Origin of the sequence: Bradyrhizobium sp. USDA 4541 (assembly GCF_024171085.1) — a bacterium.
Taxonomy (GTDB): domain Bacteria; phylum Pseudomonadota; class Alphaproteobacteria; order Rhizobiales; family Xanthobacteraceae; genus Bradyrhizobium; species Bradyrhizobium australafricanum.
The window spans coordinates 2,110,660-2,168,330 of sequence record NZ_JALJZF010000001.1 but is presented as its reverse complement, the minus strand read 5'-3'; the positions used below and the strand labels follow the sequence as shown (position 1 = coordinate 2,168,330).

53 protein-coding genes and 4 pseudogenes (2 of these 57 only partly in view) are annotated in these 57,671 nt (G+C 64.7%); 48 read left to right on the top strand and 9 right to left on the bottom strand.

The genetic code is table 11. The features are described from left to right. The 4 genes from J2R80_RS10105 to J2R80_RS10090 form a co-directional block, all read left to right on the top strand. A protein-coding gene (locus J2R80_RS10105; RefSeq protein ID WP_253588680.1) for an MFS transporter crosses the window boundary here: on the top strand, positions 1–48 show its final stretch. 1,179 nt of this gene lie to the left of the window's left edge; the window shows 48 of its 1,227 coding nt (coding positions 1,180–1,227); its start codon lies beyond the left edge, outside the window; it ends in the stop codon at positions 46–48. Positions 49–209: 161 nt separating this feature from the next. Then, positions 210–1,382, top strand: coding sequence for an acyl-CoA dehydrogenase family protein (locus J2R80_RS10100; protein ID WP_076831139.1), 1,173 nt, complete (start codon positions 210–212; stop codon positions 1,380–1,382). A 465-nt stretch (positions 1,383–1,847) separates the two neighbouring features. Further along, a complete protein-coding gene (locus J2R80_RS10095) occupies positions 1,848–2,765 on the top strand; it encodes an NADP-dependent oxidoreductase (protein WP_057019509.1) in 918 nt (305 codons plus the stop codon). 179 nt (positions 2,766–2,944) lie between these two features. After that, positions 2,945–4,912, top strand: a complete 1,968-nt coding sequence (locus J2R80_RS10090; protein ID WP_253588679.1) for a methyl-accepting chemotaxis protein — start codon at positions 2,945–2,947, stop codon at positions 4,910–4,912. A 21-nt stretch (positions 4,913–4,933) separates the two neighbouring features. Here J2R80_RS10090 and J2R80_RS10085 read toward each other — a convergent pair whose 3' ends face one another. Together J2R80_RS10085 and J2R80_RS10080 are read right to left on the bottom strand one after the other, a co-directional pair. Then, positions 4,934–5,647, bottom strand: a complete 714-nt coding sequence (locus J2R80_RS10085; RefSeq protein WP_253638512.1) for a sterol desaturase family protein — start codon at positions 5,645–5,647, stop codon at positions 4,934–4,936. Continuing rightward, a complete protein-coding gene (locus J2R80_RS10080; RefSeq protein ID WP_253638511.1) occupies positions 5,644–5,844 on the bottom strand; it encodes a hypothetical protein in 201 nt (66 codons plus the stop codon). Before J2R80_RS10080 ends, J2R80_RS10085 begins: the two co-directional genes overlap by 4 nt. A gap of 107 nt (positions 5,845–5,951) precedes the next feature. Here J2R80_RS10080 and J2R80_RS10075 point away from each other — a divergent pair, with 107 nt between their 5' ends. The 3 genes from J2R80_RS10075 to J2R80_RS10065 are packed head-to-tail and all read left to right on the top strand — an operon-like array spanning position 5,952 to position 7,833. Further along, complete coding sequence (locus J2R80_RS10075; protein ID WP_253588677.1) at positions 5,952–6,557, top strand: TetR/AcrR family transcriptional regulator; 606 nt, start codon at positions 5,952–5,954, stop codon at positions 6,555–6,557. Between the two features lie 11 nt (positions 6,558–6,568). Further along, positions 6,569–7,351, top strand: coding sequence for a sulfite exporter TauE/SafE family protein (locus tag J2R80_RS10070; protein ID WP_057019511.1), 783 nt, complete (start codon positions 6,569–6,571; stop codon positions 7,349–7,351). Positions 7,352–7,386: 35 nt separating this feature from the next. Continuing rightward, positions 7,387–7,833, top strand: a complete 447-nt coding sequence (locus J2R80_RS10065) for a DUF1801 domain-containing protein (protein ID WP_057019512.1) — start codon at positions 7,387–7,389, stop codon at positions 7,831–7,833. A 219-nt stretch (positions 7,834–8,052) separates the two neighbouring features. Here J2R80_RS10065 and J2R80_RS10060 read toward each other — a convergent pair whose 3' ends face one another. Both J2R80_RS10060 and J2R80_RS10055 read right to left on the bottom strand, forming a co-directional pair. Further along, positions 8,053–10,254, bottom strand: a complete 2,202-nt coding sequence (locus tag J2R80_RS10060; protein WP_168858364.1) for an EAL domain-containing protein — start codon at positions 10,252–10,254, stop codon at positions 8,053–8,055. Between the two features lie 353 nt (positions 10,255–10,607). Continuing rightward, complete coding sequence (locus J2R80_RS10055) at positions 10,608–11,045, bottom strand: L,D-transpeptidase (RefSeq protein WP_225163662.1); 438 nt, start codon at positions 11,043–11,045, stop codon at positions 10,608–10,610. Positions 11,046–11,240: 195 nt separating this feature from the next. Here J2R80_RS10055 and mepA point away from each other — a divergent pair, with 195 nt between their 5' ends. From mepA to J2R80_RS10025, 6 genes are all read left to right on the top strand, one after another. Further along, entirely contained in the window at positions 11,241–12,203 is a 963-nt protein-coding gene (mepA, locus tag J2R80_RS10050; protein WP_253588676.1) for a penicillin-insensitive murein endopeptidase, read from the top strand. 131 nt (positions 12,204–12,334) lie between these two features. Further along, a complete protein-coding gene (locus J2R80_RS10045) occupies positions 12,335–12,844 on the top strand; it encodes a hypothetical protein (protein ID WP_253638510.1) in 510 nt (169 codons plus the stop codon). Between the two features lie 205 nt (positions 12,845–13,049). Next, positions 13,050–13,835 carry a molybdate ABC transporter substrate-binding protein gene (modA, locus tag J2R80_RS10040; RefSeq protein WP_253640954.1) on the top strand — a complete coding sequence of 262 codons (786 nt, stop codon included), beginning with the start codon at positions 13,050–13,052 and terminating at the stop codon, positions 13,833–13,835. A gap of 2 nt (positions 13,836–13,837) precedes the next feature. Next, positions 13,838–14,533, top strand: coding sequence for a molybdate ABC transporter permease subunit (modB, locus tag J2R80_RS10035; RefSeq protein WP_092122814.1), 696 nt, complete (start codon positions 13,838–13,840; stop codon positions 14,531–14,533). Between the two features lie 103 nt (positions 14,534–14,636). Then, positions 14,637–15,308, top strand: coding sequence for a molybdenum ABC transporter ATP-binding protein (gene modC / locus J2R80_RS10030; protein ID WP_253588674.1), 672 nt, complete (start codon positions 14,637–14,639; stop codon positions 15,306–15,308). A 94-nt stretch (positions 15,309–15,402) separates the two neighbouring features. Further along, positions 15,403–16,707 carry a hypothetical protein gene (locus J2R80_RS10025; RefSeq protein WP_253588673.1) on the top strand — a complete coding sequence of 435 codons (1,305 nt, stop codon included), beginning with the start codon at positions 15,403–15,405 and terminating at the stop codon, positions 16,705–16,707. Between the two features lie 9 nt (positions 16,708–16,716). Here the strand turns inward: J2R80_RS10025 and J2R80_RS10020 are convergent, their stop codons facing one another. Further along, positions 16,717–18,510 (bottom strand): potassium/proton antiporter, encoded by a 1,794-nt coding sequence (locus tag J2R80_RS10020; protein ID WP_253588672.1) that lies wholly within the window; start codon positions 18,508–18,510, stop codon positions 16,717–16,719. 221 nt (positions 18,511–18,731) lie between these two features. On the opposite strand from J2R80_RS10020, the gene J2R80_RS10015 reads away from it, so the two are divergent. Together J2R80_RS10015 and map are read left to right on the top strand one after the other, a co-directional pair. Further along, positions 18,732–20,048: a mechanosensitive ion channel family protein gene (locus J2R80_RS10015; RefSeq protein ID WP_057019519.1), complete on the top strand. Its 1,317-nt coding sequence runs from the start codon at positions 18,732–18,734 to the stop codon at positions 20,046–20,048. A 167-nt stretch (positions 20,049–20,215) separates the two neighbouring features. Next, positions 20,216–21,040: a type I methionyl aminopeptidase gene (map, locus tag J2R80_RS10010; RefSeq protein ID WP_016844429.1), complete on the top strand. Its 825-nt coding sequence runs from the start codon at positions 20,216–20,218 to the stop codon at positions 21,038–21,040. Positions 21,041–21,065: 25 nt separating this feature from the next. On the opposite strand, the gene J2R80_RS10005 is transcribed toward map, so the two are convergent. Further along, positions 21,066–21,785 carry a DNA-3-methyladenine glycosylase I gene (locus J2R80_RS10005; RefSeq protein ID WP_057019520.1) on the bottom strand — a complete coding sequence of 240 codons (720 nt, stop codon included), beginning with the start codon at positions 21,783–21,785 and terminating at the stop codon, positions 21,066–21,068. Positions 21,786–21,909: 124 nt separating this feature from the next. Between J2R80_RS10005 and J2R80_RS10000 the strand changes: the two genes are divergently transcribed. From J2R80_RS10000 to J2R80_RS09980, 5 genes are all read left to right on the top strand, one after another. Then, a complete protein-coding gene (locus J2R80_RS10000; protein WP_253638509.1) occupies positions 21,910–22,521 on the top strand; it encodes a RadC family protein in 612 nt (203 codons plus the stop codon). A 153-nt stretch (positions 22,522–22,674) separates the two neighbouring features. Beyond that, entirely contained in the window at positions 22,675–23,916 is a 1,242-nt protein-coding gene (locus tag J2R80_RS09995) for a site-specific integrase (protein ID WP_253638508.1), read from the top strand. A gap of 189 nt (positions 23,917–24,105) precedes the next feature. Further along, on the top strand, positions 24,106–24,606 hold the full coding sequence (locus tag J2R80_RS09990) for a hypothetical protein (protein ID WP_253638507.1): 501 nt from the start codon (positions 24,106–24,108) through the stop codon (positions 24,604–24,606). Positions 24,607–24,703: 97 nt separating this feature from the next. Beyond that, positions 24,704–27,811: an N-6 DNA methylase gene (locus tag J2R80_RS09985; protein ID WP_253638506.1), complete on the top strand. Its 3,108-nt coding sequence runs from the start codon at positions 24,704–24,706 to the stop codon at positions 27,809–27,811. Continuing rightward, positions 27,808–28,527, top strand: a complete 720-nt coding sequence (locus tag J2R80_RS09980) for a Fis family transcriptional regulator (protein ID WP_253638505.1) — start codon at positions 27,808–27,810, stop codon at positions 28,525–28,527. Before J2R80_RS09985 ends, J2R80_RS09980 begins: the two co-directional genes overlap by 4 nt. A gap of 35 nt (positions 28,528–28,562) precedes the next feature. Here the strand turns inward: J2R80_RS09980 and J2R80_RS09975 are convergent, their stop codons facing one another. From J2R80_RS09975 to J2R80_RS09965, 3 genes are read right to left on the bottom strand one after another with little or no spacing between them, the layout of a single operon-like run. Further along, complete coding sequence (locus J2R80_RS09975; protein WP_253638504.1) at positions 28,563–29,900, bottom strand: hypothetical protein; 1,338 nt, start codon at positions 29,898–29,900, stop codon at positions 28,563–28,565. Then, positions 29,900–31,012 carry a toll/interleukin-1 receptor domain-containing protein gene (locus J2R80_RS09970; RefSeq protein WP_253638503.1) on the bottom strand — a complete coding sequence of 371 codons (1,113 nt, stop codon included), beginning with the start codon at positions 31,010–31,012 and terminating at the stop codon, positions 29,900–29,902. The genes J2R80_RS09975 and J2R80_RS09970 overlap by 1 nt, the downstream gene beginning before the upstream one ends. A gap of 11 nt (positions 31,013–31,023) precedes the next feature. Next, positions 31,024–31,644: a hypothetical protein gene (locus tag J2R80_RS09965; protein WP_253638502.1), complete on the bottom strand. Its 621-nt coding sequence runs from the start codon at positions 31,642–31,644 to the stop codon at positions 31,024–31,026. A gap of 95 nt (positions 31,645–31,739) precedes the next feature. On the opposite strand from J2R80_RS09965, the gene J2R80_RS09960 reads away from it, so the two are divergent. From J2R80_RS09960 to J2R80_RS09825, 28 genes and pseudogenes are all read left to right on the top strand, one after another. Then, positions 31,740–32,294 (top strand): hypothetical protein, encoded by a 555-nt coding sequence (locus J2R80_RS09960; protein ID WP_253638501.1) that lies wholly within the window; start codon positions 31,740–31,742, stop codon positions 32,292–32,294. A gap of 12 nt (positions 32,295–32,306) precedes the next feature. After that, on the top strand, positions 32,307–33,233 hold the full coding sequence (locus J2R80_RS09955) for a hypothetical protein (RefSeq protein ID WP_253638500.1): 927 nt from the start codon (positions 32,307–32,309) through the stop codon (positions 33,231–33,233). A 51-nt stretch (positions 33,234–33,284) separates the two neighbouring features. Beyond that, positions 33,285–34,700, top strand: a complete 1,416-nt coding sequence (locus J2R80_RS09950; RefSeq protein WP_253638499.1) for a hypothetical protein — start codon at positions 33,285–33,287, stop codon at positions 34,698–34,700. Between the two features lie 191 nt (positions 34,701–34,891). Then, the gene (locus tag J2R80_RS09945; protein WP_253638498.1) at positions 34,892–35,686 is read left to right on the top strand and encodes a phage exclusion protein Lit family protein; all 795 of its coding nucleotides are present in this window, start codon (positions 34,892–34,894) and stop codon (positions 35,684–35,686) included. A 10-nt stretch (positions 35,687–35,696) separates the two neighbouring features. Beyond that, positions 35,697–36,200: a GIY-YIG nuclease family protein gene (locus tag J2R80_RS09940; RefSeq protein ID WP_253638497.1), complete on the top strand. Its 504-nt coding sequence runs from the start codon at positions 35,697–35,699 to the stop codon at positions 36,198–36,200. Positions 36,201–36,418: 218 nt separating this feature from the next. Next, positions 36,419–37,234, top strand: a pseudogene (locus J2R80_RS09935) (DUF932 domain-containing protein); the annotation flags it as partial. Positions 37,235–37,844: 610 nt separating this feature from the next. Then, positions 37,845–39,701 (top strand): reverse transcriptase domain-containing protein, encoded by a 1,857-nt coding sequence (locus tag J2R80_RS09930; protein ID WP_253638496.1) that lies wholly within the window; start codon positions 37,845–37,847, stop codon positions 39,699–39,701. A 74-nt stretch (positions 39,702–39,775) separates the two neighbouring features. Next, a pseudogene (locus tag J2R80_RS09925) lies at positions 39,776–40,153 on the top strand (DUF932 domain-containing protein); the annotation flags it as partial. Positions 40,154–40,325: 172 nt separating this feature from the next. After that, the gene (locus J2R80_RS09920) at positions 40,326–42,467 is read left to right on the top strand and encodes a ParB/RepB/Spo0J family partition protein (protein WP_253638495.1); all 2,142 of its coding nucleotides are present in this window, start codon (positions 40,326–40,328) and stop codon (positions 42,465–42,467) included. A gap of 93 nt (positions 42,468–42,560) precedes the next feature. Further along, positions 42,561–42,977 (top strand): hypothetical protein, encoded by a 417-nt coding sequence (locus tag J2R80_RS09915; protein WP_253638494.1) that lies wholly within the window; start codon positions 42,561–42,563, stop codon positions 42,975–42,977. Next, positions 42,974–43,232 (top strand): annotated as a pseudogene (locus J2R80_RS09910) (DUF6117 family protein). The gene J2R80_RS09915 and the pseudogene J2R80_RS09910 overlap by 4 nt, the downstream one beginning before the upstream one ends. 175 nt (positions 43,233–43,407) lie before the next feature. After that, entirely contained in the window at positions 43,408–47,709 is a 4,302-nt protein-coding gene (locus J2R80_RS09905; RefSeq protein ID WP_253638493.1) for a strawberry notch-like NTP hydrolase domain-containing protein, read from the top strand. Beyond that, complete coding sequence (locus J2R80_RS09900; protein ID WP_253638492.1) at positions 47,709–48,749, top strand: toprim domain-containing protein; 1,041 nt, start codon at positions 47,709–47,711, stop codon at positions 48,747–48,749. Before J2R80_RS09905 ends, J2R80_RS09900 begins: the two co-directional genes overlap by 1 nt. 314 nt (positions 48,750–49,063) lie before the next feature. After that, entirely contained in the window at positions 49,064–49,987 is a 924-nt protein-coding gene (locus tag J2R80_RS09895; protein WP_253638491.1) for a DUF2493 domain-containing protein, read from the top strand. Positions 49,988–50,057: 70 nt separating this feature from the next. Further along, positions 50,058–50,669 (top strand): hypothetical protein, encoded by a 612-nt coding sequence (locus tag J2R80_RS09890; protein WP_253638490.1) that lies wholly within the window; start codon positions 50,058–50,060, stop codon positions 50,667–50,669. A 219-nt stretch (positions 50,670–50,888) separates the two neighbouring features. After that, positions 50,889–51,056, top strand: coding sequence for a hypothetical protein (locus J2R80_RS09885; RefSeq protein WP_253638489.1), 168 nt, complete (start codon positions 50,889–50,891; stop codon positions 51,054–51,056). 142 nt (positions 51,057–51,198) lie between these two features. After that, positions 51,199–51,639 (top strand): hypothetical protein, encoded by a 441-nt coding sequence (locus J2R80_RS09880; RefSeq protein WP_253638488.1) that lies wholly within the window; start codon positions 51,199–51,201, stop codon positions 51,637–51,639. A 588-nt stretch (positions 51,640–52,227) separates the two neighbouring features. Further along, complete coding sequence (locus J2R80_RS09875) at positions 52,228–52,551, top strand: DUF736 domain-containing protein (protein ID WP_253638487.1); 324 nt, start codon at positions 52,228–52,230, stop codon at positions 52,549–52,551. Positions 52,552–52,720: 169 nt separating this feature from the next. Next, positions 52,721–52,993 carry a hypothetical protein gene (locus tag J2R80_RS09870; protein WP_253638486.1) on the top strand — a complete coding sequence of 91 codons (273 nt, stop codon included), beginning with the start codon at positions 52,721–52,723 and terminating at the stop codon, positions 52,991–52,993. Positions 52,994–53,106: 113 nt separating this feature from the next. Beyond that, the gene (locus J2R80_RS09865) at positions 53,107–53,361 is read left to right on the top strand and encodes a DNA -binding domain-containing protein (protein ID WP_375162570.1); all 255 of its coding nucleotides are present in this window, start codon (positions 53,107–53,109) and stop codon (positions 53,359–53,361) included. Between the two features lie 111 nt (positions 53,362–53,472). Then, positions 53,473–53,658 (top strand): annotated as a pseudogene (locus J2R80_RS43250) (transcriptional regulator domain-containing protein); the annotation flags it as partial. 22 nt (positions 53,659–53,680) lie between these two features. After that, positions 53,681–54,247 (top strand): DUF2285 domain-containing protein, encoded by a 567-nt coding sequence (locus tag J2R80_RS09855; protein ID WP_253638484.1) that lies wholly within the window; start codon positions 53,681–53,683, stop codon positions 54,245–54,247. Between the two features lie 139 nt (positions 54,248–54,386). Continuing rightward, a complete protein-coding gene (locus J2R80_RS09850; RefSeq protein WP_006022608.1) occupies positions 54,387–54,668 on the top strand; it encodes an AlpA family transcriptional regulator in 282 nt (93 codons plus the stop codon). A gap of 18 nt (positions 54,669–54,686) precedes the next feature. Beyond that, positions 54,687–55,847, top strand: a complete 1,161-nt coding sequence (locus J2R80_RS09845; protein WP_253638483.1) for a replication initiator protein A — start codon at positions 54,687–54,689, stop codon at positions 55,845–55,847. After that, complete coding sequence (parA, locus tag J2R80_RS09840) at positions 55,844–56,482, top strand: ParA family partition ATPase (protein ID WP_253638482.1); 639 nt, start codon at positions 55,844–55,846, stop codon at positions 56,480–56,482. Before J2R80_RS09845 ends, parA begins: the two co-directional genes overlap by 4 nt. Next, a complete protein-coding gene (locus tag J2R80_RS09835) occupies positions 56,479–56,733 on the top strand; it encodes a hypothetical protein (RefSeq protein WP_253638481.1) in 255 nt (84 codons plus the stop codon). Before parA ends, J2R80_RS09835 begins: the two co-directional genes overlap by 4 nt. Beyond that, positions 56,730–57,251, top strand: a complete 522-nt coding sequence (locus J2R80_RS09830; RefSeq protein ID WP_253638480.1) for a DUF2840 domain-containing protein — start codon at positions 56,730–56,732, stop codon at positions 57,249–57,251. Before J2R80_RS09835 ends, J2R80_RS09830 begins: the two co-directional genes overlap by 4 nt. After that, positions 57,248–57,671: the 5' portion of a S26 family signal peptidase gene (locus tag J2R80_RS09825; protein WP_253638479.1), read on the top strand. It continues 122 nt past the right edge of the window; only the first 424 of its 546 coding nucleotides appear in the window; it begins with the start codon at positions 57,248–57,250; the stop codon falls past the right edge of the window. Before J2R80_RS09830 ends, J2R80_RS09825 begins: the two co-directional genes overlap by 4 nt.

Genomic DNA, 57,671 nt, shown 5'->3' with positions numbered 1-57,671 from the left:
TCGACCAAGCGCCAGCCGTCGCTCGATCTCGGCCGCGCCGCCGCCTGAGCGCGGCTGCATTCGTCACACTCGCGCGCACCGGCACAGCGGATGGATAGCTGATCTGCATCGGCGCCGTCCTGCCTTGCCTTCCCTTGCCCTCTCCTGCCGGATGAGCCACCATCGCCCGGCCTGCCCAACAAGAATGACAGAAGGCGCCGAGGACACGCATGAACAAGCCGCAGGGATTCGACCTTGTCGAGCGGGCGCGCGCGCTGGCGCCGCTGATCACGAGTGAAGCCGACGAGATCGAACGGACACGGCGACTGACGCCATCCGTCACCGCGGCACTGGTCGAGAACGGGCTGTATCGCGCGCTGCTGCCGAAGCGTTTTGGCGGCGCCGAGGCGACACTGGACGCCTTCATGCAGATGCAGGAGGAGATCGCCAAGGCCGATGCATCGACCGCCTGGTGCCTCGGCCAGTGCAGCGTCTGCGCCATGACCGCGGCCTATCTCGAACCCGACGCAGCTAACGAGATCTTCAACACCACGCCCGGCATCCTCGCCTGGGGCGCTATCGCCCATGAGGTGCGCGCCGAGCCCGGCGGCTATCGCGCCAGCGCGCGCTGGGATTTCGCCTCGGGCTCGCGGCAGGCGAGCTGGCTCGGCGCCCATGTCCGCGTCGTCGAGGACGACGGCTCACCGCGCAAGAAGGCCGACGGTTCGCCGGAGATCCGCACCATCCTGTTCCCGATGTCGTCAGCGACAATGTATGACGTCTGGGACGTGATCGGTCTGAAAGGCACCGGCACCGATTCCTACTCGGTCGACAACCTCTTCATTCCGGAGCAGTTCGCCGCGCTGCGCGACGATCCCGCCGCGTGCCGCGAGCCGGGGCCGCTCTACAAGCTCTCCACCAACATGGTGTTCAGCATGGGCTTTGCCGCCACCTCGCTCGGCGTCGCGCGCGCCATGCTGGACGCGGCGACCGAGCTTGCCCGCGGCAAGACCCCGCAAGGCCTCAAGGCGATGCGCGACAACAATGCCGTGCAGGGCCAGATCGGGCGCACCGAGGCCAGCCTGCGCGCCGCGCGCGCCTATCTGTACGCGACGGCCCACGAGGTCTGGAACGATCTCGTCCGCGGCGACCCGATCACCGAGGCACATCGCGTCGCGATCCGCATCGCCTCGACCTGGACCATCCACCAGTCGGCCGCAGTGGTCGACATCGCCTATCACATGTCGGGGGCAACGGCGGTGTTCGCCAAGAATCCGTTCGAGCGACGGTTTCGCGACATGCACGCAATCGCGCAGCAGATCCAGGCCCGCGACACCCAGTACGAGGACGCCGGCAAGGCGATTTTGGCAGGCAATCTCGGCGCTCCGCCGACCGCGCGCTAAAGCATGATCCGGAAAAGTGCGAAGCGGTTTTCCGAAAAGATCATACTTGAACAGGAACTGAAGCGCGATCAAGTCAGATTGCATCAGGGCGTTGACTCATAAGTCCGCTGTGTCGGCTCTGCTCCCTAAAACACAACATCGCCGGGTAATCATGGCATGTCGGTTTTGGGCCCAACAGTGGGCATGACGACTGGCGGCCCTCGCAATCTGAATTCTGTCCCCGACTGTGCAAAATGGATTCTGTCGACTGCCCGGATTTTTCAGCGGTGCGGTAACGCATTGAGCTCGCAGAGGGCAGCCGTCGCGCTTGGTACAGCCAAAATTCGCAATCTTGGTGCTGTTTTATGAGCAGGCGCAGCGCATCTATTCGTTCGTATAAGCAACCGAACTGCCTTGGCAGTTCTTGGTTAGTCGGCGCGTCCGCGCGCTCTGCAGCAGTTCCACCAAGAGACAAGGAGTATTCCCATGAAGGCCATCGTTGTAACGGACCAAGCCGCGGGAACGGCCGGGATGAAGCTGGTGGACCGGCCCGAGCCGCAGGCAGCGATAAACGACGTCGTCGTTCAGGTTTATGCGTCAAGATTTGTCCCGACTGAGCTGGCGTGGCCCTCGACCTGGACCGATCGCCTCGATCGTGACCGAACACCGTCGATCCCGGGGCACGAGCTGGCCGGAGTGGTCACCGCTCTCGGATATGGCACTACAGGGCTATCGGTGGGACAGCGGGTGTTCGGTCTAGCGGACTGGTATCGCGACGGCACGCTGGCCGAGTATGTGGCGATCGAGGCGCGCAACCTCGCGCCGCTACCGGGCGACGTCGACTTCACAATGGGCGCAAGCCTTCCGGTCTCGGGCCTGACGGCATGGCAAGGACTATTTCAGCACGGCCGCCTCCAGGCGGGGCAGAGTGTCCTCGCACACGGCGCGGCCGGCGCGGTCGGGTCGATGGTGACGCAACTCGCGCGAGAGGCCGGCGCGTATGTGATCGGCTCCGGGCGGTCCGCCGACCGTCAGACTGTGCTCGACTTCGGCGCGCAGGAGTTCGTCGATCTCGGCAACGACGCCCTTGAGGACGTCGGCAAAGTCGATCTGGTGTTCGACGTCATTGGCGGTGAAATCCAGAAGCGGTCGGCAAAACTGATTCGAGGCGGAGGAACGCTGGTGACGGTCGTTGGGCCGGCCGAGGCGCGACCTTCCGACGGCCTGGCGGTCGACTTCGTCGTCGAGTCCGATCGTTCCCAACTGAGTGAGATCGTCCGGCGGGTGCGGGACGGACGCCTGCGGACAAACATCGGCAACGTCTCGACTCTCGACGAGGCCGTCGCTGCCTTGAATCCGACCGGTCGACGCAAAGGGAGTACGATCATCCGCGTTCGCCCCTGAGTGACACATGCCTATTGATGCGCGCAGCCGGCCGGCCCTGTCAGGCCAGACGTTGAACAGTACGAAAGTAGCACCGGCGGCCATGGTCGCGGCACGAATACCGGCGGCGCAACATCCGGTTGTTAAGCTTTTTCTGCGACTTTGCGGACGGCGCTAATGCCTGGAGTTTCGCTGGTCCCATGTTCACGCTTCGATCGATTGCCGCCCGCCTGATTCTGGCGATTTCGCTGACTGTCGCAGTCGCCTGCGCCATCCTCGGCGGCTTCTCCATCAGCCAGCAGCGGGCGCTGACGCGGCTCGCGCTCGATCAGCAGCTCAAGCTGCAATATGACAGCGTGATTGCAGCGATCGACTACGAGGGGCGCGCGGCGCTCGCGGTCTCGGCGGTCATCGCCGCCTTGCCGCCGGTCGAGGACGCCATCGCCAAGGGCGACCGCGACGGCCTCGGAAAGCTGCTCGGCGCCTCCTGGGCGTCGATGAAGGCGCAGGGCATCCCGCTGATCTCGTTCTGGCAGCCCCCGGCGACCAGCTTCTACCGGGTCCATGCGCCGAAGACTTTCGGCGACGACGCCTCGACGCGGCGCACCACGGTGGTGGAATCGAACAGGACCGGCAAGCCGATCGTCGGCGTCGAGCCCGGCCGCGAAGCGCTTTCGATCTTCGGCATGACCCCGATCATGCGCGACGGCAAGACGCTGGCCAATGTCGACGTCGGCGCCGCCTTCGGCAAGGAATTCGTCGACCGCGCCAAAAAGCGCTTCGGCATCGACCTTGCGGTGCATTCCTTCGACGGCCAGAGCTTCAAGCGGCTGTCCTCGACCTTCGGCGATACCGTGGTCGCGACCCAGGACGAGCTCAAGCGTGTGATGAACGGTGCGGCCCTGCTGCGCGACGCTGTTCTCGACGGCCATGCGGTGGAGCTCTATCTCGGCCAGATCAAGAACTACGCCGGCGAGCCGGTCGCCGTGCTCGAGATCGTCAAGGACACCAGCGACTATGAAGCCGCCGCGGCAAGCGCGCAGCGCAATCTGATCCTTGGCGTGGTCGCGATCATGGCCGCCGCCGTGCTGCTCGCGTTCCTGCTCGGCCGCGGCCTGTCGCGGCCGCTCACCGCGATCACCGCGGTCATGAACCGCCTGTCCAGCGGCGACACCAGCGTCACGATACCCGGCAGCGAGCGCCGCGACGAGCTCGGCACGATGGCGAAGGCGGTCGACGTGTTCCGCCGCAGCATGGTCGAAACCTCCTCGCTGCGCGAGGCGCAGGAGGCCGACAAGGTGAAGGCGGAGGCCGACAAGCAGGCCTTGCAGCGGCAGATGGCCGATCGTTTCGAAGCCGACGTCAAGGGCATGGTCGCCGCCGTCGCGCGGTCCTCGGGCGACATGCAGCGCGTCGCGGGCGAGATCACCGCCAGCGTCAACGGCGCCTCCGAACGGACCTCGGCGGCAGCCGCCGCGTCCGAGGAAGCATCCGCCAGCGTCAATGCGGTCGCAGCCGCAACCGAGGAGCTGGCGTCCTCGATCACCGAGATCGGCCGCCAGGTCACCCATTCCAGCCGCGTCGCCGACAGCGCCGTGACCAAGGCCATGGAGACCACCGAGATGGTGACGAGCCTCGCCGCATCGGCAGAGAAGATCGGCGACGTGCTGCGCCTGATCAGCGCGATCGCGAGCCAGACCAATCTGCTGGCCCTCAACGCCACCATCGAGGCCGCGCGCGCCGGCGAGGCCGGTCGCGGCTTTGCCGTGGTCGCCGCCGAGGTGAAGGACCTGGCGAGCCAGACCGCGAAGGCGACCGAGGAGATCGCCGGCCAGGTCGGCGCGATCCAGTCCGCCACCGGCAACTGCGTCAGCGCGATCGGCGACATCAGCGGCACCATCCGCGAGATCTCGGGTATCGCCACCGCGATCGCAGCCGCCGTCGAGCAGCAGGACTCGGCGACGCGGGAGATCGCCCGCAGCGTGCAGCAGGCGTCCACCGGGACCGTCGAGGTCTCCGCCAATATCGCGGGCGCGAGCGAGGCCGCCAGCCAATCCCGCGCCCTCACCGGCAATGTGCTGGATACGTCCGGCCAGCTCGGCGATCACGCCGCTGCGCTGTCGCACAGCGTCGACACCTTCCTCGCCGGACTGCGCAACGCCGCCTGAGCGGCGGCGCCGGGCTTCAAGTCATGGCCAGGGCAGCACGGGCGGCGGAGCGGACCGGTCGGACTTGTCGTCCGGCCGAGCGTCGACCCGCCCCCAATCGCGCATGAACGGCATCTGCAGCAGGCCGCGCAGCGACTGCTTCTCGGGATCATCGAAGCCGTCGAGGCCATAGCGCAGCTCCGCGAAGCGTGGACCACGATTATAGGTGCCGCCGAGCCGGTCCCAGATCGAGAGCAGGTTCGAATAATTGCTGTCGGTCTCCGGCTGATGACGCGAATGATGCATCTTGTGCATGTTCGGCGTCACGAAGACGAGCCGCAGCCAGCGGTCGAGCCGCTCGGGCAGGCGGATATTGGCGTGCTCGAATTGGGCGTTCAGCGCCGACAGCGTCAGATAGGTAACCAGCACCCAGGCCGGTGTTCCGAACACGAAGACGCCGGCGACGTGCCAGCCGATCCGCCACAGCGTCTCGCCGGGATGTTCGCGGAACGTCGTGGTGACGTCGACGAAGCGATCGGCATGGTGCATGCGATGGAAGCGCCACATCCAGCCGAGCTTGTGCATGGAGACGTGGGCGAAATAGGCGAACAGGTCGAGCCCGATGATCCCTAGCAGGAGCTGGTTCAGGGGTGACAGGCCGAGCCACCAGGACAGGCCGAATTTCGCATCCAGCGTCCATTGCGCGGCCAGCGGCGACAGCGGGCTGAGCAGCAGGTTCACGCCGACGAAGATCACGGTGATGGCGGGTTGCGGCCGATATTGCGCATCCGGTCGCTGCGGCCGTAGCTGAACAGCGGAAACGCGGCCTCGAACAGCAGCACGATCGCGAACGACGCGAGCAGGAACGCGATCCGCGCGCCGGTCGACGGCAGCTCGACATGAGCCATCTCAGCCGCGCCCGGATGCCACAGAAGCTTTGCAAAGCCGATCATGCCGTCAGCCTCCCCTCTTTACAAAACGAATATTCGTTCTTTATAATGGCAACGAATGTCGTCAAGCCCGCCGCATCGGCCGGCCGCGACCTGACAAGGACCCGACTATGCCGAAGGTGAAACCCGAAACGCTGGCGATCCGCCGCGAGGAGATCCTGCAGGCCGCGGAGATCTGCTTTGCCCGCCAGGGATTTCACCAGACTACGATCCAGGACTTGATCAAGCAGTCCGGGCTCAGCGCCGGCTGCATCTACGGGCATTTCACGGGCAAGGAGGAGCTGATCCAGGCGATCGGCGAAAGCCGCCATGGCCGCGACAGCGCGCTGCTGGCGCTCAAGGGTCCACCGGACGACGTGTTGCAGAGCCTGCGCTCGATCGCCCGCGCCTTTCTCGGCGACCTGCAGAAGGAAGAAGGCCTGCGCGCCCGCCGCGTCGCGTTGCAACTCTGGACCGAGGCGCTGCGCGACGACGTGGTCCGCGACCAGGTGACGAGCGGAATCCGCCAGCCGATCGCCCTGATCGTGGACTTGCTGCGGCGCGGCCAGAAGAGCGGCGCGATCGACCGCGGCGTGCAGCCGCGCGGCGCGGCGCGGGCGATGGTGGCGATGTTCCAGGGCATCGTGCTGCAACGGCTGTGGGGCGAAACCGTCTCGACCGCGGAGGCGATGCACGCCTTCGACATCTTCCTTGCCGGCCTTGCCGCCAAGCGCTGACGGGGGATGCGGTGATCGTCCCCGACCTCCTCGCCGGCATCGGCGCGGGCCTCGCCGGCGGTCTCACCGCCGGGCTGCTCGGCGTCAGCCCCGGCGGCGGACTGGTCGTGTTCTCGGTGCTACTGCTCGGCGCCGGCCAACATGTCGCGCAAGGCATCTCGCTGGTCGCGCAGGTGCCGCCGACCAGCCTCACCGGGATCCGGCGCTATTGGCAGAGCGGCAACCGCACGCCATTGCGCTGGATCGCGCTGCTGACAGTCGGCTTTGTCGCCGGCGGCGCGGCCGGCGCACTCGCCGCCAACCATGTCGCCGAGCCCGCGCTGCGCTGGACCTATATGGCCTATCTCGTCGTGCTCGACGCGATGCTGATCCTGCGCGGCGGACGCGACGAGGCGAAGCACGACGACAAAGTCACCGCGCGCGAAATATCCTGGCCGGCGCTGCTCATTGTCGGGCTGCTGGCGGGCCTGTCGTCGGGCTTTCTCGGCATCGGCGGCGGACTGGCGACCGTGGTGGGCTTAAGCGCCGTGCTCGGGGTGCCGCAGCATCAGGCGCAGATGGCAAGCCTCGTGATGTCGCTGATCCCGACCACGATCCCCTCGGCCTGGATCTATTGGAGCGAGGGCTCGCTGGCGTCCTGGCCGGTGCTGGCGGGCGTGATCGTCGGCCTGCTGGCCGGCACCGATCTCGGCGCCCGCGCCGCCAACCGCATCGACCGCGCGCGGTTACGCAGCGCGATGATCGTCTTCGTCTCGCTGATGGCGGTCTATATGACCTTCAAGGCGCTGTGGTAGATAGATATAGGTACGTCCTCCTCACGGAGCCCACCATGCGCAAGCCGGCAGCATCGACCAGCAAGGCGGCGCGACGGCCGCACGCCAAACCGGCAGCTGCGCTGTTCGACACGTACCCTGCCCCGGTCAGAGCCAAGCTGCTGGCGCTGCGGCGGCTGATCTTCGAGACCGCGAAGGCAACCAAGGGCGTCGGCGCGCTGGAAGAGACATTGAAGTGGGGCCAGCCGAGCTACCTCACGCCGGAGACCGGCAGCGGCAGCACGGTCCGGATTGATCAGGTGAAGCCGGCTGCCGACCAGGTCGCGGTCTACTTCCACTGCCAGACCAATCTGGTCGAGACCTTCCGCGAACTCTATCCCGAGCTCAGCTACAGCGGCAACCGCGCCATCCTGCTCGATGTCGCGGGCAAGCTGCCGGAGCCCGCGCTGCGCCACTGCGTGGCGCTGGCGCTGACTTATCATCTCAACAAGAAAGAATCGTAGGGCGTGAAGGCGACGGCGGTGCGCTCCCTCTCCCCGTTCTTACGGGGAGAGGGTTGGGGTGAGGGGCCGTCTCCGCACATTCGGTAATAGCTGCGTTCGCGGAGAATCCCCCTCACCCGGAACGCATCTAACGATGCGTTCCGACCTCTCCCCGCACGCGGGGCGAGGTAAGGGGAGCCCGACGCTCGATCGAGGTAACATCTCTGCCTCTAGGCTCCACTACGCCACCAGCGCCGTCGCGACGCGCTGCGCCTTGAGCAGGCTAATGACCTCGGGGTTCGGCCGGGCGCGGCTGAACAAGAAGCCCTGGCCCTCGTGGCAGCCTTCGGCGCGCAGCCGGCTCAACTCCGCCTCGGTCTCGACGCCCTCGGCGGTGATGGTGACGCCGAGCCCGATGCCGAGGCTGACGATCGAGCGCACGATCGCCTGCGCGTCCGGGTTCGCACCGAGGTCGCGCACGAACGACTGGTCGATCTTGATCTTGTCGAACGGGAAGCTGCGCAGATAGCTGAGGCTGGAATAGCCGGTGCCGAAATCGTCCATCGACATCCGAACCCCGAGCGCGCGGAGCGCATGCAGCGTCGCCAGCACCTGGCTGCTCTTCTCAAGCAACAGCGTCTCGGTGATCTCGAGCTCGAGCCGCCGCGCCGGCAGGCCGGATTGCCGCAGCGCGTCGGTGACCAGCGCCAGCAGATTGCCGGTACGGAATTGCAGCGGCGACAGATTGACCGCGACGCGCACGTCATCCGGCCATTGCGCCGCGTCCATGCAGGCGCGATGCAGCATCAGCGCGCCCAGCGGATTGATCAGCCCGGTCTCCTCGGCCACCGGGATGAACTCGCCCGGCGAGATCATGCCGCGCTCCGGATGCGGCCAGCGCACCAGCGCCTCGAAGCCGGTGATGCGCCCGGTCGCAAGATCGACCAGCGGCTGGTAATAGGGCCGCAGGCCTTCGTTCTGGATCGCATCGCGTAGGTCGATCTCGATCTTGCGGCGGCTCTGGGCACGCGCGTCCATCTCCGCCTCGAAGAAGGAGAAGGTGCCGCGGAATTCGCTCTTGGCGCGCGACAAGGCCATGTCGGCGCTCTTCAGGAGCTTTTCGGAATCCTCGCCGTCGCCGGGCGACATCGCGATCCCGATGCTGGCGCCGATCACCACCGAGTGCCCCTCGAGCAGATAGGGCTCGCCGATCGCGTCCAAGATCCGCCGCGCCAGCAACACCGCGTCCTCGGGCCGCATCACGCCGCCCTGCACGATGGTGAACTCATCGGAGTTGAGACGGGCCAGCGCATCTTCCTCGCGCAGCGTCGAACGCAGGCGCTTGGCGACCGCGCGCAGCAGCTTGTCGCCGATGCCGTGGCCGAGCGTTTCGTTGACCGCCTTGAAATTGTCGAGACCCAGCATCAGCACCGCGACCTTGTCGGTGGAGCGGCGGGTGTGCTGCAGCATCTCGTCCATCTGCTGGCGCAGCAGATTGCGGTTGGGCAGGCCGGTCAGGCTGTCGTGCTGGGCCATGAAGGCGAGCCGCGCCTCGGCGCGCTTGCGCTCGGTGATGTCCATCAGCGCGAGCAGCATCGCCGGCTGGTCGCCATGCATCAGCTGGCGCGAATAGATCGCAAGGTCGATCAGCGTGCCGTCGGCGCGCACATGCTTCCAGGTCCGCGCCGCCTGCTCGTCGCTGCTGCGGCCCGCCGCCCAGGGCAGTTCGGCATCGAACGCCTGCAGGCTCCTGATCGTCATCCGCTCGAATTCGGCGCGGACATAGCCGTAATGCGCGATCGCGGCGTCGTTGACCGCGAGGATCCGCTCGCCGTCGAGCGCGCACAGGATCATCGGCACCGGATTGCCGTCGAACAGCAGGCGGAACGACGCCTCGCGCTGCTTCAGTTCGGTGATGTCGACGCGCAGGCCGACGATGCCGCCATCCGAGGTCAGCCGCTCCTCGATCAACACCACGCGGCCGTCGGCCAGCACCTGCTCGTGCCGCTCGCCGGGCTGGTACATCTTCCTGAGCCGTTCGGCGATCCACTCTTCCTCGCGGCCGGCAGCCTCGGGATAGTCGCCGCGCGCGACGCCGATGCGGATGGTGTCTTCGAGGCGCGCACCGTGCTCGAACAGGTCGGAGCTGCGCTTGTAGATTTCCGAGTATTTCTTGTTCCAGAGTGTGTAGCGGCCTTCCGGATCCAGGAACACGATGCCCTGCGGCAGGATGTCGATCGCCTCACGCAGCCGCGCGTTGGATTTGCGCGCCTCGGCGATCGCGGCTTCGGCCTGCGCGCGCTGGCGCACCAGTTCGCCGATCTCGACCGCGGGGCGGCGCGATCTGCCCGACACTTTCGGCATCGGTGTGGGACGACGGCCCCGAGGACGGGACAGTTTGGCCTGGTTCGGTTTCTTGGTCTTTTTCTTCGGCCGCATCATCGGTATCGCACGCCCCACGCGCATTCCAGTTCGGCGATATATCTGCGATAAGTCTCTGAAAAATTGGTATCTCTTGGCGAGTAGCTGCGCTGCCTGAGAAACCCTTGCATGCCTGCTTTGCAGGCGAATTCACGCCGGGCGCGAGTTTGCTCCCGGCGCGCCGGCGGCGCACGGCACAGATTCGCAGCGTGGAAGCGCCGGCGCTTGGTGAAGGAAGCGTAAACCGGCGCGCGATTGCACAATGAATGCGCCGAAGACGCTTCAAGCGCATCAATGTTCGTCAGCGTGCGGCAGGGTTATCGCGCGGTTAAAGCGCGGTGCGCCTCAGCCTTCGGATTTTGCCGGATCATACCTTAGTTGGTGATTTCGATGCGCGTGCCGCCTCGGCCGTTGCGCTCGACCAGCCCATAGAGCATTGCGGCGTGCGAGGGATGCAGGCGCACGCAGCCATGCGAGGCCGGCCCGCCAAGGCGCGTGAGTTCGTATGTTCCATGGATGGCAAAGCCGCGGTGGAAGAAGATCGAGTGCGGCATCGGCGAGTTATAGTACTTCTTCGAGTACCAGCGGCGCGCCAGCATCTGCGGACGGAACACCCCACTCGGCGTGCCATAGCCGCGGCGGCCGGTCGACACCGGCCAGTTGTAGCGTCTCGCGCCATCGACGCTGACCGCCATGCGCTGCGATGATTTATCGATGTGAACGACGACGTCGGCCCGCGCCGGCGAGAGCGCCAAAATCGGCGCGGCAATCGCGGCGGCAAACGCCAGCCGTACGCACGATACGCTCGTCACAATAACGCCTACCCTGAAATTATTGCGGACATGATGTCGCCCACAACGTGCGCTTGTAAAGTGGCGTGGCTCACATCGGAGCCTGGAAGCCGCAGGTAATCTTAATCCACCCTGTGGGCGATCAAGCGAATGGGATGAAAGCGCGGTCCGCCTGCTCCGAATCCATGCTAGCCTTGCGCCGACAGAGTGATCCGAATGACACCCCGCCTGCGTTTGTTCCCACTCCTGATCTTAGCCCTCGTCGCCTGCACCATCTCCGCGCGGGCGCAGGACAGGGGCTCGCTCAATCCACAGCCGCTGCCGCCGCTCGCCAACCCCAATGATCCAAAGATCGGGGCGAAGCAGCTGTTCGCGCGCAAGGTGCTGCCGGCGGCGTTGCCGACCCGGTCGATCGGCGGCTACACCAAGGGTTGTCTCGCCGGCGCCGCGCAGATGCCGCTCAACGGCGACACCTGGCAGGTGATGCGCCTGTCGCGCAACCGCTACTGGGGTCACCCGAACATGATCGCGCTGCTGAAGCGGCTTGCGGCCAACGCGCACAAGGACGCCGGCTGGCCGGGCATCCTGGTCGGCGATATCGGCCAGCCGCGCGGCGGCCCCGCGCTCTCCGGTCATGCCAGCCACCAGATCGGACTCGACGCCGACATCTGGCTGACGCCGATGCCTGATCGCAAATTGTCGCGCGAGGACCGCGAGGAGATGTCGGCGGTGATGATGGTGCGCGACGACCGGCTCGACATCGATCCACGCGTCTTCACGCCGGGCCACGTGCTCGTCATCCGCGACGCGGCGCGGGAGCCGGCGGTGCAGCGCATCTTCGTCAATCCCGCGATCAAGAAGGCGCTGTGCCGCGAGGCCACGGGCGATCGCGGCTGGCTGTCGAAGATCCGGCCGTGGTGGGGCCACGACTACCACTTCCACATTCGCATGCGATGTCCGCCCGGCAGCCCTAGCTGCGAGGGACAGAAGCCGCAAGCGGAGGGCGAAGGCTGCAAGCCGTCCGATCTCGCCTTCTGGTTCAAGGATTCGGTGCTGCATCCGAAGCCTCCGCCGAAGCCGCCGAAACCCCGCCCGCCGATGACGCTCGCGCAGATGCCGGCTGACTGCAGGACGGTGCTGAACGCCCCCGACGCCAAACAGCAGCTGCCAGGGCAATGACATCTTCGTCAGGCGGCTATGCCGGCCGGCTCGAACTGCGATATGATCTCGTGCCGTCGCGCCGTAAGCGCGTTCGGGCGATGGATCGGGGCGGCTGATCTATTCTAACCGTCATCATGAATGGACCAGACATGCGCAAATCGCTCCTCGCCGCATCGCTCGTACTCGTCTCGACCTCCGCTTTCGCGGCGGAGGAGCCGAGCGGCTGTGACAAGTTCAAATGGTCGATCGAGCGCGCACGCGCCGCGCTGACCGCGTCCGATCGCGCCAAGGTCGTATCAGGGAGCGAGCAGACGGCGCTGCCGGCGACCGCGATCACGCTGGCGCTGGTGCCCCCCGGCGACGCCAAATTGCCGACTCCGCCGGAGCGCGCACCGAAGGAGGGCACCTTCGCCGGCTTCACCAGCTTCAAGGCCGCGCCGAAGGCCGGGCTCTATACCGTCAGCCTGTCGGCCGGGGCCTGGGTCGACCTGGTGCAGGACGGGCATTTCCTGAAGCCAAAGGCGTTCAGCGGCGCGACCGATCGCGACGGTATCCGCAAGACCGTGAAATATGACCTCGCCGCCAGCCCCTTCGTGCTGCAGGTCAGCGGCTCAAAAGAGAACTCGCTGTCGATCGCGATCCAGCCGGCGGACGAATAGGACGAGCGGTTAGACAAACGGTCGCCTTTACCGTAAGCCCCAGCCTGCTATGTTTGCAGTGCGATATCCCTGAGGACCGTAAGTCCGTCGGGGACCAGCGGAACAGCGCTTCCGTTCGTCGCAGGCCAGACCTCACCCAACGCCTGATTTGCGCGCCCGTTCGCGCGTGAACCCGCACGGAGCGCTTTCCATGCCACGACTTTCAATTTCAAGGCTTGCCGGACTTTTCACCGCCTTCGTCATCCTGCTCGGCGCGCTGCATTCGCCCGCGAGCGCCGAGGACAAGACGCTCACCATCTTTGCCGCCGCCTCGATGAAGAACGCGCTCGACGACATCGATGCAGCCTATACCGCCAAGAGCGGCGTCAAGATCACCGCCAGCTATGCCGCGAGTTCGGCATTGGCAAAACAGATCGAGCAGGGCGCGCCAGCCGACGTGCTCGTCTCCGCCGACACCGACTGGATGGACTATGCGATCAAGCAGAAGAACATCAATGAGCAGACGCGGGTGAACCTGCTCGGCAACTCGATCGTGCTGATCGCGCCGAAGGATTCCAAGCTCGACAACGTCAACATCGGACCCGGCTTCGATCTCGCCAAGCTCGCCGGCGACGGCAGGATCGCGACCGGCGACGTCAAGGCGGTGCCGGTCGGCAAATACGCCAGGGCCGCGCTGGAGAAGCTCGGCGCCTGGCAGGCGGCGGAGCCGAAATTCGCGATGGCCGAGAGCGTGCGCGCCGCGCTGACGCTGGTGGCGCGCGGCGAAGCCGTGCTCGGCATCGTCTATTCGACCGACGCCAAGGTCGAGCCAGGCGTCAAGATCGTCGGCACCTTCCCGGCCGACACCCATCCGGCCATCATCTATCCGGTCGCAGCAACCACGACCGCGAAACCGGAGACCGCCGAGTACCTGGCCTTCCTGCGCTCGTCCGCGGCGAAGACGATCCTCGAGAAATACGGCTTCAAGTTCCTGATCAGCCCGACGATCTAAGCGTGTTTGAGATCTCGCCGACCGAATGGACGGCGATCCTGCTGTCGCTGCGGGTCGCCGTCATCGCAACACTGGTGGCGACCCCGTTCGGGGTAGCGCTCGCCTGGCTGCTGGCGCGGCGCGATTTCTGGGGCAAGTCGCTGCTCGATGCCGCCGTGCATCTGCCGCTGGTGCTGCCGCCCGTCGTCACCGGCTATTTGCTGCTGTTGACCTTCGGCAAGCGCGGCCTGGTCGGCGGCTGGCTGGCCGACCATCTCGGCATCGTGTTCGCATTCCGCTGGACCGGCGCGGCGCTCGCCTGCGGCGTGATGTCGTTTCCGCTCCTGGTGCGGCCGATCCGTCTCTCGATCGAAGCGGTCGACCGCCGCCTCGAGCAGGCGGCCGAGACGCTCGGCGCCGCGCCGTGGCGGGTGTTCGCAACCGTGACGCTGCCGCTGGCGCTGCCCGGCGTGCTGGCCGGCATGGTACTCGGTTTTGCCAAGGCGATCGGCGAGTTCGGCGCGACCATCACCTTCGTCTCCAACATTCCCGGCGAGACCCAGACCATTTCGTCGGCGATCTATTCGCTGATCCAAACGCCGGATGGCGACACCGCCGCGGCGCGGCTCGTGATCATCTCGATCGTGCTCGCGGTCGGCGCACTGGTCGCGGCTGAAGTGTTCGCGCGTCGCGCCACCGCGCGCCTGCATGGACAATAGAGAATGATCCGGAAAAGTGTGAAGCGGTTTTCCGAAGAGGTCATGCTCAAACAAGGAGCTAAAGCGCGATGACGATTCAACTCAATCTCATCGCGCTTTAGCCATGCTGCGCGTCGACATCACCAAGCAGCTCGGCGAGTTCTCGCTTGCGGCCTCGTTCACCAGCGAGGGCCGTGTCACCGGCCTGTTCGGCGCGTCCGGCTCCGGCAAGACCTCGCTGATCAACACCATCGCGGGACTGTTGCGTCCCGACCGCGGCACCATCGTGATCGACGGCGAGACCGTCGACGATATCGCGACCGGCATCCACGTCCCGAGCTGGCGCCGCCGCATCGGTTACGTGTTCCAGGACGCGCGGCTGTTTCCGCATCTCGATGTCCGCCAGAACCTCGACTACGGCCGCCGCATGAACGGCCTCACCGAAGATCCCGCCCAACACCGGCGCGTCGTCGACCTGCTCGACATCGGCGCCCTGCTCGACCGCCGTCCCGGAAAGCTCTCCGGCGGCGAGCGCCAGCGCGTCGCGCTCGGCCGGGCGCTGCTGTCCAAGCCGCGGCTGCTGCTGCTCGACGAGCCGCTGGGGGCGCTCGACGAAAGCCGCAAGCTCGAGATCCTGCCCTATCTGGTCCGGCTGCGCGACGAGGCCGGCGTCCCGATGGTCTATGTCAGCCACGACGCGGCCGAGCTGCGCCAGCTCGCCACCCAGATCGTGATGCTGCGCCGCGGCCAGGTGACCGCGTTCGGCGGTGTCAAGGTGCTGACGGCGGGCGCCTAGCTGGCCGTTTTTCCGAAAGTCGGCATAAGATAGCCTATCTTGTCTGCCAGGCCCGCGTCGGGACGTCCGATCGGGCATAGGGAAGGGTGTATTTGTGCGACTGACTGGCTGGGTGTTGCTGTTGATCGGCGGGCTGCTGTGCGCCACGATTTCGTGGGCCGCGCTCGGCTTCCTGCTGATGGGCGTCGGCCTGATCGCGCTGCAGGTCGACGAGCGGCGCCGGCGTCCGGCCGATGCCGCCGTGCCGGCCGGCGCCTCGGGATTTACCCCGCCGCGCCTCAGCGACGGGCTGCAGCCGCCGACCCTCGATCCGATCGCAGGCCAGGATACCGGGCAGCGTCAGTCGCGCCGGGTGGCCTGGCCCGACAAGAAGGGGGACGCAGCCTACGGCCGGGAGACTTACGACCGCGAGGCATGGCGCCGGCTTGTCGACAGCGATCCTGATCTCGCCCAGATCGCGAATGTGCTCGCCGATTACGGCCCGCAATATGTCGATGAGCTGGCGGCGCGCTATCTGGCCGCCCCCGATAAGGGCCGCCTGGCGGCGATCGTCGACGGCATCATCGCGCGCGCCGGGGACGGTCAGCCGATCCCGCCGCCGCCCGCACCAGTCGAAGCATCTCGGCCGCCACCGCTGCCGCCCCCGCCGCAGCCAAAGCCGGTGATCATCCCTGCCGCCAAGCCGGCGGCTTCGCCAAGCAATCGCGCAAACGCGCTCGAAGCGTCCCTGCTCGCCACGGTCGAGGAGGCTTCCGCCAAGATGGCCGCCGAACGCGCGGGTCTCTTCAAGCCTGCCAAGGAGCCTGGAAAGGAGCCGGGCAAGGCCACCGACAGCCGACCGCAGGCGGCGAGCCAGCGGGAACCGCTGTTCGGTCGCGCCACCCGGGACGCGAAGCCCGCCGGGCCGCCGCCGGTGCCGGTCACAACGCCGCCGATGCCGGCTACACCGCCGCCCATGCCGGCCGACACGCCCGCCGCTCTCGAAGCATCGTTGATCGCCGCCGTCAGCGAGGCCGCCGCCCGGCGGGCGGACGCCCCCAAGGATGCGTTCAAGGATGCATCCAAGGATGCGTCCAAGCCGGCACCGGAGTCAGCGCCGCCGGCGCGGCGCGAGCCCGAAATCCGTGCGGTCGCGCCCACTCCACCGACGCCATCTCCGCCGGCTCCCGCTGCGCCCGCCACGACGCCAGCTGCGACGACACCACCTGCGAAGACAGCGGCCGACAATCTCGACGAGACGCTGCTCGCGGCGCTGGCCGAGATTTCCGGCCAGAAAATCAAGGGCGAGACCAAGCCGGACGCGGCGTCCAAGGGCCCATCCGGTCCGCCGGCCGACGACGGGCTGTCCGACATGATCAGGAAGTTCGCGCCGGATTCGAGCTTCCTGCGCAAGACGTAACGGCGCGCCTCAGACCCCCGCCACCGACGCCCAGATGTCGGCGAGCTTGCGCTTGACGATCTGCATCCGCGTTTGCGGCACGACCTTCTCCTCTTCCTCCGGCAGGCGCAGGCCGACCACGTTGACGCGGCCGCCGCTGATGCTGCGCGCCACCAGCACGATCTCGTCGAGCGCCAGTTCGGCCCCTTCCTTCGGCGCGCGGTCGAGATTGACGTCGAAATAGTCGGCGAGCGTCAGCTTGGCCTGGTGCTCGTCGACCTTGACGCCGTAGATCTCGGCGAGTTCGCCGAGCGTATGCTCCGCCGACACCATGAAGTCGCCGAGCAGATGCGGATCGGGCGCGCTCGACGGCGCCATGTCGACGAAGAAGCGGTCGAGCGCCTCGGCGCGCTCCGGCGGCGCCAGCAGGTAGATGTAGTCGCCGGGCGCGACCGGATCGGCCTCGGTCGGCGTCAGGATCCGCTCGTCGCGGATCACCAGCGTCGGCTTCGACCAGGACGGGATCAGCCCGCGGCGGAAGTACAGGCTCTTCGGCCGCACCGGATAGCCGACCAGCTGCTGCTCGAGCTGGCCGGGCAAATCGAGCTCGACGCGGCGCGGGCCGCGTTCGGCGCGCGGCAGCGCGACGTGCAGCCGCCGTGCCGCCGGCGCCAGTGTCCAGCCCTGCAACAGCAGCGAGATGATGACGACGACGAAGGCGACGTCGAAATAGAGATAGGCCTTCGACAGGCCGACCAGCATCGGGATCGAGGCGAGGAAGATCGCGACCGCGCCGCGCAGGCCGGTCCAGGCGATGAAGACCTTTTCCCGCCAGTTGAACTTGAACGGTGCGAGGCAGATCAGGACCGCCAGCGGCCGCGCCACCAGCATCAGCGCGAACGCCACCAGCACGGCGCCGCCGGCGCTGGAGAGCAGGCGATGCGGCGAGACCAGGAGGCCGAGCAGCACGAACATCACGATCTGCGCCAGCCAGGTCGCGGCGTCGAGGAACGTCACCACCGAATTATGCGCGCGGGTCGGCCGGTTGCCGATGATGATACCGGCGAGATAGACCGCGAGGAATCCCGAGGCGTGCACGATCTGCGAGCCGCCGAAGATCACCAGTGCCGCTGTGGTGACGAACGGCGCATGCAGGCCCTGCGGCAGCGCCACATAGTTCAGCGCGATCACCACCAGCCGGCCGCCGATCACCCCGATGATGGCGCCGAACACGGCCTCCTGGATGAACTCCAGCGCGATGTGCGAGGCCGAGCTCTGGCCGATCGAGATGAACTCGACCAGCATCAAAGTGAGGAAGATCGCGAACGGATCGTTGGTGCCGGATTCCGCCTCCAGCGTCGCGCCGACGCGTGGGCGTAGCCGCAGACCCTGGGTGTGCACCAGCAGGAACACGGCAGCCGCGTCGGTCGAGGCCACGACGGCGCCGACCAGCAATGACTCGGTCCAGTTGAGGTCGAGCACGAAACGGGCGACCGGCGCTGTGATCAGCGCGGTCAACAGCACGCCGGCGGTCGCCAGCACCATCGAGGGCACCAGCACGGTGCGGATGCTGGCAAACCGCGTCTTCAATCCGCCGTCGAACAGGATCAGCGCCAGCGCCACCGAGCCGACCAGATAGGTGGTGCGGACGTCGTCGAACTGCAGCCGGCCGGGGCCGGAATCGCCCGCCAGCATGCCGACCAGCAAGAACACCAGCAGCAAGGGAGCGCCGAACCGCAAGGCCAGCAGGCTCGACAGGATGCCGGCCATCACCAGCACCGCACCGAGCAGAATCGCTATACTGACGGAGTCGAGGGATGCCATGCGCCTTCGGAGGTCTCAAATACTTGCAATTGCATCCTTATCGTCGCCACACTGGGACGCCAACCGATTTCTGACCTAAGCGGCAATGTGCCCGGTCTCATCAGCCCTAGGTCGCCCCGACACTGTGTTGTATCGATGGTCGCGTGTGCGCCTTTGTGGGATTCTCGCGGGGCATTCGAATCACATTTGGCTGACCCGCGCTTCGAGTTGAGATTTTGCCGATGGACATGAACTGGAAGGACGTCCTCGAATCGATCCAAATGGCGGCGCGCTCGGTCGGCGCCGAGGTCGCCTCGCCCTGGTTCTATCTGCAATTCGGCATCATCCTCGCCGCCGCCGGCCTCGCCTACGCCGCCGACACCGCCATTCATGCGCGGGTCGACATGTCGTCGCTGGCGATGCGCTGGCCGCTGCCGCTCCGGCACTTCGCCCGCGTGATGGTGAAGAGCGCTTCCACCGCCGTGTTCGCGGTCCTGATGATCATCTCCCGCATCGTGATGTGGCACGCGACCTGGCCGAGCCGCAGCTATCTGATCGCGGTCTCCGCCAAGCTGGCGCTGGCCTGGCTGGTGATCCGCCTCGTCACCTCGGTGATCGACAACGCCTTCATCGTGAAAACAGTCTCGATCGCGGCCTGGGTGGTCGCCGCCCTCAGCATCATCGGCCAGCTCGATTGGGCGGCCGACACGCTGGATGCATATGCGGTCGTGGTCGGCGGCCTCCGCCTTTCGCCGCTGCTGCTGATCAAGGCCGGCGCGCTCCTGATCGTGGCGCTGTGGCTGACCAACCTCGCCGGCAATTTCGCCGAGAGCCGGATCAACCGAGCCACCGATCTGACGCCGTCGATCCAGGTGCTGCTGGTCAAGATCATCCGCATCGGATTGATGGTGACGGCGATCGTGATCGCGCTCGGCGCGGTCGGCATCAACCTCTCGGCGCTCGCGGTGTTCACCGGCGCGGCCGGCGTCGGCATCGGTCTCGGCCTGCAGAAGATCGTCGCCAATTTCATCAGCGGCCTGATCCTGTTGGTCGACAAATCGGTGAAGCCCGGCGATCTCGTCACGATCGGCGACAATTCGGGCCGGATCAGCGCGATGAAGACCCGCTACATCTCGGTCGCCGCCGGCGACGGCCGCGAGTTCCTGATCCCGAACGAGGATCTGGTGACGCAGAAGGTCACCAACTGGACCTACACCGACAAGAACACGCTGGTGAAGATCGCCTTCTCCACCAACTACGACGCCAATCCGCGGCAGGTCTGCAAGCTCGCGATCACGACCGCGGCGGCCCATCCGCGCGCCACCAAGGGCCGGACGCCGAACTGCATCCTGACCGAGTTCGCCGAGGCCGGGATGAAATTCTCCCTGACCTTCTGGATCGCCGACCCCGACGGCATGGACAATGTGAAGAGCGACGTCATGCTGTCGCTGTGGGACGCCTTCAAGCAGGAGGGGATCAGGGTGCCCTACCCGGTGCGGGAACTCCGCATCCGCGGCGGCGCGCTGCCGGTCGAGAGCGTGGTCGAGGTCTCCAATTAGCGCTTGAGCGCGGTCTTTTCGCCGCAGCGGTGGCCGCTGTTCCGGATATGGCCTGAAAATCAAGCCGTTTGGGCATGTCCCCATGCCCAACCTTGGCTTGCGCCGGGCGCGCCGATCATTAAATTAGGGCCTGAAATCAGCCCCTTGCCCGCAGAAACAGCCCGCCCATGAGCTATATCGACGCCACCGACACCTCGCTTCGCAAGACCGGTCAGATCAAGCTGCACGGACCGAGCGGCTTTGCCGGCATGCGCAAGGCGGGCGCCCTGGTGTCGAAATGCCTCGATGCGCTCACCGACATCGTCAAGCCGGGCATCCCGACTTCGGTCATCGACGAGTTCGTTCGCAAGTTCGCCTTCGACCACGGCGCCTATCCGGCGACGCTGATGTATCGCGGCTATCGCTACTCGACCTGCACCTCGATCAATCACGTGGTCTGCCACGGCATGCCGGGCGACCGGCCGCTGAAGGAAGGCGACATCGTCAATGTCGACGTCACCTTCATCGTCGACGGCTGGTACGGCGACTCCAGCCGCATGTATGCGATCGGCGCCATCGCGCGGAAGGCCGAGCGGCTGATCGAGGTGACCTATGAGGCGATGATGCGCGGCATCGCCGCGGTGAAGCCCGGCGCCACCACCGGCGATATCGGCCATGCCATCCAGAGCTATGTCGAGCCGCAGGGCATGAGCGTGGTGCGCGACTTCTGCGGCCACGGCCTCGGCCGCCTGTTCCACGATGAGCCGAACATCATCCATATCGGCCGCCCCGGCGAAGGCGCGCCCTTGAAGCCCGGCATGTTCTTCACCATCGAGCCGATGATCAATCTCGGCAAGCCGCATGTGAAGATCCTGTCCGACGGCTGGACCGCGGTGACCCGCGACCGTTCGCTGTCGGCGCAGTTCGAGCATTCGGTCGGCGTCACCGCCGACGGCGTCGAGATATTCACGCTGTCCGAACGCCATGGCGAGAAGCCGTGGGTTCAGGTCTAATCGGGTTCAGCTGTAACCGTCCTCGTCAATAATCGCTCCGCGTGCGCTCGATGATCTCCTCGGGCGTATGGTTCTCTCCGATCGACATCGCGCAGATCCGCGACAGATGCAGATAGGACAGTCCGGTCTCCTCCGCCCAGGCGTTGAACTGCGCCTGCACCTTGGCGAGATCGCGCTTCGACTTGACCTCCTCGGCGATATCGAGGCCGGCATCGCGCAGGCAGGCGACGACGTCGCGCGAGGTGACGAAGCCGTCCCAACCGAGGAAGCGCAGCAGCATCTGTCCGGTGTTGCCGCCGAGCCGGCTGCCGCGCTTGGCCAATAGCTCCAGCAGTCCAACCTCATCCGATGACGGCCAGGCGCTAAGGAATTTGCCGAAGCTGCCATGCTCGCGCGCGATCTCCTGCACGAAGCGGCCGTTGTCGCGCACCGACATGATCTTGGCGCCGTTGCGCACGATCCTGGCGTCGCTGACGAGCTTCTCCCAGAATTCGTCGGGCTTGAAGGCGAGCTTGGCGGGCTGAAAGCCGAGGAACGCCTCCTCGAAGCCCGGCCATTTGGCGTCGATCACGCTCCAGGCAAAGCCCGCGCAGAACACGCGCCTGGTCATCTCGGCCAGCACGCGGTCGTCGCTGAGCTTTGCCAGCGCCTTGGCGCCCGCCGGCGGCCGCAGCAGTTTCTCCAGCGCCTTCGGCCCGCCCTTGCGCTTCTCGGCGCGCGAGCGGATCACCTTGAATGATGTCACGCCGCCCTCCCCCTCTTGCTCTCGAACCGTTGCCGCCGACGGTAATTCGCCCGAAGCATCGTGGCAAACCCGGCAGTTGCATCGGCTCTTGCAAATCGCCGCGAGCACGGCATGGTTGTAGCCGATGCCCACCAAAGCCAGTGACAGCCCCGATCAGCCCGACGAGACGCCACATTATCACGGCCATCGCGAACGGCTGCGCGAGCGCTTCTATGCGGCCGGTCCCGACGCGCTGACCGACTATGAGCTGCTGGAAATGGCGCTGTTCGCCGCGATCCCGCGCCGCGACACCAAGCCGTTGGCCAAGGCGCTGTTGAAGAAGTTCGGCTCGTTCGCCGAGGTCGTGCACGCGCCGGTGGCGCGGCTGCGCGAGGTCGAGGGCGTCAAGGATGCCTCGATCAACCAGCTCAAGCTGCTCGCCGCGGCCGCCGGCCGGATCGCCAAGGGTGAGATCAGGCGCAACGTCGCGCTGTCGTCCTGGAACGACGTCATCGACTATTGCCGCACCGGCATGGCGTTCGCCGACAAGGAGCAGTTCCGCCTCCTGTTCCTCGACAAGCGCAACCAGCTGATCGCCGACGAGGTGCAGCAGACCGGCACCGTCGATCACACCCCGGTCTATCCGCGTGAGGTGATCAAGCGCGCGCTGGAATTGTCCGCCACCGCGCTGATCCTGGTGCACAACCACCCCACTAGCCCCTCTTCGATCACGCTTGATCACGCACAAGCACATTGAAACACTGATGAAATACCATTTTTGGGGGATTGCGTAGTGGGGGCGGTTTTGGCAAATTGGGGGCTGTATAAGGGGTAGAAAACGGCCTTCCGCTCCCAGCTAGCGATCCCTGTTTCTCCTCGACCGATCCCAGTTCCGGAAAGGAGAAACGCTATGCCCGCCCTGACCGACACCGCGATCCGACATGCGCTGAAGCGCGTCGAGATCAGTCGTAAGCAGGAGAACCTCGCCGATGGCGAAGGGCGCGGCACCGGCCGTCTCGTCCTCGTTCTCAAGCCCATGCCGAAGCGTGTCACTGCTGACTGGATGGCGCAGCAGTGGCGTGACGGCAAGCGAACCAAGAAGAAGCTCGGCGCCTACCCGTCAATGACGCTTGGCCAGGCCCGCGAGATCTACAAGCGCGACTTTGCGGACGTCATCCAGAAGGGGCGCAGCATCAAGATCGCCACCGACACCCGCCCCGGCACCGTCGCCGATCTGTTCGAGGGCTATGTCGCTGCGCTCAAGGAAGCGGGCAAGCCATCGTGGAAGGAGACGGAAAAGGGCCTCAACAAGATCGCCGACACGCTCGGGCGCAACCGCCTCGCCCGCGAGATCGAGGCCGAGGAAATCATCGAGCTGATCCGTCCGATCTACGAGCGCGGCGCAAAGTCGATGGCCGACCATGTGCGCTCCTACCTCCATGCCGCCTTTAGCTGGGGCATGAAGTCCGACAACGACTATCGGCAGCAATCCTCTCGTCGCTTCCGACTTCCCTTCAATCCGGCGACGGGCATCCCGACCGAGCCCAAGGTCAAAGGCACTCGCTGGCTCGACGAAGACGAGTTCGTGCAGCTCTATCGCTGGCTGGAGCGCCCCGACACGCCGGTTCATCCCTCCTATTCGCGCGCCGTGCAGCTCATCATGCTGACCGGCCAGCGTGTCGAAGAGATCGCGCGACTCCATGTCGATCAGTGGGACGCCAAGGAGCGCATCATCGACTGGTCCAAGACCAAGAACGAACAGCCTCACGCCGTCCCCGTGCCCTCGCTCGCCGCGGAATTGATCGAGTCGATCAAGCCGAACGAGTACGGTTGGTTCTTCCCCTCGGCCAAAGACCCGAGGAAGCCCGTCAGTCACGGTACGCTCTACAGCTTCGTCTGGCGCCAGCGGGACCGTGGAGTGATTCCTTATGCGACGAACCGCGATCTTCGTCGCACCTTCAAAACGCTGGCCGGCAAAGCGGGCGTGCCGAAGGAAATCCGCGATCGTCTCCAGAACCATGCACTGCAAGACGTCAGCTCCAAGCACTACGACCGCTGGCACTACATGGTTGAGAAGCGCGCCGGCATGGCGAAATGGGACAAGTTCGTCCGTGCCGTACTAGCCAAGAAACGCGTGAAGTTGGCGGCATGAGTCCTTTGCCATCCAAACTTGAACCTTCGCCAACCGCCGGCCGATTGACGAATTGGTGCAACACGTTGTTGCACCAATTCGCGCCCTTCTCACAGCGCCAAATCTTTACGATTCAGATCGGGTATGTTACCCGTTCTCGCGAAGAGATCGGGCATTACACCCGATCTGAGGAGGTGCCCACTGCGTTTCGTGCCGACCCCGATCGCCTCGCAACTGACGGGGCTCTCAACCGACAAGCTCCGGGAGTGGACCAGCCGGCGCGCACTGATTCCTGCGGACCAACGTCCCAAACAGAAAGGTTCGCCAGCACGATTCAGTTGGCAAACCATCCTTGTTCTGCGGATTGCTGTCTTACTGCGCGAACAGTTCGGCCTAGAACTCCAGGCACACAAGTCCGCGTTCGCCGATCTCCGCAAGCAGCTCCGTCAGCAATCCTTCATCGCGTTGTGGGGAAAGCACCTGGCCTTGGGGCCTACTGGCACTTGGTCGTTTATCGACAGCGGCGGAGCTATCCCTACGATCGATGCGCTATTAATTGCGCTCGATCCTCATCTATTTGTGCTGCGGGACGGCTTCGCGCTGCCGGGTGCAAACGAGGAGCTCCAATTCGATCTTTTCTCCCTATGCAACGTTCACGGCAAATCGCGAGGAAAGAGCAATGCTCGACCCGCAGCTCGGCGGGTGTCGTGAACGCGGCCTGCAATGCACCCTCGCCACGCTACGGGCAGTTATCGACTCAGTTTGTTCATGATATGTTCTCGTGTATTTGGCCCCGAGGAGAACGAGTTTGACCGCCGCAACGGTCCAGGATTGGCTTCAGAAGCTTGGCTACGCGGCCGAGCCTGATGTTCTTCACCTGCGCGGCGAGGCTGTGCCGGAGACGCATCCCTATGCGCTCGAAATCAAGACACTCTTGAAACCCGACGGCGCCGTGCGTGCACAGGCTGTCTTCGACGTGGAAGGAGTTCCCACGGTCGTGTTCGTCTCGAAGGACGGCACCACGCTCTCGGATGTCGACCTCGACAAGACGCGGCAGCGCATTTGGAACCAAAATCTCGCGACTATCGTGATTGATCTAAAGGGCGAGGAAGCCACCGCCCTGCCGGCCCGCAAACTTAAGCAGGCGGCCGAGCGCCTTCGATTTGAAGAGGCGCGTCCTGACGGCCCATTCTCCGCCTTGGACGTGTCGACTGCGAACTTGTCACGTCGTATGCCGAAATGGTTCGACGTCAAGGCGCGGGTCGATCGAAAGCTCCTTTCGAATCTGTCCACGGCCGTCTCCAAGCTCACCGAGGAAGGCCTGAATGGAATTGAAGGTGAGCGCGCGCGCCGACGACTTGCTGAGCTCCTCATGGGGCAGGTTCTCTTCATATCCTATCTTGAGCACCGCGAAATTGTCGGCGAAACCTACAGAGCGCGGAGAGAGGTTGCACAGCTTCCTGGCCTCGTAGCGCGGCGCGAGCGCGACGGGCTCGCCAAGTTGATTGATCGTCTGCGGACGGATTTCAACGGCGACTTTCTGGGGGATGATCGACACGATCCTTGGACAGCGCTCTCGACAGAAGGCTTCCAGATTCTCGATCAGTTCCTACGCCGGACGGACATGGAGACCGGTCAGGGGGACTTCTGGAATTATGATTTCAGCTACATTCCCGTGGAACTGTTGTCAGGTCTCTACGAGAAATTCCTCACGCCGGAACAGCAAGCTGAAGACGGCGCCTATTACACGCCCCGCAATCTCGCCATGCTCGCGGTTGATCAGGCGCTGTTGGCTTCAGCCGATCCGCTGTCCGAAACGATCTTCGATGGCGCTTGCGGATCGGGAATTCTGCTTACCACTGCCTATCGCCGCCTGATTGCGTTGGCGGAGGCACGGGAGGGTCGGCAACTAGGATTCGCTGAGCGCGGCGATCTCTTGAAACGCAGTATCTTCGGCGGCGATATCAATTTCATGGCGTGCCGCGTCACGGCCTTCAGCCTGTACCTCTCACTGCTCGAGGGTCTCGATCCGGCCGACATCCTAGAAGCACAGGAGCGCGACGGCACCAAGCTGCCGCCGCTGAAGGATCGCAATCTCGCGCATGGTCGCGATCAAGCCGACTTCTTCGAAGACACCCACACCTTCTTCGGTCGCCGCTTCTCGCTGATCATCTCGAACCCGCCATGGGCCGAACCAGAGGGAGAAGCGCATACCTCGGCTGACGTCTGGGCGGATCGCGCCGGTGTACCCTTTGCTCGGCGACAGATTGCCGGCGCCTATGCTCTACGCGCGCTCGACTTCCTTGCGGATGGCGGAAGAGCCTGCCTCATCCTGCCAATCGGGCAATTGCTCGGCGCATCGAGTGAAGCGTTCGTCTCCTATCTCCTGCACACCTATCGACCGAATCGAATCATCAATTTTGGCGACTTGCAGGGTCTGCTTTTTCCAACTGCTGAGAATACCTGTCACGTATTCTTGGGCGAGCGTCGCAGCCCAGCCATCCCGCAGACCATACCGTTCGACGAAACCTTCGACTATCTTGTGCCGAAGGCGGACCTCAGCCTCGCATTGGGTCGCCTCACGATGCAATCGGCGGACCGTCATTCACTCCAAACGCGTTCCGTTGCCGAGGATCCCCAGTTGCTCGTCACCATGATGTGGGGCGACGCGAATGATCTGGCGATTTGGACGCGGCTCAGCCTACGTGGTACTTTCGCCAGCTTTTGGAGAGGGCCGCGGGAGTTTCGGCGATGGGTGTATCGCAAAGGCATACATCTTGAAGATAAGAGTCGCGTACCAGTAGATCCCGGCCCGCTCCGGAACATGCCGCACGTGCCGATCGCCGCGCTCAGCGCGGGTGTGCCCGTTTTGCATCCTGACCTGCTCCGGCAGTGGCCCGCAAACAAGAACAGCGTCGTGGGTCTCAACGACGCGGTGCTTGCAGTCTTCGATGGACCACGCGTCATTTTCCCTGACGGTTTCTCGCGCGAGCAGCAGAATGTTCGTGCGGTCTATTATGACCAGCCTGCAAGCTTTACCCACAGCATTGGGGTAATCGCGGGCCGAAAGGAGGATGCGCCGCTCCTCCAGTTCACCGCGGTCTATCTGCGCTCAACGCTCGCCCGCTATTTCCTGATGATGCGCGGTTGGAAGATGCTTTGCGAACGTAACGGCATTCACCTCTCCGACGTCGACACCTTCCCCTTTTTCCCGCCCGAGGACGCACCGAACCCTGAGGCGGCCGCCTCGGCATTGGCGTCGATCACGTCGGCTGTTGCTGAGCTCTCGAACGAAGACGAGTTGATGCAACTTCCCCATTATGAGGGCATCCGAGCGGATCTCGACCAAGCAGTCTTTTCTTATTTCGGTCTGACCGAAGAGGAGCAGACACTTGTGTCGGAAACAGTCGAGGTGCTGATGCCATCGATCCGCCCGCGCAGTTTTAAGAGCTTGGACACTCCTGCCCAGCGGACCGCGAGTGCGAAAGACTTCGGCATCTATGCGCAGGCCCTCGCCGACGGTTTGACTGCCTGGCGCGATCGAACGGGAGGTCGTGGTCGCTTCGATGTCAATGTGGTCGCGAATGACCCTGCTCGCGCCGGCCCGTCTGGAATCGTGAAAATCAGCTTCGCGGCCGAGGCCCAAGCCGATCCTGGTGTGGCGACAGGCATTGACGACGAGCTTGTGATCGAGACGCTGGCAGCCCTCAGGAAATTGGGGCTCCGTACCATACCGTCAGGCGATTACCTCACCCTTGTTCCGGACACTCATCTCTGGATCGATGGCAGTCTTTATCTCGTGCGGCCGCTTACCCAACGCAGTTGGACCGTCCGCCAGGCTCTCCGCGACGCCGAGCATATTGTGCGGACCGTCCAAACCCGTGCGGGCTCGAACAAAACGGCGGTGCCTGCGTGACAAGTGGCGTCGACTGGATAACGGCGTTCCCACTGCAGCCAGCGACCGAAGCGGTCGAAGCGCTGCGACAAGGCTGGTCGGAACTAGCGGCGCGACCGAGGCCAGATTTCAACCCTAAGACCAAAGAGGATGCGCTAACCAAGCGCCTGAAGGTCTATGTCGAGAATCATGTCGCCCGCGAGCGGGGGCTGCTCGGCATGTGGGCGGCCGAGGACGTCATCGGTGAGATTGATCCGGTGACCGGCAAGCTGACTGAAGAGCGCCGGACCGACATCGTCTATGGCTGGAACAGCGATGTTCAGACCATGAAATTGGTCTTCGAGTTCAAGCGGCTTGGACGACAGAAGCGCCACCGCGACCACTACTTGCGCGAAGAAGGCCTCGGTCGCTTTGTCAACGGAATCTACAGCCGACGTCAGGCCGTTGCGGCAATGGTGGGTGTGCTGCTCGACCCGGAGGACGAGATAGTACCGCCGATACGCGATGCGCTCAGCGATACTGGGCTGGCGACACTACTTCGTTTGCGCCCCACTGCTGCAGGTGCCCCCTATATGCGGCCCTCACCGCTCTTCGTAGCAGCCGACTTTGACACCGAACATGAGCGCGATCCCGTGCTCGCGCCAAGCCATGGCACGATCCGCGTATCGCATTTCTTCTTCGCATTCGGATATGCGACAAGCACGCTAAAATCGACGAAATCAACGGCCACGGCATAGTTGCAATGGCTTCCGCCCGCACTGCAAGATTCGGCCTAGATCAAGGGAGCACCCTTATCTAGCTGGCTATCAAGGAAGTCCTCCCGGGACGGAACAGGGGCTGCGCTTGTGGCAAGGATCAGCTCCTCCACGACCTGCCGGGCCAGCGACCGGGCCATCACCTGTTCCTCCGTCGATATATCGGTCATGGCGCGGCCATGCAGAAACGCGCTTCGCACGTTGAACAGCCGCTCATACTGGTCAGCGTACAGGCGATCGCCGAGGAGCCCCGCAAGACGCCCTCGCATCCTTCTCGTCGCCGACATCCCCTTGTGACGATCCGGCGCGAAGCGGAAGCTCTTGTCGTAATCGGCGCGCAAGCCCAGCGCCGCCTCAATCGTCGTGATATGCGCGAGGAACTCGTCCACACCCTCGGCCAGGAAAGCCCGGACGAGGAAATGGACAATCGGCGTTTCAAATAAGACCGACCGCTTTGCCTGCTCGACGATCGTCCATCGGCTCTGATCCCACACGGGTAGTTCCGCCTCGACGGCGTCCTCTAGCCGCAGTTCGACCGGCCGCTCCTCTTCATAGGTCCCGCCATAGCCGTCGTCATAGATCCGCTCCTCCCAGTTCAGGGTATCGGGCGACGGCGGCGAATTGGGCCGGACGAAGATGTCGCTGTCGACCGTATAGATCCACGGGACGCGGAAGCCGCGCCAATCGACCTGCTTCATGGTCGCCCAGCTCTCCCAGGGAGCCAAGAGGAGGAAAAACAGCGCCTTCTCTACGGCACCGGGAAACCGTCCCTTGTGCGGTTCGATCCGTCCCAGGTCCTGGCTCAGGTCCATGTACAACACCGGGACGGCCCGTGCTTCAGGCTCCTGCTCAAGCGGCACGGTTTCCTCAACCACCAGCCAGTGAAACTGCGCAAACCGCCCGGCGTCGAAGTCTTGGCGCTGAAAGAACCGCTTCAAGCGGCGTTCGTCGACCAGCCCGCGCAGCTCTTCCGCCGTCAGCCTGCAAAGCTTCGTCGAACCGAACGCAAGCGGCGGCAGATCAGCGGCCAGGTCCAATGGCGCGAGATGGACCCGCTTGGCATGGGTTGCGCGCAGGGCCGTATCGAGGCCTTTCGCCGCCTCTTCCACCGATAAGGCGAGATGAGCGACATCATTCCGCAGGTCGCACGGAAGGCCCAAGGCCCTCAGCGCCGTCGAGAGCGCAAACCCTGGCCCCTTATTGCCGGCGTTCGGGTAGCCATCCCGGCACACTTCTCGCAAGCGCTCGAAGGCCGGATGCGCGAGGATGTTGTCCGGCCCCGGCGGACGCAGCCGCCATAGATCCGACATCGCGGAGATCATTGCACTGCTCGGTCCTGCCGCAGCCTCGTTCATCAGGCGATCCGAAGCCGACGCAGTAGCTTGCCGAGGACCGTTTCGTAGTCCTCCGGCTTCGAGAAATCGGCGTAGAGCTTGCCCTTCAGAAACTCCGGCAGCTCACATTCCTCATAAAGCAATGGCAGCACAACGACCTCGCCGCTGGCGATCTCGCGGTTCATCGCCACGTCGAGCTCCTTCTTCACCCAAGGGGCGCCGATCGACTTTTTCGACAGGACGACAGCGATATAGCGGCTGAGCTTCATGCCCTCTTCGATCTTGGCGATCAGCGAGTCCCCGATGTCGATCTCCGCTTCATCCAACCACACGCGCGGCACGCCGTGGGCGAGCAGATCTTTGCGGAGTCGGCGCACGAAAGGCTTATCGACGCCGGTGTGGCTCAAGAAGATGCCATGGTATTTCTCGTGCACCGGGTCGACCTTCTCGAGCGCGAGGCTATCGCGGACGAGTTGGTTTTGCGCCTCCTGCGACGTCGGCGGGGTCAGCAGCCACCCGGTCGTGGTCCCGAGCGCCACCTTGCCGCCGAGGCTGTAACCTTCGGGCGTGGCCGCGATCGACGCAAAGCCCTCGCCGGGATCGGAGAGGCACAGGGTCCAGCCGCCAGTTCGCGACAGCACCTCGAAGTAGCGCGTAAATGGGCTGTCCGGATCGACGCCCCCCATCCTGCGCCCCTTCTTCACGAGCAGATCCGAGCGCTTCACGAAGCTCGCCACCTTGGGCGCGACGTAACCCAGATGCGTCTCTCGGTAGCCGAAAAAGTTCACGCGTTTCGGCTCCGACAGGCACCAGATGACAGTCGCGCCACCGGCGATCGCCGCCTCCATCTCCTTTCGCCGGTCCTCTCCGTCGAAAGCGGAATCGAGGTCGAAGCGATCGTTCTGTCCCTTCAACTTGCCGAGCTCGTAATGCTCATTGGAAAACTCGCCGGCTTGGCCGAACAGGAAATGCGTGTAGCTCTCCGGATTGATGATGATCGTGTCATATTCGTAGAGCGGATAGGCGGCCCGCGCGCGATCCACCTCGGTACGGCACAGCCCGAGATTCTCGATCTCCACTCCGTCGATCGCGTCGCCGGTATAGGTCACCCCGACCGTCAGCAGCCTTCTCATATGCCGTTCCTTCACGCCTTTCGCTCGGCGGCGTTTGCCGCCTTCACGTCGATGATCTCACCGCGACTGCCGACGAGCGCAATCTCAATGCCGGCCAAGGCGCAGCGCGGCGCCAGCCGCTCGGCAAGGCGCAAAGTGCCCTCCGTCATCGGAACCACGGCCACCTGACGCCCCTGCGGCGGTGTCGCCATCAGCATTCCAACCGTCTCGCAGAGGCCGCGGTAAAGCCGCGACACTTGCCCCGGATGCCGCGTGTTGATGATGCCGCCCTTGCACTCGGCCGAGATGACATGGTCGCCGACGTCCGCGACGACATCGCCTAGCCCCGACTTCGGGTTGATGGTGATCGTGTGGCCCACCGGATTTCGATAGACACCGCCATAGGCGGTGCTGCCGAGGCTGGAGACCTTGGTGAACGCCCGCCGTCCCAGCCAGCCCGCAAAGTCGAACTGCTTTCCATGCTCACCATCGGGATGGACGCGGACGTCCCGTGCTCCCTGCGTACGGAGCAAGTGCATTGCGTAGGCGACCATGACAGCGCCTTCATAGAGATGATGTTCGTGGGCGCCGTCCGACTTGCCGACGCGGTTCGGCGGCGGCGCCAGCGCCGTCACGAGATCTTCGAAATCCAATCCAGCCTCCCCGCTCCCGTCGGCAAGCGTCCCGCGCACTGCCATTGACAGCCGCTTATAACCGTCCATATTTGCCCGGTAAAGGAGGCCCCCTCATGTTTACCTACAGTCCCGAGAAGTTTGCGTCGCTCTATGCGTCCGAGCTGGGTCAGCGCATCTGGGCCTTTCTCACGCAGGATAAGAATGTCGCCCGCCTGGAAACCGCGTCCGAACTGGGCAAGCCCGCGGTGGAGGGCATCGAGGAGCAGCTCCTTGCGGAGTTTCGCGAAGAGGTCCTGGCCGACCGCGTGAAGCAGATGGTGGGCCACATGGTGAGGCAGATCCTCGAGCAATGCGACTGGGTGCTCGACCAGACCGACGTGAAGGTCCAGTCCGTCCCCTTCAGCAAGGCGGCGCGCTATCGCAGGCCTGACTGGTTCACCTTCCATGCCTTCCGCAACACCAGCGATCCGCGCGACGTCGTCATCACCGATCGCCGGCAGAACCCGACGCTGCCTGCCGGTCCACGCTGGACCTACTACGCCACCTTCGCCAGCCCGTTGAGGGCAGCGGTGGCCTTCGGCGTCAACGACATCAAGCAGCTCCGCGAGCAGGTCCATTCCCACGGCTATCACCGGGTGCAGGTTCCCCGGATGCTGCGGCGCGCATGACTTGAGCAGACAATGAGTGATCTTTTCGACGTTGACGGACCCAATCTCGATCGCGGGTTTCAAAACCTAAAAGTCGCCGAGCATCCGATCGAGCAGCAGCTTCACGCCTTGCTGCAGGAGATGTGGGGGCGTTACGAGCCCTATGCCGATCCCGACTTCCGGCAGGGCTTCGCACGCGATGTCGATGGCCGCTTCTGGGAAATGTATCTCGGCTGCACACTGCTCGACGCTGGCCGCACCCTACTTCCTGTGGTCGAGCGCCAGCGCGAAGGCGGGCAGCCGGATCTCTGCGTGCTCGACGATGGCCGCCGCATCTGGATCGAGGCCATCACGCCGGACGAAGGCGCTCCCGGCCCCGACCAGATCGTCCGGCCCGTGCCGATCAACGAAGGCGGCGGTCTCTTCGCCGTACCGATGCGGCAGGCCCAGCTTCGCACCTCCAGCGCGTTCTGGACCAAGGCGCAGAAGATCGGGCGCTACCTCGAACAGGGCGTGATCGCGCCGGATGACACGCGCATCATCGCGATCAGCGCCAGCCGTTTCGGCGTCTATGTCGCCGAGCAGCCTTTGCCGCTCATCGTGACGACGCTGTTTCCGATCGGCGACGCCTTCATCGCCATCGACCGGGAAACCGGCGATGTCGTCGAAGAAGGCTTCCACCCGGCCGCCTTCATCCAGCGCGAGCGCAATCCGATCCCGCGCACCGCATTTCTTGACGAACGCTTCGCCGACATCTCAGGCGTGATCTGGTCGCGGATATCACTCGGCAATCTCTCCCGCCGACACCGGCCGATCACCTATGTCCACAATCCCTTGGCACAGGTCCCACTGCCGACGAACTGGGGCATCTGGGACCGCGAATTCGTCACGGCCCCACAGGGCGACCAATGGGAGACCACGAACATTCTGGCGCAAGCGCAGGCGGCGGAGGCGTCATGACTATACGACCATGTGCGCACACCCGACACCGGCGGGACCAAGAGGTCGGCCATGGCCGAAGGCGATGAGCCCCGGCTGATCACGCCGATCAGCCAGCGGCAGTTCGAGCTCTATGCGCTGTCGCTCGACCGCGGCCCGAATTACGATCCGGCATATATCTTTGGGAGCTATCAGGTCGGACGCGGCGGCGCGAGCGGCGCCATCCTTCTCGATCCGGAGCGAGGTGCCTTCACCAGCCTTGCGCTACGCCGGCGCGTCGATCACCGCTGGGTCAAGGTCGACGAAAGCGGCCCCTGGTCGACGCCGGAAGCCGCGCTTGACCACCTCGGCATCACCATGCGCGGCCACGAGCCCCCCGAACCCTTGCCGCCGGGCGCACGACGACGCCCGCTCCTGCTGAAGGTCGGACCACGCGGGACCTTTCCGGAGTTCGAGCTGCTGACGAGTTCGGCCAGCCATCTGCCGGCGTTGATGGCCATCGGCGAATGCTATCTCGCCCTTCCCAATCCCGACGCCAATTTCGTCCCGGATTTCCAGACCAACAATTTCGCCTCCCGGCTGTTCGAACTCTACCTTCTCGCCTGCTTTCGCGAGCAGGGCCTGGTGGTCCGGCAAGACCATGTCTCGCCGGATTTCCGGATCGAGGAGGATGGCGCCGCCTGCTGGATCGAGGCGGTGACCGCCAACTCCGAAACCCCGCGCGCCGGCGGCATCGGACAGTGGGTCCATGCCCCGAAGGATCGGATCGAGCGACTGACAGGCAGTCCGGCCGAGCGTTTCGCCAAGACGCTGCACAGCAAGCTACAGCGCAACTATCACGAACTGGAGCATGTAAAGGGGCAGCCGTTCGCCCTGGCGATCGCCGACTTCCACCTATCCGGCTCCATGGTATGGAGCCGCGAGGCGTTACCCGCCTATCTTTACGGCCTTCGCGCCGATGTCGCGGGAAATGGCGCTGAGCGTCGCGCGATCGGAACGCCTATCACCAATCTGACAGGCAGGCACAACATCCCGGCAGGCCTCTTTCGCGATCCGGATTTCGCCCACCTGTCGGCCGTCATCTTCAGCAATGCGGCGACGCTCACCAAGTTCAACCGCATGGGCTTCCTCGCGGGGTTGCGACCGCCCGGGCTGACGATGATCCGGCAAGGCATCCTCTTCGACCGAACGCCGGGCGCATTGGAGCCGATCGACTTCAACCTTGCCGTCGACAGCGCCGAATATCAGGCGCTTTGGCCGTGGGGCGAAGCCTGGTGCCAGGAACTGGAGGTGTTTCACAACCCGCTCGCGACGCACCCCATTCCTTTCGATCTCATCCCAGGCGCCACCCACTGGTTCGAGCGCGACGGCGACATCGAGTGCAGCACAATCTGGGCGAACTCCGTCATCTCATCGGTCACCCATCTGCGCATGGCCGGCGAACCCGAGACGACGAGCGAGGTCCGGGACGAAAGCGAACCGTCATGACCAATGCGCCATCCAGCCCGCTGCCCGCCGAACACAGAAGAAACACCGACATGACGACTGAACCATCCGACCGGACGATCGTCCTCCATCTCCTGCGCGGCGCCGTGCCCGAGCGTGCCGACGACATCAGCGGTCTTTGGAGCCAATACGGCCATGCCATCGACGTCGCACCGAGCTCCAAGGGCGTCACCATGAATGCCGATGCGGCGCGCATCCAGTTCGGCACCAAGACGATCGACTTCTTCTGGCTCTTCGGCTTCTGCCTGTGGCGAGCCATCGAGGTGTACGCGCCTGCGTTGGTCGTCGCGACGTCCTGCGGGATATCGCTCGACCAGGCCCTCAGCCTCGATACCGAGCGCGGCCAATATGAATTCGACTATAAGCAGCGCATCGCCACCGCTCAGTCCCTCATCGCGGCCGAGGCGACCTCCAAAATCTCCTGGCCGGCGGACATTCCCGAACCAACAGCCGACCGCGAAAGCCTGGGCGACGCCCAGCACATGACAGCGTTCGATCTCGTCGCTTTCGCCTTGGCCTTCGCCCTCCTGCACGAATTCCAGCACGTCATGTTCTGCGCCGACAAGAACGCGCCCTCCTCCTTGCCGGAAGAGGAGATCGCCTGTGACACCTATGCCCGCGACTTCATGACGAGCGGCCTTGCCACCTACGCAAAGAAGCACGGGCACGACTTCGCAGAGGTCCAGCAGAAGCGTGCGATGGGCATAGCGCTCGCCGCGGCGATCATCCACGCGATGACGCCGAGCCACGCACATTGGGGCAACGGCCAATATCCGCCGATCGCCGAACGGCTGACCGCGATGATCAGCGGCTACACGCTGCCGGCCGATTCATCCTTCTGGCACTTCACCGCCTGTCTCCTGATCGGGCTCATGCGGCAGGAAGGCCGTCCGCTCGACATCGTCGCCCACTCGGACAAGGAGATGGTCGAAGCGCTTCTCGACCGACTCCGCCCGCTGACGGCCTAGGGAGCGTGATGTGCCGGTCTATTTCATTGGCGAGGATGAAAACGGATGCTCCCCGATCAAGATTGGGGTGGCGAAGAACATTGAGGGGCGCAAACGCAATCTCCAAACAGGCAACCCTCTGGAACTGCGGCTGCTCGGATGGATCGAAGCGGCAGACCCCTTTCGGCTAGAGCGTCACCTTCATCAGCATTTCGGATCGACCCATGTGCGCGGTGAGTGGTTCGCGATCGAGCCGGCCGACATCCTTCCTATTCTCCAGCGCGCTGGCCGCGACGGGTTTGTCGCCAAAAATGCCGACGCCTTCCAAATCGTCGGATATGATCGCGATGCCATTCCCGAGTATCTAGGCGTGTGGGAATGGGCCGATCTGGAAATCGACGAGTGCTGCCCGTTTTGCGGATGCCTGTGTGGCATGCATTTTCAGGAAGCGTCGCAGATGTACCATTGCATCGGGTGCGACACGCTGTCCGACTTTTCAGAACTTGATCCGCGTGAAGAGCCTCCGGACGAATGAGGGCCTGAAAGGCGGAAAGATACAGATCCGGACACCCTGATTTCCGGTTTTATACTTTTGGGGAAAGCCTTCCCCTGCGGCCGAGCCGATGTCTCGGCCGACCCCTTCTGCGGGGAGATCCCCGCAACGCCCCCAAGAGTGAGAGTGTGGACGGGATTTCCGTGACGGGTTGAGTGTCGAGAGAGAGGCTTTCGGCGCCCGTCATGGAGTTTGATCCCATGAACATGCAGGTTCTCGACGCCCGCCGCGACATGAGCGGCGGCTACAAGGTCGATGTCAGCCGCGGCGAGCGCATCGGGCGTGTCTCGTCCGAATGGTTCTCCCGCCCCGCCGACGAGCGCTATCTGTCGCTCGACGATCTGGCGCGCTCCGTGCGCGCCCGGGCCGAGCGCAGCCGGACCCGCGTGGTCGAGACCGCGCTGATCCATGTCGAGGCGAGCCGCTCCGATCCCGAACGTCTGTCCCTGATCCTACCCGGATCGGACACGCCGGTCGCACCGACGCACTGGAGCTTCGGCCAGCTCGCCAGCCAGGTCGGTGCGCCGGCCGCCTATCTGCGCCAGCTTCCCGCCGCGCTGGCGGGCATCAACCTGCAATACGGCCTGACTTCTCACCGAGCCGAGCAGATCAAGACGCTGGAAACCGACAACGGCCGCGTCGATCTGCGCGCCGTGACCGGCCCCGACTATGGCCGCATCTACGACCACGAGCTGGTCGAGGCGGTGCGGAAGATTGCCGGCAACGGCACGGGTGACACCCGCTGGAAGGTGCCCGGCGTGCTCGACTGGTCGACCGGCGTCTACAATCCGCGCGTCGACATCACCAAGGACACGACCACGCTTTATGCGTCCGACCGCGACGTGTTCCTCTTCCTCGTCGACGATCTCCACCTCATCGAGGCTGGTCGGCTCTCCGACGGTTCGCCCGACCTCTATTTCCGTGGCTTTTACTGCTGGAATTCGGAGGTCGGCGCCAAGACACTCGGCATGGCCAGCTTCTATCTCCGTGCCGTCTGCCAAAACAGGAATCTGTGGGTGCGCCGTGTCGGCGCGATCAATTGAGTGAAGGAGACTTCTCAGGAAACCAAGAACTGCCTGATGCCCACCCGACTTACCTTGGCCAGAAATGGCTGCGACCGGGAAACCGGCAGGGGACAATAGCATGCCGGGAAAAGGCGTCATCCGGGTCGAAACCATTGTAGGCCATCGGGACGTCAGGGCAAGACGTGCATGGTGAATGCTGGATTGCGTGAAGCCCAGATCAGGGACTTTTTTCGGGTCATGACGCAGCAATGGTTGACGCGTCATGCCGTGCGAAGGGTGGGGTACCCCATAAGACCCGCCTAAACTTGGTCACACGGCTCACCCCTCGTCGAGGGGCCAATGATCGAACGGGCCACCTAACCACGTCGTCTCTCACTGATCGCGTAAACACGGGATCGCCTAAGCGGGCATCTCTCCGATGTCCCGTAGGGCGACGGAGCCGCCATAGTAGCCAAACGCCCGGGGTAATGCCCGGGACAGCCATCCAAGGATGGACGAGCACGGGTGAAACCGACCGGGCAACCGGACGGGGAATCCCTACTGCGCGGGTGAAGGGCGGCGCGTTTGCTGGGTCTTTCAACTTCATGACGGAGGTTTGCTGATGCAACCGCACACCGTAGAGAAGAGACTGGACTCAATCATCGACCTGTCTCGTCAGGGAAAACGTATCAACGGCCTGTTCAGGCTGCTTTCGGCTCCAACCATATGGGAAAGGGCTTATGAGCAGATCGCTCCCAACAAAGGAGCACTGACACCGGGCGTCGACCCCCAAAACACCCTCGATGGCTTCTCGCTTGAAAGGATGCAGGAGGTAATGGCGTCCGTTCTGGACGGATCGTATCGTTTCTCTCCGGCGCGCAGGCAATACATCCCCAAGGCCAACGGGAAGAAACGCCCGTTGGGCATTCCCACTGCCGACGACAAGCTGGTGCAGGCGGCCGTGAAGATTCTGCTCGAACATGTCTACGAGCCGGTCTTCTCGGAACAATCGCACGGCTTCCGCCGGGGGCGGTCATGTCACACGGCCCTGACCGAAATCAGGCGCACATGGCATGGCATGAAATGGCTGGTTGAGGTCGATATCGTCGGATACTACGACAACATCGATCACGACATACTGCTTGGTCTGCTGCGCAAACGTATCGATGATGATCGATTGTTGCAGTTGATCGGGCGGATGCTCAAGGCCGGCTATCTCGAAGACTGGAAGTTCCACAGGACTTTCAGCGGAGCCCCACAAGGTGGCGTGATCTCGCCGATCCTCGCCAACGTCTACCTCCACGAACTCGATCTGTTCGTGGCGGAGATGAAAGCACGGTTCGACAGGGGGCAAGGAAGGCGACGCAGTGCCGCCTACCTTGAAACCTCAAAGCAGATCCAGATCCGGCGCAGAATGATCAATCGACGGCGTGCCAATGGCAACGAGGAAGAAATTCCCCGGCTGATCGAGGAAATCAGGGAATGGGAGCGGCGACGGCTCGAAAAACCGTCCGTCGATCAGTTCGATCCAAACTACCGCCGACTTCGCTACTGCCGGTATGCCGACGACTTCGTGATCGGCATTATCGGCAGCAAAGAGGACGCTCGCCGTGTCATGGCCGAGGTCAGAACGTATCTGGCCGAAACCCTGAAACTGGAAGTGTCTGCGGAGAAAAGCGGGATAAGGAAGGCTGACGAGGGAGCAATATTCCTCGGTTACGCATTGAAGACCTACGGCGATGGTCGGACAAAGCGGATGGTGAAGGGCGGTCGTGCCGTCACCATGCGAGTGCCGGATGATCGCATGCAGCTTCATGTGCCGATGGAAAAGCTCGCCCGCTTCGCAGAGAGAAATCGCCTCGGAAATCTCCATACCAACCGTGGCGAGGCTCGATGCGAAGTGATCAACAACTCTGACGTTGCTATCCTGACCGGGTACAATGCGATGTTGCGGGGACTGGCCGAGTATTACAAGCTCGGCACGCTCTGGAAACAGCAGGTCGGACGGCTTCACCATCTCTGGTGGTGGAGCTTTATGAAGACCCTGTCCCGTAAGCATAAGTCCTCGGTCAAGGTGACGGCAGGGAGGCTCCGAAATGGGGATTGCCTCGGCCTGTGGTATGACGGCCGCCACAAGCGGCGCTTCATGCCGATGTTCCGCCTGAAGGATGTTGAGCCAACACCGGCATCCTCACACGTTGATCGTGAAGCACAGACGCATATCCACTTTGCTGGCCGGACCGACATTGTCGACCGGCTTCGCGCACGGGTATGTCGGGCGTGCGGATCGGTGGACGTGCCGTTGGAGGTGCATCACGTTCGCAAGATGAGTGACATGACGGGGACCACGCTCTGGACCCGCGTCAAGGCGGCCCGGACGCGCAAGCGTGTGGTGCTCTGCCGCGACTGCCATGTCGCGCACCATGCCGGACGATTACAGGAAAGACTGGATCGTTGTGCAAACGTAGGAGCCGGATGATGGGAAACTATCACGTCCGGTTCCGTGGGAGGGGTAGAGGATCATCCCATCGGGAACCCTCGCCCCTACCCGACGGCGTCGAGGATTTCGAGGAAATCACGATCCGCCACTCGAAATATGCGGCCTCGCGCTTCGCCCACGAGGCGGCGCCGGCGCTGCTGAACTTCGCGAACTCCTCGCCCATGCCGTTCATCAACGGCATCAAGGCCGCGCGGGAGCGCGTCGTCGCGAAGACGGACGAGGACCGCACGGAATTCCTGCGCAAGCGCGGATTCTCGAAGGCGGAGACCGGCAAGATCATCGAGACCGTGCTGGCGGAAGAAGGCCGCCCGCCCGCGTCGATCTTCGATTTTGTCGCGGGCATCACGGCGATGGCTCGCGACAAAACCCACCAGGACGCGCGGCTGGAACTGGAGGGCAAGGCCAAGAAGCTGCTCGATCGCGCCGCCTGATCTCCGCGAAGCCGGAGATGCGGAACTCCGTATCTCCGGCTTGGCGTCTTCTTGCCTTTCGCTCCTCCGCATCCGTTGCGCTGCCCTCTTAGAGTGAGAGGGCGGCGCTTCGCTTCGTGACGGGTCTAGGCTCGAGAGAGAGGCTCTCGGCGCCCGTCGCGGAGTAACCCCGATGGCAACTGCCGTTCAGAAGATCACCCTGTCGTCCGCGCGCGACATCCCCTTCAACAAGCTGGTGCTGAGCCAGTCCAACATCCGGCGGGTGAAGGCCGGCGTCTCGATCGAGGATCTCGCCGCATCGATCGCGCGGCGCGGCCTCATCCAGAGCATCCATGTGCGTCCCGTCCTCGACGGTGAAGGCCAGGAGACCGGCATGTTCGAGGTGCCCGCCGGCGGCCGCCGCTATCGGGCGCTGGAGATGCTGGTGAAGCAGAAGCGCCTCAACAAGACCGCGCCGGTTCCCTGCGTCGTCGGCGCGACCGACAGCGGCATCCTGATGGAGGAAATCTCGCTCGCCGAGAACGACGAGCGTGTGCCCGCCCATCCGCTGGACCAGTATCGTGCATTCCAGTCCATGCGCGAGAAGGGCATGACCGAGGAGGACATCGCCGCGGCGTTCTTCGTCGACGTCAATGTCGTCAAGCAGCGACTGCGCCTCGCGTCGGTCTCTCCCGCGCTGCTCAACATTTATGCCGAGGACGGCATGGAGCTGAAGCAGCTCATGGCCTTCACCGTGTCGCAGGACCATGCCCGCCAGGAGCAGGTCTGGGAGACCATCCGCAATAGCTGGCAGAAGGAGCCCTATCACATCCGCCGCATGTTGACCGAGACGACGGTTCGCGCCTCGGATAAGCGCGCCGTGTTCGTCGGTGTCGATGCCTACGAGGCCGCCGGCGGCATCGTGATGCGCGACCTCTTCGAGTCCGACGACGGCGGCTGGCTTCAGGACGTCGGACTTCTCGACCGACTCGTGTCCGAGAAGCTCACGATGATCGCCGATGAGATCGCCACCCATGGTTGGAAATGGGTCGAAGCAGCCGTCAGCATTCCCTATGGCGTCACGCACGGCCTGCGCGCGATCAAGGGCGTTCCTCTCTACATCACCGCGGAGGAGCAGGCGACGCGCGACGCGCTGCAGGAAGAACTCGACCGCCTGACCGCCGAGTATGAGGACGCTGACGAGCTACCCGACGAGATCGACCAGCGCCTGGGCGAGATCGAGGCGGCCCTGGATGCCCTCGACGAGCGGCCGGTCCGCTACGACCCGGACGAGATCGCCATCGCCGGCGTGTTCGTCAGTATCGACTCCGACGGCTCGCTCTGCGTTGATCGCGGCTATGTCCGTCCCGAGGACGAACGCCCGGTGGAAGCTGCGGGCGACGACGCCCCGGAGGAGGAGGTCGATCCCGAAACCGGCGAAGTTCGCTCGCCCGCCGTCCAGCGCGACGTCATCACCATCGGCGGCGAGCCCGTGCGGACCGAGGAGGACGATGGGCTGAAGCCGTTGCCCGAGCGCCTGATCATCGAGCTGACCGCACACCGCACGCTCGCGCTGCGCGACGCCGTGGCCACCAACCCGCAGGTCGCTTTGACCATGTTGCTGCACAAGCTGGCCAGCGACACGTTCAGGCACACGGCTCCGACCGGCTGCCTCGAGGCGAGTGTGCGACACCTCTATCTCTCCGGCCAGTCCGAGGAGATGAAGGCCAGCGCCTCGGCTCAGTCGGAGAATGAACGCCATGAGCGCTGGGGCGACCATGTTCCCGCCGACGACCAGGCCCTCTGGGATTGGCTGGAACAGCTCGATGACGGCACCCGTCTCGACTTGCTGGCGCATTGCGTGAGCTTCGGGATCAACGCCCTCTTCGAGCACCCCAATCCGCACGCAGCCTCCGGCATCAGCCGCCACGGCCTCGACGTGCGTTTGGCGCAGGCCGATCGGCTCGCGGTTGCCACCGGGCTCGATATGGTTGCCGCAGGCTGGAAGCCGACCGTCGGCAACTATCTCGGGCGGGTGACGAAGGGCCGCATTCTCGAAGCAGTCCGCGACGGCGCCGGCGAACGGGCCGCGCAGCTCATCGGCCACCTGAAGAAGGGCGACATGGCCAAGGAGGCCGAGCGCCTACTGGCCGATACCGGCTGGCTGCCGGAGCCACTGCGCATGTCCGACGGCGTGGCCGGCGACGATGCGCAGCCTGTTTCGCAGGACGGCGGCGACGCCGACCTCCCGGCGTTCCTGGCCGACGATAGCGAGGATGACGAGCTGTCCGAGCCCGAGGACGAAGAGCACGTCGCACTGGTCGCCGCCGAATAACGCGTTGATGCGGGGCGGTTCGCCGCCTCGCATCATTCCTATCCAATCCTCCGCCCGGCCTCGTGCCGGGCATTTTCGTTTCAGGAGCCTGTCATGGCCGACTACTTCACCCATTTCTCTTGCCTTCTCGATGTCGGCACCCCTGAAAACGCCGCCCGCGCCCTCGACCTCTACAACGCGCTGTCCGCGGAAGGCGCGTCCGAGGAACCACCCTCCGAGGGGTTCCAGCTTTCGATCCAGCCGGAGCACGGCGGCACGAAGCTCTGGATGCGCGATGAAATCACCGGCGATCCCGAGCGGTTGATCCAGTTCGTGAAACGTTGCGCCGAAGCGTTCGGGCTGACGGGACGCTGGGGATTCCAATACGCCAACACATGCTCGCGTCCTCGTCTCGACGGCTTTGGTGGCGGCGCACACGTCCTCGATCTCGCCACTGGCGAGACGGTCGGCTGGACCTATACCGACGGCTGGCTCGCCGAAATCCTCTCCGATGAGCGAGCACGGACATGAGCATTCCCGACCACGCTCGGAACAACTTCCAGACGCTGCTGCGCGCAGCAGCGGACGGAAACCTCGCGCTCATGGAATGTCTCGACGCCGAGACCGGCACACAGCGCTATGTCATCTGCGCCATCGGGCGCGATGGCCGAAATTTCGTCTTCACCCCCCTTCGGCCATCTCGCGGACGGTAATCCTTATGACGCCTATCTGCCCCCGGACCCTGGCGGCCCCGGCGGCTTCGTGCGTCCCGAGATGCAATCATAGTCGCGGCCGCCTTCAGTCTTCCGTTCCGCATCCAAAGCGCCCCGCCTTGCGGCCGGGCGCTTTTTTCATGCCAGCCTCTGAGAGTGAGAGGTCCGCCGGGACCGGATGAGTCCGGGCGGTTCGAGAGAGAGCGCCGGCCGGGCTTGTCCGTCGCCGCTCTCCTCAGGATCTCCCGATGACCGTGTTGTTGCCCGTGGCCGCTCCGGCCGCGCCCGTCACCTATGTTCCCGCCGTCTTGTCGGCCGCCCAGGGCCTGCTCTCGCACCTCGAACGCGGCGAGCGCATCGAAACATCGATGCTGCGCGCCGCGATGGAGGCCGCATTCTTCGCCTCCGATTCGGCCGGCGCATGGAATTGGAAAACTGCCTACGAGGCCTGCGAAGTCGCCACCGTCCTGTTCCTGCGGAAATACGGACGGACGCTTTTCCGTAAATCCGCATCTCCGGCAGCGCGGCTTTCCACCTTGTCGAAAGTCGCCGGGCTTCTGCCGACCCATACCCGTCGCTCGGAGGAGAGCCAGGCGCTCCAGCAGTTCTCGACGCCGATCCCGCTGGCCTTGGCCTGCGTAGCCGCCGGCGCCATCTCGCCGGATGACGTCGTACTGGAACCGTCCGCAGGGACAGGCCTGCTCGCCATTCTGGCGTCGACGGCTGGCGGCTCGCTGATCCTCAACGAGCTCGCCGAAACCCGCGCAGATCTCCTCTCCGCCCTCTTTCCGGCGATCGCGGTCACGCGCTTCGACGCCGCGCAGATCGACGATCATCTCGACGCGGCCGCCATCCCCTCCGTCGTGCTGATGAACCCGCCGTTCTCGACAATGGCCAATGTGTCTGGCCGCGTTGCCGACGCCGGTCTCCGCCATCTCGCCTCGACCTTGAACCGGCTCGCGCCTGGCGGCCGGCTTGTGGCGATCACCGGCGCCAATGTCGGGCCGGACATGCCGGATTGGCGTGACGCATTCGCGCGCCTGCAGGAACGGGGCACCATCGTCTTCAGCGCGGCGATTGCCGGCTCGGTTTACGCCAAGCACGGCACCACATTCCCGACGCGCCTGACCGTCATCGACAAGGTGCCCGCCGCCGATCCGTCCGCGCTGCCGGCATCGACGGGGATGGCGCCCAACGTCGCGACGCTGCTCGACTGGATCGCGCGGGGCATTCCGCCGCGTCTCCCGGTCACGCTGCGCACTGCGCCGACGATCCCCTCGATAGCAGCTCCGAAAACGGTGCGCGGCTATCTCGCGTGCTCGGCCGCCGTTCGACCCGCGCCCGTGATCGACCCCGAGGGTGTCGAACTTCTGTACAGCACGATCGACTGGACGCCCGCCGATGGCGCGCACCTCACCGACGCGATCTACGAGGAATACGGATTGCAATCGATCCGCATTCCCGGCGCTCAGGCCCACCCGACCAAACTCGTGCAATCGGCCGCCATGGCGAGCGTTGCGCCGCCGAAGCCGAGCTATCGGCCCATGCTCCCCGCCGACATCTTCGGCATGCTGTCAGACGCCCAGCTCGAAACGGTGATCTACGCCGGCGAGGCGCACAGCGACTATCTCACCGGATCGTGGACGGTCGATGAGACCTTCGATCTCGTAAAGGCCGCAACCGCCGATGCCGTCGGCACTGTTCGCTTCCGCCGCGGCTTCATGCTCGGCGATGGCACCGGCGCCGGCAAAGGCCGCCAGTCCGCCGGCATCATCCTCGACAACTGGCTCCAAGGTCGCCGCAGGGCGGTCTGGATCTCGAAGTCCGACAAGCTGATCGAAGACGCACAGCGCGATTGGTCCGCGCTCGGCATGGAGCGCCTGCTGGTCACGCCGCTGTCGCGTTTCCCGCAGGGCAAAGCCATCACGCTGTCGGAAGGTGTCCTATTTGCAACCTACGCCACGCTGCGCTCCGACGACCGCGGCGAGAAGGTTTCGCGCGTCCGGCAGATCGTCGAATGGTTGGGCTCCGACTTCGACGGAGTGATCATTTTCGACGAGAGCCATGCCATGGCCAATGCGGCGGGAGGAAAGGGAGAACGGGGCGATGTCTCCGCTTCGCAACAAGGTCGCGCTGGCCTCCGGCTTCAGCACGCGCTTCCGAACGCCCGCGTCGTCTATGTCTCCGCCACAGGCGCGACCACCGTTCACAATCTCGCATATGCCCAGCGGCTCGGCCTCTGGGGCGGCGAGGATTTCCCCTTCGCCACCCGCGCGGAATTCGTCGAAGCCATCGAAGATGGTGGCGTCGCGGCGATGGAGGTGCTGGCCCGCGATCTGCGATCGCTCGGGCTCTACATCGCCCGCTCGCTCTCCTATGACGGTGTCGAATACGAGCTGGTCGAGCACGCGCTGACCGATGAACAGCGCCGCATCTACGATGCCTATGCCGGCGCCTTCGCCATCATCCACAATCACCTCGACGCGGCGATGGAGGCCGCCAACATCACCGGCTCGACCGGGACGTTGAACCGGCAGGCAAAGTCGGCCGCCCGCTCGGCATTCGAATCCGCGAAGCAGCGCTTCTTCGGCCATCTGCTGACGTCAATGAAAACGCCGACCCTGATCCGCTCGATTGAGCGCGATCTGGAGGCCGGACACGCCGCCGTCGTGCAGATCGTCTCGACCGGCGAAGCGCTGATGGAACGGCGCCTGGCCGAGATCCCGACCGAGGAATGGGGCGACGTTCGCGTCGACATCACGCCGCGCGAATATGTTCTCGACTATCTCGCCCATTCCTTCCCGGTGCAGCTCTACGAGCCGTTTACGGATGGCGAGGGCAATCTGTCGTCGCGGCCAGTCTATCGCGATGGTCAGCCTGTCGAGAGCCGTGAAGCGGTCGCCCGTCGCGACGGGCTGATCGAGCGCCTCGCGTCGCTCCCGCCGGTGCCCGGCGCCCTCGATCAGATCGTCCAGCGCTTCGGCACCGACATGGTGGCCGAGGTGACGGGCCGCTCGCGGCGGATCGTCCGGAAGGGCGACCGCCTGGCCGTCGAGAACCGCGCGCCTTCGGCGAATCTTGCCGAAACGGCCGCCTTCATGGACGACCTGAAGCGCGTTCTCGTCTTCAGCGATGCCGGGGGAACAGGCCGCAGCTACCACGCCGAGCTGTCGGCGAAGAATCAGCGGCTCCGGGTGCATTACCTGCTCGAACCCGGCTGGAAGGCCGACGCCGCCATCCAAGGCCTCGGCCGCACCAACCGGACCAACCAGGCTCAACCGCCGCTGTTCCGCCCGATCGCAACCGACGTAAAGGCGGAGAAGCGCTTTCTCAGCACGATCGCACGGCGTCTCGACACGCTCGGCGCCATCACGCGCGGGCAGCGTCAGACCGGCGGCCAGGGCCTGTTCCGGCCCGAGGACAATCTGGAATCCTGCTACGCGCGCGACGCGCTGCGCCAGCTCTATCTCCTGATCGTGCGCGGCAAGATCGACGGATGCTCGCTCCAACGCTTCGAGACTGCCACCGGCCTCAAGCTAATGGACGACAACGGCATCAAGGACGAGCTGCCGCCGATCACCACATTCCTGAACAGGTTGCTCGCTCTCACCATTGAGCTGCAGGGCATCCTGTTCACGGCGTTCGAGCAACTGGTTGATGCAAAGGTGTCGGGCGCGATCGCCAGCGGCGTCTATGACCTTGGGTTGGAAACGCTGACCGCGGAGAGCTTCATCGTCACCGACCGCACCGTCATCTACACCCATCCGGCGTCGGGCGCGGCAACGCGGTTGCTCACCATCACGCAGCGCGAGCGCAATCGGCCGCTGTCGCTCGACGACGCCCTTGGTTGGCTCGACGAGCGCGGCGCGAAGCTGCTGGTGAACGAGCGCTCGGGGCGCGCCGCCGTGCAGGTTCCAGCACTATCGCTCATGCTCGACGATGGCGAGATCGAACGCCGTGTTCGGCTCATCCGACCGATGGAGCATCACCACGCTTCCTTCAAGTCTATGGCGGAAAGCCATTGGCAGGAGGCCGACCGGAATACGTTCGCGGCGGCCTGGTCCCGCGAACTCGGCGACGTGCCCGCCTTCAGCGAAAGCACGATCCATATCGTCGCTGGCCTGCTGCTGCCGGTGTGGAAACGCCTGCCGAACGAGTCAACCCGCGTCTACCGGCTCCAGACCGACGATGGCGAGCGCATCATCGGCCGTCGCGTTTCGCCCGTCTGGGCCGCGAATGCGGCATCGACCGATGCGGTCAGCCTCGGCGCCGACGATGCCTATGCCGCGCTGATCGAGGGGCGGACGATCCTCGACCTGGCCGAGGGCCTTCAGCTTCGTCGCGCGCGTGTCATGGGCGCGAACCGGATCGAGCTTTCCGGCTTCACCGAGGCCATGCGCGACCGCCTTCGCTCCTATGGCCTGTTCACCGAGATCATCTCCTGGTCGCTGCGGTTCTTCGTGCCGATCGACACCTCGGGACCGGTGGTGCTCGGCAAGCTGCTCGACACCTATCCGGTGGCGCGCATCGGCGAGCGGGAGGCTGCGTGATGGCCCGTCGCGACGCTTCCGATCTCGCATCTCGTCTCGGCCGGCAGGCCGAGGCGGTGTGCCGTCGCTATCTTTCCAACGGCCGCCGCCAGGGCACCTACTGGCAGGTTGGGGATGTGCACAACACGCCCGGCCGCTCGATGTTCGTGCGGTTGAAGGATTCGCCGAAAGGTCCGGCTGGCAAATGGACCGACGCCGCGACGGGCGAACATGGTGATCTGCTCGACGTAATCCGTGAATCGCTGGGACTCATCGACTTTGCCGACGTCGCAGAGGAGGCCCGTCAGTTCCTCAGCCTGCCGCATCGCGATCCCGAACCACAGCCGAAACAGCACGCTCGCACGCCGGCACCATCCGGGTCTGCCGAGGCGGCACGCCGGCTGGTTGCCATGTGTCAGCCGATCGGCGGCACGCTCGTAGAAGCGTATTTGCGCGGACGCGGAATTACGGCTTTGCACGGATGCGGAAACCTGCGGTTCCATCCCCGCTGCTATTATCGGCCCGACGAGCACAGCCCGACCGAGACGTGGCCGGCCATGATCGGCGTCGTCACCGATCTCTCCGACAAGGCCACCGGCGCGCATCGGACCTGGCTCGCCCCGGACGGCTCCGGCAAGGCGCCGATCGACATCCAGCGGAAAGCGGTGGGCGACCTTCTCGGGCACGCGGTCCGCTTCGGGCTCTCCGGCGACGTGCTGGCGGCAGGTGAAGGCATCGAAAGCGTGCTCTCCGCCCGTGAGGTCATGCCCGGCATATCGGCGGCGGCGGCACTCTCCGCGGCTCACCTCGCGGCCATCGACTTCCACGACGCGTTGCGCCGGCTCTACATCGTCCGTGACAATGATCGCGCCGGAGACGGTGCGCGGAACACGCTGATCGAACGGGCGAACGCGGTCGGGATCGAGGCGACTGCCCTGTCCCCCGTGCTCGGGGACTTCAACGAGAATCTCCGCACCTTCGGCCGTGACACGCTGATGGCGCAGATCCGGGTGCAGCTCGCACCGCAGGACGTCGCCCGCTTCATGCTGCTGCCGGCGTAGATCACGGGCTGAACGGTGGCGGCGTTCGCGCCGCCATCATGCACGCATGGATGCTCGATCCTTTGGAGAGGACCGCGCCTCGGCCTTCGAGAGGGCGATCGGCCCACAGGCGGTTCGGACAGGCAATGCCTACGGCCGACTATTTTCCGGCGGCGCGTACCGCGCCTTTCCATCGCCAAGCAAAATAGTCGGCCTCCAGCATCCTCCGCTGTCGCTCCGGCCCGGCGCTTGGCGCCGGGTGCAGGTCCGCTCCGCCCGTGGGCTCCGTCGCCATGAAGGCCGCGACGGTCGCGGTCCAGCCAAAGGAGCAAACCATGCGCGAGCATGACGACTACGAACCCCACCACGAATCGTCACCCACGGATCACGTCCTCAACGAACTGCAGCTCCACGGCTACCGCCCCTTCGCCGACGAGCCCGACCAGCGTCTCTTGCCCGACGGCAATCAAGTCGCAGGCGCAGTCGCGGACATCTTCGACGCCCTGATCTCGACCCTGGAGGACACTCGCCTCGAACCCGACCTCGACGATCTACTCTGGTCGACCGTCAACGTGTTCCACCGCGCCGCCGAGCGGATCGCCCGCGAACTCGACGACAACGAGCAGGCGCAGAAGCGCTCGCAGCGGCAGCAGGACGGCAGCGAGGTGAAATCGGTCGAACTCGAGAACCAGATCGCCGAGGGCAAGACGCTCATCGAACGGCAGAACGCCTTCGAGCTGATGCGCGACCAGGCCGCCGAACACTACGAACGCCAGATCGGCAAACCCTGGCTTCCCCGCACCGGCTCAAAGGTCAACCATCGCAACCTCACCTCGGCGATGATCGACAGCCGCGACTTCCTGATGGCCAAGAAGCGTGCCGAGCAGGAAGTGCTCCTTCCACCGGGACCGAAGATCGTCATCACCGGCGGACTGGATTTCAATGACCACCGGCTGATTTGGGCGAAGCTCGATCAGGTGCATGAGAAGCACAGGGACATGGTGCTGGTTCACGGCAAATCCCCGAAGGGTGCCGAGAAGATCGCGTCGCTCTGGGCGAAAAACCGCAACGTCCCACAGATCGGCTTCGCACCCGACTGGACCAAGCACGGTCGCGCAGCACCCTTCAAGCGCAACGACGAGATGCTCGACATCGTGCCGAAGGGCGTGATGCACTTCCCCGGCACGGGCATCAACGACAACCTCGCCGATAAGGCCAAGAAGCTCGGCATCCCGGTGTGGAAATTCGGCGGCGCGTAAGCGCCGCCACAGCATCGCAAAAATACCGCGACGCGGGTATTCTGGCCGCGACAACACCAACATCGATAGGATGAGCATATCCAGATCGGAGGCATTTCTGAATCTCGACATCGATCTTCCGGCACGGCCTGCCCCGCTCGTCATCCCTTGGCCGTCGCCCGGTCTGCCGGGTGGATTTCTGCAATTCGACGACGCAGAGACTTGGCGAGACTTCATCATCAGCCTCGGCATTGACGATCGAATACCCGACATCGTTCGGGCCAAATTCGCGAGAGCGCAGACGCTCTATCTAATGGGCTGGATCGACGTCGGCGTGCTGAAGGCCGGCGAACTTGCCGCGCTGATCGCGCTGGAACTGACACTGATGGACCGCTACGGCAGCCAGATTCCGAAGAAGAAGCGGTCCTTTGCTACTCTCCTCAAACACATGGCTGAGGCGGATGGCCTGACCGACGCCCATATCCCAATGATCATTCGCACCGGAGGAACGGCAATCGGCTTCATCACCGGCGATGCCGAACCGAGCCTGAGCCAGCGCCGCAATTCCATGGCGCACGGCGATCCTTTCGACGGCCTGCCGGTGGGCGGCCTCCTCGAACTGGTCCGCGACCTCATCAACTATGCCTACCGGGACTTCATTGCGAACGCGCCGCCGAGACAAAGCCAGGTGCTTCCCGGTTAGAGGGGGTCATTCGGCTCATTCGGCCGAGCACCACCCCCGCTTGTCTGCGCTGATCCTTGGTCCAGCCAATGGCCTGACGCCATCAACCCGCAAGGGGTCGGACTACGCATAGCGTGCCGCCGCGCCGGCGCTGCCAGCGCGGTGATTGCGGCCATCGGCCGAACACATCGGGCGCCTGTCAGCGGGGGATGGTCCTCCGCTCAAACAGGAGCCGGATCGATGTCCCTCAACGATGCACACGCCTTTGCCTTCAGCCTCGCCGCCACCCTGATGGTCGCCATCGTGATCTTCCGCGCCGGCGACGGCACTCTCGCGGTGACACCCGCGAACGAATACGACGGCGACGTCTCGGAGATCGTCCACGAGGTCGATCCCTTCGCGCCATGACGGCGCGCCTCCCCTCCAGACGACGCGGAGACCCCTGCGGTTTCCGCTCCCGCCGGAGCGCAGCTTTTGCTATGCTCCCGAGTGCGCCGTGGTGGTGGTGGAAGGCGCGACCGTCAGATTTTGCTCTTTCGGAGACACCACCATGATTATCCTCGGCATCGTCCTGTCCTTCGCAGCCATCGGCGTCTTGTGCTGGTTGCTTTTTACGCTCGCCGTCTTCGCGCTGCCATTTTTTGCCGGTGTGACCGTCGGCACTTTGGCTTATCAATCTGGCGCTGGCTGGCTGGGCGCGATCCTTGTCGGGATGGTCAGCGCGGGACTCACGCTCGGCGTGGGGCAGGTCCTGCTCGGAATTGTCCGCCCGCTCTGGGCGCGCCTGTTGATTGCCCTCGCATTCGTCGCGCCCGCGGCGACCGCCGGCTACCACGCCACGCATGGCATCGTGAAACACACCATGCCGTCCGAGACTTGGCAGCTCGTGTTCTCCGTCATCGGTGCAGCGGCGGTCGGCGTCACGGCGTTCGCGCGCGTCGCAGGCATGGCGGCCAGTGGCCCGTCCAGCCAAGGCATTGCACAAGCCTGACGTCATTATGGAGCCGTCGGGAGCAGGACCGGATCAGGGTGTTCAATGACCTTGTCGTTGGGCGGTTGGAGATAGAGCTGCGTCACCCGGATCAAACTGAGGCCCGCCGCCGCGACGCCCCCGCTGAGCTCGCCTGCATTCAACTAAGCCCCTCTTTGCTCGGAACGGATCAACACCGAAGTCGAGTGGTTCTCGCCGTTGGCGGGCCGGGAGACGAAAGCTCGAACCTCACCTGCACAGGGGGAACGCCGTTTTCCGTGAGCATCAATCCGGCCTCCTGCCGGTTGCGGACGGAGCGCCATGACCGCCCGTATCTGATCGTCCCCAGACCGCCCCAAACGACCTCTTCAATGGCCTGATCTGACCGAAGGACGGCTGCGCCTCGACCGTCTATGCCGCAACGACGCGTCCCGACTTTCTTCCCCTGCCGGCCAAGGCCGTCATTCCTCGCGAAGCAACAAAGTCGTTCCTACGCCGTCCTCCGCTGTGCTCCGGTCGCAAGCGATGCGGCGTCGGTCGCCTCCGGCCTGTCGATCGCCATCGAGGCCGCAATGGAGCGGTCCCGAAAACGAAAAACGGAGACTTACAATGGCGACCATCGGCACCTTCAAGAAGACCGGCTCGAACGAGTTCACCGGCGAAATCGTCACCCTCAGCGTCCAGGCCAAGAGCGTGCGCATCGTCCCCGACCAGCGCGCCACCGGCGAGAACGCCCCAAGCCACCGGGTTCTGGTCGGCCGCGCGGAAATCGGCGCCGCCTGGTCCAAGCGCTCCAACGAGGGCCGCGACTATCTGGGCCTCAAGCTCGACGATCCGAGCTTCAACGCCCCTATCTACGCCAACCTCTTCGACGACGAGGACGGCGACACCCACTCGCTGATCTGGTCTCGCCCAACCCGCCGCGGCGACTGAGCTCGAGCAAGGCCCCGGCCGAACAGGCCGGGGCCTTCCCATTGCTCACGCGCGAATCACCTCTGATGGCGAGCTTTGGGCTGGGCAGCCCCTTCAAAGTCGAATTTCCTCGCAACGGGCGCCAAGAACGACGACTATAGTACTGATTCCGGCAAGCGCGCGGCCGTCGGTGGGAGGTGATCATGCACGATCGCCACCCCGACAATCGCGGGCCGCACGCGCGTTGTTAGGGTGGACCCCGGAGACGCTCGCTGACAAGGCCCGCACATCGCTGACGGCGCTCAGGCGCCTCGAGTCCGATAACGGGCTGGAGGTGTACGAGTCGACGCGAGATCAGGTGCGAAGAGCGCTTGAAACAGCCGGTATCGTCGTGCTTTCCACCGACAATGGCGAAGGAGTGCTGCTGCTCCATGAGCGGGACGACCGACCAACGATGCGTTAGTGGCGCGGTGATCGCGTGGCGCACACTGTCCATTTCACCTTGTCACAGCAACGCCGGGCACAAGTGTTAACGAATGCTTTCCGCGCGAATATAGTCGCCTGATGGAATCCGCGATGCCGCCGTTTCTCAACGCGCCCCCGATCAGCCAGACCCTCACGGCCTATGACCGCGAGCATATGGTTCTCTATCTGCGCCTGCTGGATTCCTCGCGCGACGGAGCTGATTGGCGCGAAGCTGTCCAGATCCTCTTTGGCCTCGATCCGGCACGTGAGCCGCAACGGTGCCGCCAGGTCCACGACACACATCTCGCCCGCGCGCGGTGGATGACTGAGCACGGCTATCGAGACTTGGTCCGCTCCGCACAGTGATCGCCGTGATGCCGTTTCGGCACCACCCTTTGCCGGCCCACTGACTTCCACTGAACAACCCGGCCGGGAATCCTGCCCCTCCCACAAATTCAAAGACTAGGGAGGATCGCGATGACACCAGATGCTTCCGGCTGGCGCTCACCGGAGCGCTATGCGCATGTCGCCGACATGGCCGCGTCCGACGTCGCGTGGGAATGGCTACGTCGCAACGAATCCTACGATAGGGATTTTCAAGCGCTCGGCGATACCGAAAGTGATCTGCGCACGCTGACCGACAGGATCGAGCAGCGGTGGGGGTTACGATTTCCCCATAGACCCGATGCAGGCACCTCCCGAAGCGCAGGTGATCTGGCTTCCCCAGGAAGACACAAGCGCCATCGTTCTTGGCGCACCTCCGGATATTCCATCCGCAAGCGCTGCCCTCCAACCGATGATCGACGCCGCCGCCGGCATCGACGCTGGCGGCGAGACCTTTCTGGTTTTCGATCTCGGAAACGGTCAGCGCGTAGCGCTTGTTCATCCCTCCGCGACGCGCCCCGCCAAACCTCTCGGCGCCTTCATCCCGCTCGGCCTGGAAGGCTTCGACCGGCTCGAATCCGTCGCCCGCTTGCTCGCTGCCCTTAATGGTCGCGCGATACCGCCCGACACCCGACTGACACGGCAGCAACGGGCGCGGCTGTGCCGGATGCTGCAGGCCTTCGACGGTCATCGCGCGGGCGCGACCCAGCAAGAGATTGCGCAGGTCGTATTTCGGATCGGCTCTCTTAGTCGCGACGACTGGCAGGCATCTTCCGCCCGCCACGCCACCAAAGCCCTGCTTCGAGATGCCCGCGCGATGATGGTGGGTGGGTATCGCACGCTGCTTCGTCATCGGCGGCAATTTTAGCCGATCTCCATCCGACTCTTGGTGGGCGAATTTAGGCCCCCCTGAATTCGCCCTGCATCTCGCCGGCCCTGCTTCGCCAACGTGGCCTTCGTTACCCGCCGCTTCCCGGCGGCCCCAACGAACCCACGGAGGCCCTCCCATGCGACCTGATCTCGCCGTTCTCCCGCCGCGCTACCTGCGCACCAAGGAAGCCGCCGAATTCCTCAGCCTATCGGCCCGCACCCTCGAAAAGCATCGGACTTACGGAACGGGTCCGGCCTATCGCAAGCTCGGCGGTCGCGTCGTCTATGCGGTCGACGATCTTGAGGCCTGGGCCGAGCGCGGCGCCGTCACCTCCACCTCCGATCCGCGCGGCAGCGTGCTTCCGGCCAAGCGCCATACGCCTGCGCCGCCGGCACATGCCGGACGATACGCGCGCTGATCGCCCCCGGATTCCCGAATGGCGGCGCGACACCAGTCCCTCTCGGAGCGCGGGCAGCTCGATCTGTTCCGTACGCTCCCCGGCGAGTTCGCAGCACGAGACGCGCAGGATCTCATGGCCTATCCGTTTTTCTCCCTCTCCAAATCGCACCGCGTCGCGCCGATCGACTTCGCCGCCGGCAATGTGTCGATCCGCGTCGAGGCCGTGCCCGATCACGGCATGGCGACCATTTGGGACGCCGACATCCTGATCTGGGCGGCGAGCCAGATCGTCGAGGCGCGTGAGGCCGGCCTGCGCACGTCGCGCCTGATGGTCGCCACGCCCTATGAAATTCTCAAATTCATCGGCCGCGGCACGTCCTTACGCGACTATCAGCGCTTGAAGGCCGCGCTCGATCGTCTGCAATCGACGACAGTCAGCACCTCGATCCGGCAGCCCACCGAAGGCCGGCGCCACCGCTTCTCGTGGATCAACGAGTGGAAGGAGCGCACCGATCGCTACGGCAAGCCGGATGGGATCGAGATGATCGTCCCGGACTGGTTTTATCAGGCCGTTCTCGACGATGCGCTCGTGCTGACGATCGACCGGGCCTATTTCGATCTCACAGGCGGGCTCGATCGCTGGCTCTATCGCCTGGTGCGCAAGCACGGCGGGCGCCAGCGCAATGGCTGGCGATTCGACTTTCGCCACCTCCACCAGAAGTCCGGCGCGTTGTCGCCGTTCAAACGCTTCGCCTTCGAGCTGCGCGACATCATCCGTCGCCAGCCGCTTCCCGGCTACACGCTGTTCCTCGAGATCGAGGCCGGCGGCCGAACGTTGCTCGCTTTCGAGCGGACGCCGCCTTGTGGAAAAGCTGTGAAAGGCTTCGTGCCATCGGGAACCCGAAAGCGCGTGCCATCAGGAACCGACCTCTCGTGCCAACGGGAACCAAAACACGGCCTAACCCACGACAGCAGAACCGAAAATCGCGTCGCTAACTTAGAATCTAACAGAGAATCTAACTTTGAAGAGCGCGCGCGCGAGGTGGAAAACCTCGTCCGGCAGGCCGCGAGCGCGCTAAGCGCCGCTGGCAAACGGCGCACCAGCAGCACCGCTCTTACCAACGCTGACGCGGCGAGAAACGGGACCTCCGGCGCTCCGCAGCTTCCCTTCGGTCCACGCCCGGGAGGCCGTCGATGATCGTGGCCCTCCTCAACCAGAAGGGCGGCGTCGGCAAGACGACGCTGGCGCTTCACCTAGCCGGCGAATGGGCCGGTAGGGGAAAGCGGGTCACGCTCGTCGATGCGGACCCCCAGGGTTCGGCGCTCGACTGGTCGCAGCAACGCGCCCGCGAGCACGCGCCGCGCCTGTTCGGCGTCGTCGGCCTGGCGCGCGACACGCTCCACCGTGAGGCGCCCGAGCTGGCGCGCGATGTCGATCATGTGGTGATCGACGGGCCGCCGCGCGTCGCCGGGCTGATGCGATCCGCGCTGCTCGCCGCCGACCTCGTGCTGATCCCCGTGCAGCCGTCGCCGCTCGATGGTTGGGCCTCGGCCGAGATGCTGGCGCTCCTGTCGGAGGCGCGCATCTATCGGCCGGAGCTTCGCGCTCGCTTCGTCCTCAATCGCTGCGGCGCGCGCACCGTGATCGCCCGCGAGACGGCCGAGACGCTCGCCGACCACGATCCGCCAGTGCTGCGCACGGCGATCGGACAGCGCGTCATCTACGCCGACGCCGCGCAATCGGGCCGGCTCGCTTTCGAGATCGACGACGACGGACCCGCCGCGCGCGAGATCGCGGCGCTCGTCACCGAGCTCGAAAGGATCGCGCCATGAGCGAGCGATCCGAACGGCGCGGCTTTGCGGCACGTCCGACCAATCAAGAAGCCTGGATCAAGGCCGCCGATGCCCCCGCGGCGCGCGCGGCGGACGGTGAAGCCTTCACCGCCCGCATGACGATTGACGTCACGCCCGCCTTGCGTGGACGGATCAAGATCGCTGCCTTCCGGCGCGGCGTCACCGTTGCCGACATGCTGCGCGAGATGCTCGCGCGCGAATTCCCACCCATCGAAGGAGAGCCCTCATGACCGGCGCCGCGGCTCCCCGCGCGCGCGGCGGCCCGACGCCGACCGCACGCCACCATGACAATCTCACCCATGTCGAACTGACCTGGGTCGAGAAGAAGATCGAGAACTGGATCCGCTTCGGCACGCACGCCCACGAACAGATTCTCGATCGCCGTCGGCGTGTCCTGTCTTTTCGCCCCGGCGCGGTCTTCGCCTTCGTGCGCTGGGCCTCGAATGACTTCGGAACGATCATCTCGCGCATCGACGTCGTGCGCTCGGTTGCGCGCGGCGAGACGTACCAGACGCTGCCTTTCGTTCGTCCTGGCGGCAAAATCCTGCTGAAGGTCGAGAGCTGGCCCAGGGTCGAGCGCGTGCTGCAGGCGATCGACGCCATCGAGCGCATCGGCATCGATCCCGAAGCGGTTTCGCCCGATCATTGGCGTCACGTCCACAACCGGCTCGCTGCCGGACACGAGCCGCGCACCTACACGCTCGACCATCATCGCGCATTCCTGCTGCGCCGAAAGGCCGAGTCGTGAGCCGCGCCGGACTTCTCCTGGCGACGACGCTCGCCGCGCTCAGCGTCGGCTATCCCGGCCTCACGCCGATGCCCATCAAGCTGATCTGGAACGCATCGGCGAGCGCGCCCATCGGCTTCTATTCGATCGACTTCGACGGGCCGTTCGACGTTACCGATCTCGTTGCGGTCGATGCGCCCGAGCCGCTCGCGACATTCCTCGCCGAGCGCGGCTACCTGCCCAAGGGCGTGCCGCTGATGAAGCGCATCCTCGCCGTCTCCGGGCAGACCGTTTGCCGTTCGAACCTCACTATCACCGTCGATGGTGTGGAGGTCGGTGCGGCACTGGAGCGCGATCGCACAGGCCGCGATCTTCCCGTCTGGCAAGGCTGCCGCCGGGTCCAGACTGGCGAAGTCTTCCTCATGAACTGGCAGGTCCGCG

Bases quoted from the DNA above. Each gene is read 5' to 3' on its own strand.
- J2R80_RS09970 (WP_253638503.1), bottom strand. From the start codon at position 31,012: ATGAGAAGGCTGCTGACGGTCGGGGTGACCTATACCGGCGACGCGATC.
- J2R80_RS09830 (WP_253638480.1), top strand. From the start codon at position 56,730: ATGACCGGCGCCGCGGCTCCCCGCGCGCGCGGCGGCCCGACGCCGACC.
- mepA (WP_253588676.1), top strand. From the start codon at position 11,241: ATGACACCCCGCCTGCGTTTGTTCCCACTCCTGATCTTAGCCCTCGTC.
- J2R80_RS09900 (WP_253638492.1), top strand. From the start codon at position 47,709: ATGGCCCGTCGCGACGCTTCCGATCTCGCATCTCGTCTCGGCCGGCAG.
- J2R80_RS09855 (WP_253638484.1), top strand. From the start codon at position 53,681: ATGCAGGCACCTCCCGAAGCGCAGGTGATCTGGCTTCCCCAGGAAGAC.
- J2R80_RS09850 (WP_006022608.1), top strand. From the start codon at position 54,387: ATGCGACCTGATCTCGCCGTTCTCCCGCCGCGCTACCTGCGCACCAAG.
- J2R80_RS10015 (WP_057019519.1), top strand. From the start codon at position 18,732: ATGGACATGAACTGGAAGGACGTCCTCGAATCGATCCAAATGGCGGCG.
- J2R80_RS09945 (WP_253638498.1), top strand. From the start codon at position 34,892: ATGAATGCCGATGCGGCGCGCATCCAGTTCGGCACCAAGACGATCGAC.
- J2R80_RS10065 (WP_057019512.1), top strand. From the start codon at position 7,387: ATGCGCAAGCCGGCAGCATCGACCAGCAAGGCGGCGCGACGGCCGCAC.
- parA (WP_253638482.1), top strand. From the start codon at position 55,844: ATGATCGTGGCCCTCCTCAACCAGAAGGGCGGCGTCGGCAAGACGACG.
- J2R80_RS10075 (WP_253588677.1), top strand. From the start codon at position 5,952: ATGCCGAAGGTGAAACCCGAAACGCTGGCGATCCGCCGCGAGGAGATC.
- J2R80_RS09950 (WP_253638499.1), top strand. From the start codon at position 33,285: ATGGCCGAAGGCGATGAGCCCCGGCTGATCACGCCGATCAGCCAGCGG.
- modC (WP_253588674.1), top strand. From the start codon at position 14,637: ATGCTGCGCGTCGACATCACCAAGCAGCTCGGCGAGTTCTCGCTTGCG.
- J2R80_RS09995 (WP_253638508.1), top strand. From the start codon at position 22,675: ATGCCCGCCCTGACCGACACCGCGATCCGACATGCGCTGAAGCGCGTC.
- J2R80_RS10045 (WP_253638510.1), top strand. From the start codon at position 12,335: ATGCGCAAATCGCTCCTCGCCGCATCGCTCGTACTCGTCTCGACCTCC.
- J2R80_RS09865 (WP_375162570.1), top strand. From the start codon at position 53,107: ATGCCGCCGTTTCTCAACGCGCCCCCGATCAGCCAGACCCTCACGGCC.
- J2R80_RS09915 (WP_253638494.1), top strand. From the start codon at position 42,561: ATGGCCGACTACTTCACCCATTTCTCTTGCCTTCTCGATGTCGGCACC.
- J2R80_RS09930 (WP_253638496.1), top strand. From the start codon at position 37,845: ATGCAACCGCACACCGTAGAGAAGAGACTGGACTCAATCATCGACCTG.
- J2R80_RS09975 (WP_253638504.1), bottom strand. From the start codon at position 29,900: ATGAACGAGGCTGCGGCAGGACCGAGCAGTGCAATGATCTCCGCGATG.
- map (WP_016844429.1), top strand. From the start codon at position 20,216: ATGAGCTATATCGACGCCACCGACACCTCGCTTCGCAAGACCGGTCAG.
- J2R80_RS10020 (WP_253588672.1), bottom strand. From the start codon at position 18,510: ATGGCATCCCTCGACTCCGTCAGTATAGCGATTCTGCTCGGTGCGGTG.
- J2R80_RS10080 (WP_253638511.1), bottom strand. From the start codon at position 5,844: ATGATCGGCTTTGCAAAGCTTCTGTGGCATCCGGGCGCGGCTGAGATG.
- J2R80_RS10100 (WP_076831139.1), top strand. From the start codon at position 210: ATGAACAAGCCGCAGGGATTCGACCTTGTCGAGCGGGCGCGCGCGCTG.
- J2R80_RS09885 (WP_253638489.1), top strand. From the start codon at position 50,889: ATGTCCCTCAACGATGCACACGCCTTTGCCTTCAGCCTCGCCGCCACC.
- J2R80_RS09905 (WP_253638493.1), top strand. From the start codon at position 43,408: ATGACCGTGTTGTTGCCCGTGGCCGCTCCGGCCGCGCCCGTCACCTAT.
- J2R80_RS10000 (WP_253638509.1), top strand. From the start codon at position 21,910: ATGCCCACCAAAGCCAGTGACAGCCCCGATCAGCCCGACGAGACGCCA.
- J2R80_RS09835 (WP_253638481.1), top strand. From the start codon at position 56,479: ATGAGCGAGCGATCCGAACGGCGCGGCTTTGCGGCACGTCCGACCAAT.
- J2R80_RS10090 (WP_253588679.1), top strand. From the start codon at position 2,945: ATGTTCACGCTTCGATCGATTGCCGCCCGCCTGATTCTGGCGATTTCG.
- J2R80_RS09960 (WP_253638501.1), top strand. From the start codon at position 31,740: ATGTTTACCTACAGTCCCGAGAAGTTTGCGTCGCTCTATGCGTCCGAG.
- J2R80_RS10095 (WP_057019509.1), top strand. From the start codon at position 1,848: ATGAAGGCCATCGTTGTAACGGACCAAGCCGCGGGAACGGCCGGGATG.
- J2R80_RS09875 (WP_253638487.1), top strand. From the start codon at position 52,228: ATGGCGACCATCGGCACCTTCAAGAAGACCGGCTCGAACGAGTTCACC.
- J2R80_RS09890 (WP_253638490.1), top strand. From the start codon at position 50,058: ATGAGCATATCCAGATCGGAGGCATTTCTGAATCTCGACATCGATCTT.
- J2R80_RS09955 (WP_253638500.1), top strand. From the start codon at position 32,307: ATGAGTGATCTTTTCGACGTTGACGGACCCAATCTCGATCGCGGGTTT.
- J2R80_RS09895 (WP_253638491.1), top strand. From the start codon at position 49,064: ATGCGCGAGCATGACGACTACGAACCCCACCACGAATCGTCACCCACG.
- J2R80_RS09920 (WP_253638495.1), top strand. From the start codon at position 40,326: ATGGCAACTGCCGTTCAGAAGATCACCCTGTCGTCCGCGCGCGACATC.
- J2R80_RS10060 (WP_168858364.1), bottom strand. From the start codon at position 10,254: ATGATGCGGCCGAAGAAAAAGACCAAGAAACCGAACCAGGCCAAACTG.
- J2R80_RS09880 (WP_253638488.1), top strand. From the start codon at position 51,199: ATGATTATCCTCGGCATCGTCCTGTCCTTCGCAGCCATCGGCGTCTTG.
- J2R80_RS09845 (WP_253638483.1), top strand. From the start codon at position 54,687: ATGGCGGCGCGACACCAGTCCCTCTCGGAGCGCGGGCAGCTCGATCTG.